Origin of the sequence: Streptomyces rubiginosohelvolus, from assembly GCF_014649875.1 — a bacterium.
Lineage (GTDB): Bacteria > Actinomycetota > Actinomycetes > Streptomycetales > Streptomycetaceae > Streptomyces > Streptomyces rubiginosohelvolus.
In genome coordinates, this window is sequence record NZ_BMTW01000010.1 from 115344 (window position 1) to 170664 (window position 55321).

Consider the following 55321-nt stretch of genomic DNA (forward strand, 5'->3'; position numbering starts at 1 on the left):
CCGCCGGGGGCGGCGCGTACACGGCGTACGACACTGACGCCTCCGAGGGCCTGACCTTCGCCGCCGAGGCGGTCCCGGGGCTGCTGGAGCCCTTCCTGGAGCGGTCCCCGAGGGGCGCCTGAGGCCCGGGGCGGTCAGCCGCCGTGCGTCGTGTCGATGACGCAGAAGCGGTTGCCCTCGGGGTCGGCGAGCACCACGAAATCCGGGTCCGGCGGGTAGAGCTCCCACGCGACCCGCTCGGCGCCCAGGCCCATCAGGCGCTCCACCTCGGCCTCCTGCTCGTCCGAGTAGAGGTCCAGGTGGACCCGCGGGACCTCCTGCACGGGGGAGGTGGAGCGCCCCAGCGCCACGCCGACGCCGGGCCCTTCGACCGGGACCAGCACCACCCAGTCGTCCGTCCCCGGCTCACGCTCGGTGTACGTGAGCGCGGCCTTCCAGAAGGCGGCGGCCCTGCTCACGTCGGTCGCGCCCATCACCACGGTTCCGATATGCACCATGGGGCCGAGCCTTTCACGCCGAAGGCCCGGTCCGCTCAAGACAAGCGGACCGGGCCTTCAGGGAGTGAACGCTCAGGCGGAGGCCGGAGGGTAGAGCGCGCGCGGCAGCTGCGAGGCCGCCGCCGCGTCCAGCAGCCACAGCGTGCGGCTGCGGCCGTACGCGCCCGCCGCCGGGGCCTGGATCTCCCCGGCCCCGGACAGCGCGATGGCCGCCGCTTCCGCCTTGTCCTCGCCCGCCGCGAGCAGCCACACCTCGCGCGCCGCACGGATCGCCGGCAGCGTGAGCGAGACCCGGACCGGCGGCGGCTTGGGCGCCCCGTGCACACCGACCACGGTGCGCTCGGTCTCCCGTACCGCGGGCAGCTCCGGGAAGAGCGAGGCCACATGCGTGTCCGGCCCGACGCCCAGCATCAGCACGTCGAACGTGGGCACCGGTCCGTGGTCCTCGGGACCCGCGGCAGCGGCCAGCTCGTCGGCGTAACCGGCTGCGGCGGCGTCCGCGTCGTCGCCGTACGGGCCGTCGGACGCGGGCATCGCGTGCACCCGGGCCGGGTCCAGCGGCACCGCGTCGAGCAGCGCCTCGCGGGCCTGGGTGACATTGCGCTCCGGGTCGCCCTCGGGCAGGAACCGTTCGTCGCCCCACCACAGGTCCAGGCGCGACCAGTCCACCGCGTCCCGGGCGGGCGCGGCGGCGAGCGCGGCCAGCAGGCCGTTGCCGTTGCGCCCGCCCGTCAGCACCACCGAGGCGTGGCCCCGGGAGGCCTGGGCGTCCACGATCTTCGTGATCAGCCGGGCCGCCGCGGCCTGGGCCATCAGCTCCTTGTCGCGGTGGACGACCAGTTGGGGAGGCGTCACTTCGACGCCGCCTTCTTGGCCGGGGCCTTCTTCGCGGCGGGAGCCTTGGCCTCGGCGGGCTTGTCCGCCTGGTCCGCGGCGCCGCCGACCGGCGTGGCCGTGACCTCGCCGCCCGAGTGCAGCTTGTCGACGCCGAACTTCACCGCCGAGGCGTAGGTGTTGTCCGGGTCGAGCCGGCGCAGTTCCTCCGCCAGCAGCTCGGAGGTGTCCCGGCGCTTGAGCGCCACCGCGCGGTCGGGCTGGTTCTGCATGGAGAGCGTGGCCAGCGAACCGTCGGCCCGGTCCAGGACGATGACGCCGTTCTTCGTCTCCATCCGGACCGCGGTGAGGCCCGGTCCCGCGGAGTGGGTGCGCTCCACCGGGGCGCCGAGCCGGTCCGCAAGCCACATGGCGAGCAGCTCGCAGCTCGGGTTGTCGCTCTCGCCCTCGACGGTCGCGCCGATGACCTCGGCCGGCTGCTGGTCCAGCGCGGCGGCCAGCATCGAGCGCCACGGCGTGATGCGGGTCCAGGCCAGATCGGTGTCGCCGGGGCTGTACGTCGCCGCCCGCACCGCCAGCTCGTCGAGCGGACGCTCGGCGGAGTAGGTGTCGGTGATCCTGCGCTGGGCGAGGGCCCCGAGCGGGTCCTTCGCCGGGTCGGCGGGCGCGTCCTCGGGCCACCACACCACGACCGGGGCGTCCGGCAGCAGCAGCGGCAGGACCACCGACTGGGCGTGGTTGGCCAGTTCGCCGTGGAGGCGCAGGACGACGGTCTCGCCGGTGCCCGCGTCGGAACCGACCCGGACCTCGGCGTCGAGCCGGGCGTCCCGGCGGGCCCGCGGCGAGCGGCTGACCCGCTTGATCACCGCGATGATCCGCGAGGGGTGCTCGCGCGAGGCGTCACCGGCCGACTTGAGCGCGTCGTACGCGTTCTCCTCGTCGGTGACGATGACCAGCGTGAGCACCATGCCGATGGCGGGGGTGCCGATCGCCCGGCGGGCCGAGACCAGCGCCTGGTTGATCTTGCTGGACGTGGTTTCCGTGAGATCGATCTTCATGGCCGCCTCCAGCTCCGTCCGTCACGTGCGAGCATCTCGTCGGCCTCGGCCGGACCCCAGGTGCCGGCCGCGTACTTCGCGGGCTTGCCGTGCTTGTCCCAGTACTCCTCGATCGGGTCGAGGATGGTCCAGGAGAGTTCGACCTCCTGGTGGCGGGGGAAGAGGTTGGCGTCGCCGAGCAGCACGTCCAGGAGGAGCCGCTCGTACGCCTCCGGGCTGGACTCCGTGAACGACTCGCCGTACGCGAAGTCCATCGTGACGTCCCGGACCTCCATCGAGGTGCCGGGCACCTTGGAGCCGAAGCGCACGGTGACGCCCTCGTCGGGCTGGACCCGGATGACCAGGGCGTTGCCGCCCAGCTCCTCGGTCGCGCTCGACTCGAAGGGCAGGTAGGGGGCGCGCTTGAAGACGACCGCGATCTCCGTGACCCGGCGGCCGAGCCGCTTTCCGGTGCGGAGGTAGAACGGAACCCCCGCCCAGCGGCGGTTGTTGATCGTCAGCTTGATCGCCGCGTAGGTGTCGGTCGTCGACTTGGGGTCGATGCCGTCCTCCTCGCAGTAGCCGAGGACCTCCTGGCCGCCCTGCCAGGCGTGCTCGTACTGGGCGCGCACGGTGTGCAGTCCGAGGTCCTCGGGCAGCTCGACGGCGGTGAGCACCTTGAGCTTCTCGGCGACCAGGGCCTTCGGGTGGAAGGAGCCGGGCTCCTCCATCGCGGTCAGCGCCAGCAGCTGGAGCAGGTGGTTCTGGATGACGTCACGGGCGGCGCCGATGCCGTCGTAGTAGCCGGCCCGGCCGCCGATGCCGATGTCCTCGGCCATCGTGATCTGTACGTGGTCGACGTAGGACCGGTTCCAGATCGGCTCCCACATCGTGTTGGCGAACCGCAGCGCCAGGATGTTCTGGACCGTCTCCTTCCCCAGGTAGTGGTCGATCCGGAAGACCTCGTTGGGCGGGAAGACGTCGTGCACGAGCTGGTTGAGCTCCTGCGCGCTGGCCAGGTCGTGACCGAACGGCTTCTCGATGACGGCACGCCGCCAGGAGCCCTCCTTCTGGTCGGCCAGGCCGTGCTTCTTGAGCTGCTGGACGACCTTGGGGAAGAACTTCGGCGGCACGGAGAGGTAGAAGGCGAAGTTGCCGCCCGTCCCCTGTGCCTTGTCGAGCTCCTCGATGGTCGCCTTCAGCGTCTCGAACGCCTCGTCGTCGTCGAAGTTGCCCTGGACGAAGCGCATCCCCTGGATGAGCTGCTGCCAGACCTCCTCGCGGAACGGCGTACGGGCGTGCTCCTTGACGGCGTCATGGACGACCTGCGCGAAGTCCTCGTCCTCCCAGTCGCGGCGCGCGAAGCCGATGAGCGAGAAGCCCGGCGGCAGCAGGCCGCGATTGGCCAGGTCGTAGACGGCGGGCATCAGCTTTTTACGGGACAAATCGCCCGTGACGCCAAAGATGACCAGGCCCGACGGCCCCGCGATACGCGGGAGCCGTCGGTCCTGTGCGTCACGGAGCGGGTTGGCTCCGGGAACAGCAGACAAAGTGGTCAGCCCTCCGAGGGGGCGAGGCGCGAAAGCTCCGCCTCGGTCGACTTGAGCAGGTCGTTCCAGGACGCCTCGAACTTCTCGACGCCCTCGTCCTCCAGCAGCTGTACGACCTCGTCGTACGAGATGCCGAGCTTCTTGATGGCGTCCAGGTCCGCGCGCGCCTGGTCGTAGCCGCCGGCGACGGTGTTGCCGGTGATCTCGCCGTGGTCGGCCACCGCCTCCAGCGTCGCCTCCGGCATGGTGTTCACCGTGTTCGGCGCCACCAGGTCGTCGACGTACAGCGTGTCCTTCAGCGACGGGTCCTTGACGCCGGTCGAGGCCCACAGCGGACGCTGCTTGTTGGCCTGCGCCTTGTCCAGGGCCGTCCAGCGGTCGGAGGAGAAGACCTCCTCGTACGCCTCGTAGGCCAGGCGGGCGTTGGCCAGGGCGGACTTGCCCTTGGCGGCCTTCGCCTCGTCGGAGCCGATAGCGTCCAGACGCTTGTCGATCTCGGTGTCCACGCGGGACACGAAGAAGGACGCCACCGAGTGGATCTTGGAGAGGTCCAGGCCCGCGGCCTTCGCCTTCTCCAGGCCCGCCAGGTAGGCGTCCATGACCGCGCGGTAGCGCTCCAGCGAGAAGATCAGCGTCACGTTGACGCTGATGCCCCGGCCGATCGTCTCGGTGATCGCCGGGAGGCCCGCCTTGGTGGCCGGGATCTTGATGAGCGTGTTCGGCCGGTCGACCAGCCAGGCCAGCTGCTTGGCCTCGGCGGTGGTGGCCAGGGTGTTGTGGGCCAGACGCGGGTCCACCTCGATGGAGACCCGGCCGTCCTGGCCGTCGGTGGCGTCGAAGACCGGGCGCAGGATGTCGGCGGCGTCGCGGACGTCCGCCGTCGTGATCATGCGGACCGCTTCCTCGACGGTGACCTTGCGGGCGGCGAGGTCGGTGAGCTGCTGCTCGTAACCGTCGCCCTGCGAGATCGCCTTCTGGAAGATCGACGGGTTGGTGGTGACGCCGACGACATGGCTCTGGTCGATCAGTTCGGCCAGGTTGCCGGACGTGATCCGCTTGCGCGACAGGTCGTCGAGCCAGATCGCCACGCCCTCGTCGGAGAGGCGCTTGAGTGCGTCTGTCATGAGTTGCATCTCCTACTAGTCGTATCTACCGGCGTCAGCGTGCTGCGGCTTCGAGAGATTCCCGCGCGGCGGCGGCCACGTGCTCCGGCGTGAAGCCGAACTCGCGGAACAGCACCTTCGCGTCGGCGGAGGCCCCGAAGTGCTCCAGCGAGACGATCCGGCCGGCGTCGCCCACGTACCGGTACCAGGTCAGGCCGATGCCCGCCTCGACGGCGACGCGCGCCTTCACCGACGGCGGCAGCACGCTGTCCTTGTAACCCTGGTCCTGCTCCTCGAACCACTCGACCGACGGCATCGAGACCACCCGGGTCGGCACACCGGCCGCCTGGAGCTGCTCGCGCGCCTCGACGGCGACGTGCACCTCGGAACCGGTCGCGATGAGCAGCACCTGCGGCTCGCCACCTTCGGCCTCGAACAGGACGTAACCGCCCTTGGCCGCGTCCTCGTTCGCCTCGTACGTCGGCACGCCCTGGCGGGTCAGCGCCAGACCGTGCGGGGTGCCCTTGCCGAACACCTTGGTGTAGCGGCGCAGGATCTCGCGCCAGGCGATGGCGGTCTCGTTGGCGTCGGCCGGGCGCACGATGTTCAGGCCCGGGATGGCGCGCAGCGAGGCCAGGTGCTCGACCGGCTGGTGGGTCGGGCCGTCCTCGCCGAGACCGATCGAGTCGTGCGTCCACACGTACGTCACCGGCAGGTGCATCAGCGCGGAGAGCCGCACCGCGTTGCGCATGTAGTCGGAGAACACCAGGAAGGTGCCGCCGTAGATGCGGGTGTTGCCGTGCAGCGCGATGCCGTTCATCGCGGCGGCCATCGCGTGCTCGCGGATGCCGAAGTGGATCGTGCGGCCGTACGGGTCGGCCTCCGGCAGCGGGTTGCCCGCCGGGAGGAACGACGACGTCTTGTCGATCGTCGTGTTGTTCGAGCCCGCGAGGTCGGCGGAGCCGCCCCACAGCTCGGGCACGATCTCACCGAGCGCCTGGAGCACCTTGCCGGAGGCGGCCCGGGTGGCCAGACCCTTGCCGGGCTCGAAGACGGGGAGCTTCTCCTCCCAGCCCTCGGGCAGCTCGCCCGCGGCGATCCGGTCGAAGGAGGCGGCGCGCTCCGGGTTGGCCGTGCGCCACGCGGCGAACGACTTGTCCCACTCGGCACGGGCCTCGCGGCCGCGGTCCAGGGCCTCGCGGGTGTGGCCGATGACCTCGGCGGAGACCTCGAAGGTCTGCTCCGGGTCGAAGCCGAGGACCCGCTTGGTCGCCGCGACCTCGTCGTCGCCGAGCGCCGAGCCGTGCGCGGCCTCGGTGTTCTGGGCGTTCGGGGCGGGCCAGGCGATGATCGAGCGGGCCGCGATGAACGAGGGGCGCTCGGTCTCGGCCTTCGCCGCCTGCAGCGCCGCGTACAGACCCGCCGGGTCCAGGTCGCCGCTCGGCAACTGGTCGACACGTTGCACGTGCCAGCCGTACGCCTCGTACCGCTTGATGGTGTCCTCGGAGACCGCGGTCTCCGTGTCACCCTCGATGGAGATGTGGTTGTCGTCCCAGAGCAGGACCAGGTTGCCCAGCTTCTGGTGCCCGGCCAGCGAGGACGCCTCGGCCGAGATGCCCTCCTGGAGGCAGCCGTCGCCGGCGATGGCCCACACCATGTGGTCGAAGGGGGAGGTGCCGGGGGCCGCCTCGGGGTCGAACAGGCCGCGCTCGTAGCGGGCGGCCATCGCCATGCCCACCGCGTTGGCGACACCCTGGCCCAGCGGCCCGGTCGTCGTCTCGACCCCGGTGGTGTGGCCGTACTCCGGGTGGCCCGGGGTCTTGGAGCCCCAGGTGCGGAAGGCCTTCAGGTCGTCCAGCTCCAGCCCGTAGCCGGCCAGGTAGAGCTGGATGTAGAGCGTCAGGCTGGAGTGGCCGGCGGAGAGGACGAAGCGGTCGCGACCGGTCCACTCGGCGTCCGCGGGGTCGTGCCGCATCACCTTCTGGAACAGGGTGTACGCGGCAGGAGCCAGGCTCATCGCCGTGCCCGGGTGGCCGTTCCCGACTTTCTGTACGGCGTCCGCAGCGAGGACGCGGGCGGTGTCCACGGCCCGCTGGTCCACATCGGTCCACTGGAGGTCTGTGGTGGTCGGCTTGATGCTCACCCTGAGTCAGGGCTCCTCTCCACTGTTGTAAACCGGTGACCGTTACCGCACCGGGCGCTGTCGAGCCTACCCCCGTTGCCGGGCGCACTTTCCGTGCACTTTCCAGGGTGTGGGCGACCCGTGGAGTTCGCCTCCCGGCGGAATGCACATCCGGCGAACAGTCACCCCCAACACGACCCCACCCCCGCGAAGGGCGGTGTATCCCCAACGTCTAGAGTGGTCGAGTTCGCGCAAGTCTTCACAAGGGCCTCCATGCCCGGAGCTTGCTGGGATTTCTCTGTCAGGGGTGTGCGTGACGGCCGTCGAGTCCCGACCCGCAGGGGTCGCCTTGACTCCCAGCCCAGGGGGCCATCGCCCGTTCGGGGCCCGCGTCAAGGCATTCGTGGCGCTTACCAAGCCACGGATCATCGAGCTGCTGCTCATCACCACCGTTCCGGTGATGTTCCTCGCTGCCCAGGGTGTACCCGACCTGTGGCTCGTTCTCACGACCACCATCGGGGGATACCTCTCCGCGGGCGGCGCCAACGCGCTCAACATGTACATCGACCGGGACATCGACGCGCTGATGGACCGTACGTCCCAGCGCCCGCTGGTCACGGGCATGGTCAGCCCCCGCGAATGCCTGGCCTTCGGCATCGGCCTCGCGGTGTTCTCCACGCTCTGGTTCGGGCTGCTGGTCAACTGGCTCTCGGCCGCCCTCGCGCTCGGCGCGCTGCTCTTCTACGTCGTCGTCTACACGATGCTGCTGAAGCGCCGCACCTCCCAGAACATCGTCTGGGGCGGTATCGCGGGCTGCATGCCGGTCCTCATCGGCTGGTCGGCCGTGACGAACACGGTCTCCTGGGCCGCCGTCATCCTCTTCGCCGTCATCTTCTTCTGGACGCCGCCGCATTACTGGCCGCTGTCGATGAAGGTCAAGGACGACTACGCCCGGGTCGGCGTCCCGATGCTCCCGGTCGTCGCCACCAACCGGGTGGTCGCCAAGCAGATCGTCCTCTACAGCTGGGTGATGGTCGCGGTCTCGCTGCTGCTCACCCCGCTGGGCTACACCGGCTGGTTCTACACCGCGGTGGCGCTGCTCTCCGGCGGCGCCTGGCTCTGGGAGGCCCACGGCCTGCAGAACCGCGCCAAGGCCGGGGTGACCGGGGCCAAGCTCAAGGAGATGCGGCTCTTCCACTGGTCCATCACCTACGTCTCGCTCCTCTTCCTGGCCGTCGCGGTGGACCCCTTCCTCCGCTGACACCCCCGCTTCCGGTGTACGGGCGGGTCGCGTGGCACAAGCCACGCGACCCGCCCGTCGCCAGTTCATCTACCCGTCGGTAGCATCCTGTTCATGGCAGAGACGGCAGCAGACGCAGCGGACACCGAGCAGACCTCACGGACGGACGCCAGGAAGGCGGCGCGCGACGGGCGCAGGGCGGCGAAGCTCGCCCGCGAGATCGGCGCCTTCGCCAAGGAGCACGGCGGCGCGGAGGGGCAGCTCGCCTACATCGGCCAGGCCGGCGCCCGTATCGTCCTGGTCGGCCAGGACGGCGCCTGGGGCGACCTCGTGGCCCCGACCTACGCGGTGGCCGAGAGCGCGGCCGCGAAGTCCGGCATCACGATGCACGACGAGTTCGACGGCGAGTTCGCGCTCAAGGTCCGCACCGGCCCGTACGAGTGGTCCCGGATGGCGGGGATCCAGGTCGGCGGCCCGTCCAACGACCGCTGAGGCTTCCACCTCGGACGGTGTCCCGTCCGGGGGCTCACCCGTTAGGCCGTGCGTAGACACGCCGTCCCAGGGAGCCCCGGATGACCGACCCCGTGCCCGTGGCCGATCTGGTCGACCAGAACTGCCACGGAGTGCTCCGCACCGAGCTGGGCCTCGGCACCTTCGAGGCCCGGCTCGGCGCCGCCCGCTCCCCGGCCGCCCCCGGCACCACCTTCTTCGACACCCAGACCGGCTTCGCCGTACGCCGCTGGTGCCCGCCCCTGCTCGGCCTCGAAGCGCACTGCCCGCCCGCCTCCTATCTGGCCCGGCGGCGCGAACTGGGCGTCGCCGAGACCTCCCGCCGCCTACTGCGCGCCGCCGGGGTCTCCGCCCACCTCGTCGACACCGGCCTCCCCGGCGACCTCACGGGACCGGCCGAGATGGCCTCGGCGGCCGGGTCCGACGCCCGGGAGATCGTCCGGCTGGAGGTCCTCGCCGAGCAGGTCGCCGACACCTCGGGCACCGTCGACGCCTTCCTCGTCAACCTCGGCGAGGCCGTGCACACCGCCGCCTCGTCGGCCGTCGCCTTCACCTCCGTCGGCGCCGCCCCGTACGCCGCCCCCGAGCCGCCGGGACCGGTCCGGGTGCGGGCGGCGGCCGGGCGCTGGCTGGCCCGGCGGGAGGCGGAGCGCCGGGCCGCCCGCCGGGGCGCGGCGGGCCGGGAGGGCGGCGGGGCGCCCGTCGAACCGGAGCTGCTGGACCATCTGCGCTGGTCCGCGGTGGCCTGCGGGCTGCCGCTGCAACTGCGCCTGGGCACCGCGGACCCGGCCCGCCTCGCCGACTTCGCCGCCGCCACCGAGGGGCACGGCTGCGACCTCGTCCTCCTGCACGGCTACCCGTACCACCGGCAGACCGCCGCGCTGGCAGGCCGGCATCCCCACGTCTACGCGGACCTCGGGGCCGTACCGGCGCGGACGGGGGCGCGGGCGGCGGCCGTGCTCGCGGAGGTCATGGAGCTGGCGCCGTTCGGCAAGCTGCTGTTCTCCAGCGGGGCGCAGGCCCTGCCGGAACTGCACCTGGTGGGCGCGCGGCAGTTCCGCGAGGCGCTGGGGCGGGTGCTGGGCGCCTGGGTCGAGGACGGCGCGTGGACCCCGCAGGACGCGGCCAGGGTCGCCAGGATGATCGGGTCGGGCAACGCGCGCCGGGTGTACGGGCTGGGGTGAGGGGCCGGGACATGAGGAAGGGGCGGCAGGCCCCCCGGCCCGCCGCCCCTCACCCGCCGTACGTGTGTCTGATTCAGGCGGCCGTCGCCGGTGCCGTCTCCGGCCGCTCGGCGGAGGGGCCGGGCAGCGGGGCGGGCGTGTCGTCGCCGCGCTCGCGCATGCTCAGGACGAGCCGGACCACGGCGATCAACAGGACGGCCGAGCCGAACATGTGGATGCCGACCAGGATCTCGGGGACGTCGCTGAAGTACTGCACGTAACCGATCGCTCCCTGGGCGAGCAGGACGAGCAGCAGGTCACGGGCGCGGGCCCGGGTGTCGGCGGGCGCGTCGACCACCCGCAGGGCCAGCCACATCGCGATGGCCAGCGCGCAGACCACCCAGGCGGCGATGGCGTGGACATGGGCGGCGGCCGACCAGTCCCACGGCATGCGCGGTACGTCGCTGCTGTCGCCGGCGTGCTTGCCGGAACCGGTCACCGAGGTGCCCAGCACGATCAGGACGACCGTGGTCGCGAGGATCGCCCAGGACAGTCGGCGCACCGGCAGGGGGGTCCGGGGCCGCGGCGGGCCGTCGCCCTCGTCGATCCGCACCCAGGTGATCACGGCGATCGCCAGGAGCACGTTGGCCAGCAGGAAGTGCCCGGCCACCGTCCACGGGTTGAGTCCCGCCCAGACCGTGATCCCGCCGAGAATGGCGTTGCCCAGCACGATCCAGAACTGCGACCAGGCCAGCCGGGTCAGCTTGCGGCGGCGCGGCTTCATCGAACTGACGGCGATGATCGCCCAGCCGACCGCGGCCGACAGCACGTAGGCCAGCATCCGGTTGCCGAACTCGATCGCGCCGTGCAGCCCCTGCTCGGGCGTCGCGAACAGGCTGTCGTCGGTGCACTTGGGCCAGGTGTCGCAGCCGAGACCCGAACCGGTGAGCCGGACGGCCCCGCCGGTGATGATGATGAAGACGCTCATCAGAATGGCGGAGAGCGCGGCGCGCTTCACCACCTTGGTGGACGGCGTCCAGCGCTTGGCGATGAGGGAGATGGGGGTTTCCACGCGGACCATCGTAGGACGGGGCTTGTGCGCGTTTTCACGAGGGGTGGTTCGTGGCGGCTTGCCGTGAAGATCCCTGCCGCCGCGCTACTCCCAGCGGAAGAACTTCGCCGCCGCGCCGAGCCCCAGCACCGCCCACACCGCGAGGATCCCGGCCTGGGTCCACGGCATCGACGCGCCGTGCTGGAGGACGTCCCGCAGCCCCTCCGAGAGCGCCGAGACGGGCAGCAGCCCCAGCACCGACTGCACCGCGTCCGGGAACTTGTCCAGCGGCACGATGACCCCGCCGCCGACCAGCAGCAGCAGGAAGACCAGATTGGCGGCGGCGAGCGTCGCCTCCGCCTTCAGCGTCCCCGCCATCAGCAGCCCGAGCCCGGAGAACGCGGCGGTCCCGAGGACGAGGAGCAGCAGCACCGAGAGCGGGTTGCCCTCGGGTGACCAGCCGAGCGCGAAGGCGATCGCCGTCAGCAGCAGGATCTGGAGCACCTCGATGACCAGCACCGACAGCGTCTTCGCGGTCATCAGCGCCCAGCGGGGCAGCGGGGAGGCCCCGAGCCGCTTGAGGACCCCGTAACGGCGTTCGAAGCCGGTGGCGATGGCCTGGCCGGTGAAGGCGGTGGACATCACGGCGAGCGCCAGGATGCCCGGGGCGAGGAAGTCGACCGACGCGCCCGCGCCGGTGTCCACGATGTCCACCGCACTGAACAGCACCAGCAGCAGCGTCGGGATGATCACCGTCAGCAGCAGCTGCTCGCCGTTGCGCAGCAGCATCCGGGTCTCCAGCGCGGTCTGCGCGGCGATCATCCGGGGGAGCGGGGCGGCGCCGGGGCGCGGGGCGTACGTACCGGCGCTCATGCGCGCAGCTCCTTGCCGGTCAGTTCGAGGAAGACGTCCTCCAGGGTGTGCCGCTCGACCGAGATGCCGTCGGGCATCACGCCGTGCTGGGCGCACCAGGAGGTCACGGTGGCCAGCAGCTGCGGGTCGACGCTCCCGGTGATCCGGTACGTCCCCGGCAGCGGCTCGGCGGCCCCGCAGCCGTCGGGCAGCGCCTTGAGGAGGGAGCCGAGGTCGAGCCCGGGGCGGCCGGTGAAGCGCAGGGTGTTCTCCGCGCCGCCCCGGCAGAGCTGCTCCGGGCTGCCCTGGGCGATGACCCGGCCCGCGTCGATGATCGCGACGTCGTCGGCGAGCGTTTCGGCCTCGTCCATGAAGTGGGTGGTCAGCACCACGGACACCCCGTCGGCGCGCAGCTCGCGCACCAGGTCCCAGGTGGACCGGCGGGCCTGCGGGTCGAGGCCGGCGGTCGGCTCGTCCAGGAAGACCAGCTCGGGCCGGCCGACGACCGCCAGGGCCAGCGAGAGCCGCTGCTGCTGGCCGCCGGAGAGCCGCCGGTAGGTGGTGCGGCCGCAGTCGCCGAGGCCGAGGCGCTCGATCAGGGCGTCCACGTCGAGAGGATGGGCGTGCAGCCTTGCCATGTGGCGGAGCATCTCGTCGGCGCGCGCGCCGGAGTACACGCCGCCGGACTGGAGCATCACCCCCACCCGCGGACGCAGCCGCTCCGCGTCGGCGACCGGGTCGAGGCCGAGGACCCGTACGGTGCCCGCGTCGGGGCGGCGGTAGCCCTCGCAGGTCTCGATGGTGGTGGTCTTCCCGGCGCCGTTCGGGCCGAGGACGGCGGTCACCGCGCCGGCCGCGACGGCCAGATCGAGGCCGTTCACCGCGGTCTTCGCGCCGTACCGCTTCACCAGGCCGGTGACCTGTACGACGGGCTCGTTCTCCATGGCGCACCAGTCTAGGCAGCGGTCGGCGGGGGCCTTCCCGCGGGGCCAGATTAGGTAACCCTAAGTGACGAACCACACCGTAGATCGTTTCGGACCGTGGTTGTCAGGGTCGAATGAATTACGCAACAATGGTGTTGTGAAATACGACGGACGGGCTCCTCAGGAGGAACTCGCGACCGGTGAGCGCTCGACGCGCAACCGGGTCGCGCGCTCCATCCTGGACCACGGTCCCTCCACCGTCGCGGACCTCGCCAAGCGACTCGGCCTCACCCAGGCCGCCGTCCGCCGCCACCTGGACGCCCTCGTCTCCGACGATGTCGTCGAAGCCCGTGAACAGCGGGTGTACGGGGCACGGACCCGCGGCAGGCCCGCCAAGGTGTTCGCCCTGACCGACTGCGGCCGGGACGCCTTCGACCAGTCCTACGACAAGCTGGCCGCCGACGCCCTGCGCTTCATCGCCGAGTCCGGCGGGGACGAGGCGGTCATCGCCTTCGCCCGCGCCCGGATGGCCGCGACGGGCGAGGCGTACCGCGCGGCGGTCGAGGCCGCGGAGCCCGAAGGGCGCACCGAGGCCCTGGCCAAGGCCCTGTCCGCCGACGGGTACGCTGCTACGGCGCGAAGCGCGCCGGGCCCGCAGCAGGGCGAACAGCTGTGTCAGCACCACTGCCCGGTGGCGCATGTCGCCGAGCAGTTCCCACAGCTGTGCGAGGCGGAGACGGAATTCTTCTCCAGCCTCCTCGGGACCCATGTGCAGCGGCTGGCCACCCTCGCCCACGGCGACGGCGTGTGCACGACCTACGTGCCGCGAAGTGGCCACGCAGCACCCCCACAGACCACCCATTCAGCATCTGCAAGCACGGCCGGGAGGAACCCCGCATGACGCTCCCCACGGAGACTGCCCACCCTGAGCTCGAGGGTCTGGGTACGTACGAATTCGGCTGGGCCGACTCCGACGCGGCAGGCGCGGCGGCGAAGCGCGGTCTCTCCGAGGCTGTCGTCCGCGACATCTCGGAGAAGAAGAACGAGCCCGAGTGGATGCTGAAGCTGCGGCTCAAGGGCCTCAAGCTCTTCGGCAAGAAGCCCATGCCCAGCTGGGGCTCGGACCTGTCGGGCATCGACTTCGACAACATCAAGTACTTCGTGCGCTCCACGGAGAAGCAGGCCGCCTCCTGGGAGGACCTGCCCGAGGACATCAAGAACACGTACGACAAGCTCGGCATCCCCGAGGCGGAGAAGCAGCGCCTCGTCGCCGGTGTCGCCGCGCAGTACGAGTCCGAGGTCGTCTACCACCAGATCCGCGAGGACCTGGAGGAGCAGGGCGTCATCTTCCTGGACACCGACACCGCGCTGAAGGAGCACCCGGAGCTCTTCAAGGAGTACTTCGGCACCGTCATCCCGGTCGGCGACAACAAGTTCGCCTCGCTGAACACGGCCGTGTGGTCCGGCGGCTCGTTCATCTACGTGCCCAAGGGCGTCCACGTGGACATCCCGCTCCAGGCCTACTTCCGTATCAACACGGAGAACATGGGCCAGTTCGAGCGGACGCTGATCATCGTCGACGAGGACGCCTACGTCCACTACGTCGAGGGCTGCACCGCCCCGATCTACTCCTCGGACTCGCTGCACAGCGCCGTGGTCGAGATCATCGTGAAGAAGGGCGGCCGCTGCCGCTACACGACCATCCAGAACTGGTCGAACAACGTCTACAACCTGGTCACCAAGCGGGCCGTGGCCTACGAGGGCGCGACCATGGAGTGGGTCGACGGCAACATCGGCTCCAAGGTCACCATGAAGTACCCGGCCGTCTACCTGATGGGCGAGCACGCCAAGGGCGAGACCCTGTCCATCGCCTTCGCGGGCGAGGGCCAGCACCAGGACGCCGGCGCCAAGATGGTCCACATGGCCCCGAACACCTCCTCCAACATCGTCTCCAAGTCGGTGGCGCGAGGCGGCGGCCGTACGTCCTACCGCGGACTGATCGAGATCGGCGAGGGCGCGCCGGGCGCGAAGTCCAACGTCCTCTGCGACGCTCTGCTCGTCGACACGATCTCCCGCTCGGACACCTACCCCTACGTCGACGTCCGCGAGGACGACGTGTCGATGGGCCACGAGGCGACCGTCTCCAAGGTCTCCGAGGACCAGCTCTTCTACCTCATGAGCCGCGGACTCACCGAGTTCGAGGCCATGGCGATGATCGTGCGCGGCTTCGTCGAGCCGATCGCCAAGGAGCTGCCCATGGAGTACGCCCTGGAGCTCAACCGGCTGATCGAGCTGCAGATGGAGGGTTCGGTCGGCTAGTCCTCGACCCGAGGACGATACGGGGCGGTCGCACGCGGCCGCCCCGGCCCCCCACCGAACCACCCCCCTTCTTGACTGAGAAAGCGAGCACTACAACAGCCATGGCTGAGGCTCAGAACACTCCGGTGGGCTCCACCACCGCCGGCTCCATCGCGGTCGCCGCCGAGTCGACCGTCGCCACCCGCATGAGCGCACCCCCGTCCTTCGACGTCGCGGACTTCCCCGTCCCGCACGGCCGCGAGGAGGAGTGGCGCTTCACGCCGCTGGAGCGCCTGCGCGGACTGCACGACGGCACCGCCGTCGCCACCGGCAGTGGCGTGAAGGTCGCCATCGAGGCCCCCGAGGGTGTCACCGTCGAGACCGTCGGCCGGGACGACTCCCGGCTCGGCAAGGCCGGCACCCCGGTGGACCGGGTCGCCGCCCAGGCGTACAGCTCCTTCGAGCAGGCCTCGGTCGTCACGGTCGCCAAGGAAGCCGTGCTCACCGAGCCGATCCGGATCGCCGTGCACGGCGAGGGCGGCACCGCCTTCGGCCACCAGCTCATCGAGCTGGGCGCCTTCGCCGAGGCCGTCGTCGTCATCGACCACACCGGTGACGCGGTGCTCGCCGCCAACGTCGACTACGTCCTCGGTGACGGCGCCAAGCTGACCGTCGTCTCCGTCCAGGACTGGGACGACACGGCCGTCCACGTCGGCCAGCACAACGCGCTGGTCGGCCGGGACGCCTCCTTCAAGTCGATCGTCGTCACCTTCGGCGGCGACGTCGTGCGCCTGCACCCCCGGGTCGCCTACGCGGCCACCGGCGGCGAGGCGGAGCTCTTCGGTCTGTACTTCACCGACAAGGGCCAGCACCAGGAGCACCGCCTCCTGGTCGACCACAACACCCCGCACTGCAAGTCCAACGCGGTGTACAAGGGCGCCCTCCAGGGCGACGGCGCGCACGCCGTCTGGATCGGCGACGTCCTCATCCAGGCCGCGGCCGAGGGCACCGACACCTACGAGATGAACCGGAACCTCGTCCTCACCGACGGCGCCCGGGTCGACTCCGTGCCCAACCTGGAGATCGAGACCGGCGAGATCGTCGGCGCCGGCCACGCCTCGGCGACCGGCCGCTTCGACGACGAGCAGCTCTTCTACCTCCAGTCCCGCGGCATCCCCGCCGAGGAGGCCCGCCGCCTGGTCGTGCGCGGCTTCTTCGCCGAGCTGGTCCAGCAGATCGGCCTGCCGGACGTCGAGGAGCGGCTCATCGAGAAGATCGAGGCCGAGCTGAAGGCGTCCGTCTGATGTCCTTCGTCAAAGCCTGTGCGCTGAGTGAGCTGGAGGACGACACCCCCAAGCGGGTGGAGCTCGACGGCACACCCGTCTCCGTCGTCCGCACCGAGGGCGAGGTGTTCGCGATCAACGACATCTGCTCGCACGCGAACGTCTCCCTCTCGGAGGGCGAGGTGGAGGACTGCGCGATCGAGTGCTGGCTGCACGGATCGTCGTTCGACCTCCGCACCGGCAAGCCGTCCGGTCTTCCCGCGACGCGCCCCGTCCCCGTATACCCCGTAAAGATCGAAGGGGACGATGTGCTCGTCTCCGTCACCCAGGAGTCCTGAGTCACCCATGGCAACGCTTGAAATCCGCGACCTGCACGTCACCGTCGAGGCCGACAACGCCACGAAGGAGATCCTCAAGGGCGTCGACCTGACCGTGAAGCAGGGCGAGACCCACGCCATCATGGGCCCCAACGGGTCCGGCAAGTCCACCCTCGCGTACTCGCTGGCCGGTCACCCCAAGTACACGATCACCGGCGGCTCGGTCACCCTGGACGGCGAGGACGTCCTGGAGATGTCCGTCGACGAGCGGGCCCGCGCCGGCCTGTTCCTCGCCATGCAGTACCCGGTCGAGATCCCCGGTGTCTCGGTCTCCAACTTCCTGCGCACCTCCGCCACCGCCATCCGCGGCGAGGCCCCCAAGCTGCGGACGTGGGTCAAGGAGGTCAAGGAGACGATGGCCGAGCTCCAGATGGACCCGGCCTTCGCCGAGCGCAACGTCAACGAGGGCTTCTCCGGCGGTGAGAAGAAGCGCCACGAGATCCTTCAGCTGGAGCTCCTCAAGCCGAAGATCGCCGTTCTGGACGAGACCGACTCCGGCTTGGACGTCGACGCGCTCAAGACCGTCTCCGAGGGCGTCAACCGGGTCCGCGCGACCGGCGAGGTCGGCACCCTGCTGATCACCCACTACACCCGCATCCTGAAGTACATCCAGCCCGACTTCGTGCACGTCTTCGCCAACGGCCGGATCGCGGCCTCCGGCGGTGCCGAGCTGGCCGACCAGCTGGAGAACGAGGGCTACGAGGCCTACACGAAGGGTGGCGCTTCCGCGTGACTGACGCCCGACAGGGGCTCTCCGGCCTCCTCGACACCGAGGCGATCCGCAAGGACTTCCCGCTCCTGGACCGCACGGTCCACGACGGCAAGAAGGTCGTGTACCTGGACTCCGCGGCGACCTCGCAGAAGCCGCGCCAGGTCCTCGACGCGCTCAACACGTACTACGAGCGCCACAACGCGAACGTGCACCGCGGCGTCTACACGATCGCCGAGGAGGCCACCGCGCTGTACGAGGGCGCCCGCGACAAGGTCGCCGCCTTCATCAACGCACCCAGCCGCGACGAGGTGATCTTCACGAAGAACGCCTCCGAGTCGCTGAACCTCGTGGCGAACATGCTCGGCTGGGCGGACGAGCCCTATCGGGTGGACCGCGACACGGAGATCGTCACCACGGAGATGGAGCACCACTCCAACATCGTGCCGTGGCAGCTGCTCGCGCAGCGCACCGGCGCGAAGCTGAAGTGGTTCGGCATCACCGACGACGGCCGGCTCGACCTGTCGAACATCGACGAGATCATCACCGAGAAGACGAAGATCGTCTCCTTCACGCTGGTCTCCAACATCCTGGGCACGGTCAACCCGGTCGAGCAGATCATCCGCCGCGCCCAGCAGGTCGGCGCGCTGGTCTGCATCGACGCCTCGCAGGCGGCCCCGCACATGGTGCTCGACGTGCAGGCGCTCCAGGCGGACTTCGTGGCCTTCACCGGCCACAAGATGGTCGGCCCGACCGGCATCGGCGTGCTGTGGGGACGGCAGGAGCTCCTGGAGGACCTGCCTCCGTTCCTCGGCGGCGGCGAGATGATCGAGACCGTGTCGATGCACTCGTCGACGTACGCCCCCGCTCCGCACAAGTTCGAGGCCGGTACGCCCCCGATCGCCCAGGCCGTCGGCCTCGGCGCGGCCGTGGACTACCTCACCTCGATCGGCATGGAGCGGATCCACAGCCACGAGAAGGCGATCACCGAGTACGCGCTGAAGCGTCTGCTGGAGGTCCCCGACCTGCGGATCATCGGTCCGACGACGGCCGAGGACCGCGGCGCGGCGATCTCCTTCACGCTCGGCGACATCCACCCGCACGACGTGGGCCAGGTCCTCGACGAGCAGGGCATCGCCGTCCGGGTCGGCCACCACTGCGCCCGCCCGGTCTGCCTGCGGTACGGAATTCCCGCGACGACGCGAGCGTCGTTCTATCTGTACTCCACGCCCGCCGAGGTCGACGCCCTGGTGGACGGCCTGGAGCACGTACGGAACTTCTTCGGCTGAGGGCTGACTGGTGAAGCTTGATTCCATGTACCAGGAAGTGATCCTGGACCACTACAAGCACCCCCACGGGCGTGGCCTGCGGGACGGCGACGCCGAGGTGCACCACGTCAATCCGACGTGCGGCGACGAGATCACGCTGCGCGTGAAGTACGACGGCGAGACCATCGCCGACGTGAGCTACGAGGGCCAGGGCTGCTCCATCAGCCAGGCCTCCGCCTCCGTGCTGAACGAGCTGCTCGTCGGCAAGGAGCTGTCCCAGGCGCAGAAGATCCAGGACGCCTTCCTGGAGCTGATGCAGTCCAAGGGCCAGCTGGAGCCGGACGACGCGATGGAGGAGGTGCTGGAGGACGCCGTCGCGTTCGCCGGCGTCTCCAAGTACCCCGCCCGGGTCAAGTGCGCGCTGCTGAGCTGGATGGCGTGGAAGGACGCGACGGCCAAGGCGCTGTCCGAAGGGAAGACCGCATGAGCGACAACGAGACCGCGACCATGAAGCCGGCCTCCGAGGAGGAGGTCCGCGAGGCGCTGTACGACGTCGTCGACCCCGAGCTGGGCATCGACGTCGTCAACCTGGGCCTGATCTACGGCATCCACGTCGACGACGCCAACATCGCCACCCTCGACATGACCCTGACGTCCGCGGCCTGCCCGCTGACCGACGTCATCGAGGACCAGGCGAAGTCCGCCACGGACGGCATCGTCAACGAGCTCCGGATCAACTGGGTCTGGATGCCGCCGTGGGGCCCGGACAAGATCACCGACGACGGACGCGAGCAGCTCCGGGCGCTGGGGTTCAACGTCTGACACGCTCTCGCAAGAGCGATGAACGGCCATGCCCGCCAGTCACACTGGCGGGCATGGCCGTTTCCCTGTACCAGATCACCGTCGACTCCCACGACCTGCCGCGCATGGCCCGCTTCTGGAGTGCGGTGCTGGACTGGCAGGTGCTCTTCGAGCACGAGGAGGAGATGATCATCGGTGCGCACCCGGCCGCGCTGCCGGGGATGTGCTTCGTCCCCGTGCCGGAGGGGAAGACCGGCAAGAACCGGCTGCACATCGATCTGTCCCCGGACGACCAGGACGCCGAGGTCCAGCGGATTCTCGCGCTCGGCGCCCGGCGGGTGGACGTCGGGCAGGGGCCGGACGTCACCTTCGTGGTGATGGCCGACCCCGAGGGCAACGAGTTCTGTGTGCTGCGCCCCAAGCGGACCCTGCTGGACTGAGCCCGGCCCCCGGGCGCCGCGTCAGACGTGGGCGGGCGGCGGCGGGCCGTACTGCTCGGGCAGTGTCGATCCCGCCGCCTCGGCCAGGACCGGGCCCAGGTTCTCCGTACGCATCCGGAGGTCGACGTAGAGCAGGCCGGTCACCAGCGGCGGGAAGATCGCCGTGAACAGCTGGGCGATCAGCTGGCTGATGAACGACAGCAGCATCAGACCGCCGAACACGGCGATGAGCTCCCCGCCGCTCGGGTCGGAGCCCATCTCCTCGGGTTGGAACAGGCCGGGGAGCAGCCCGAGCATCTGGAACGGCATCTGGATCGTGTAGCCGATCATGGACGCGAGCACGTAGGCGAGCAGCCCGACGCCGAAGACCCGCCACCACGTGCCGCGCACCAGCTGGGCCGAGCGGCGCAGGGCCGCGACCGGGCTCTGCCCCTCGAAGACCACCACCGTCGGGGCCAGGGAGAACCGCACCCAGAGCCAGATCGCGAACGGGCCGATGAGCAGCGCGCCGATGAGTCCGACGGCGACCAGCGGCATGACGCCGTCCTCGTCGCCCAGCGAGATCGTGTAGATCATCAGTCCGGCGAAACCGGCCAGGAAGAGCGTCATCGGTACGAGCATGATCAGCCCGGTCAGGAACACCGTGCCGATGACCGACCAGACCCGCGCCCAGGCCCGCTTCCAGACCTCCCCGAAGCGGATCGGCCGGCCGAGGACGGCCTCCTGGAGGACGACGGGGACCGCCGCCTGCACCACGGCCGACGCCAGCAGGTAGCTGATCAGGCCGATGACCATCAGCACGCCGAACGCCACGCCCAGTGGGACCAGTTGTGCCGAGGTCGGTGACCCCGGGGCGTCGGACGTCAGCTCGTCCCACTGGCTCGCGACGGCGGAGGCGGCCACCACCAGCGCGACGATCATCACGAGCGTCGCCGCGCCGAACAGCGTCAGCGCCATACCGATCAGCGGCTTCCAGTACCGTCCGAGCGTCGTGAAGGCGCCGCTGAGCATGTCCGAGATCCTCAGCGGCGCCAGGGGTATCACCCCCGGCTTCGGCGGTGCGGCCCATCCGCCGTGCCAGCCGCCGCCCGGTCCCTGCGCGCCCCCGTGGAAGGGCCCCCCACCGTGAGGTGCGCCCCCGTACGGGCCACCGCCCCACCCTGCATCCTGCGCCACTGCGTCTCCGTCGAGTCGTCGGCCCGGTCGGCCGGGCCGTTCGTTTTGTCGGCACACCGTAGCGCCCCCGACGCGGACCGATGATATGTACGGCCGTACGCAACGTTGGGTACAGTCGTACACATGGGATACGCATACGGACTGCTCGCCGGCGCCATCGCGGCGGAGGTGGCCGGGACGACGGCCATGAAGTACAGCGAGGGCTTCACCCGGCTCTGGCCCTCGATCGGCACCGTGGTGGGCTACCTGATCGCCTTCACCCTGCTCGCCCAGACCCTCAAGACCCTCTCCGTGGGCACCGCGTACGCCATCTGGGCCGGCGTCGGCACCGCGGCCGTCGCCCTCATCGGGATCCTGTTCCTCGGGGAGTCCAGCAGCCTGGTCAAGATCGCGGGCATCGCCCTGATCGTCGTCGGGGTCGTCGTCCTGAACCTGGGAGGGGCCCACTGATGGCCCGCCGGTACGACCCCGAGCGGCGGACGCGGATCATCGACGCGGCGCTGACGGTGATCGCGAACGACGGTATAGCCGGGCTCAGCCATCGCACCGTGGCCGCCGAGGCCGACGTGCCGCTCGGCTCGACCACGTACCACTTCGCCTCGCTCGACGAACTCCTCGTCGCCGCCCTGCGCCGCTGCAACGAGAACTTCGTCCAGGCGCTGCGCGCCAGCGGCCTCTTCGCCGAGGAGGGGTGCGGCGAGCGGGGTGCGGCGGAGGCGGACCTCGCGGGGGAGCTGACCCGGCTGCTCGACCGGTGGTTCGCGGGTGAACGCGGAGCGATCGAGCTGGAGTACGAGCTGTACCTCGCGGCCCTGCGCCGCCCCGCGCTTCGCCCCGTCGCCGCCGAGTGGACCGAGGAGGCCGTCGCGCTGCTGTCCCGGCGCACCGATCCGGAGACCGCGCGGGCCCTCGTCGCGCTGATGGACGGCGTCTGCCTCCAGGTCCTGCTGACCGGGGGCGCGTTCGACGCGTCGTACACCCGCGTGATGCTGGAGCGGATCGTCGCGGGCGGCGACGCCTGACCGCGTCGCGGCCCCCGTCGGCCCGCCCTCGTCGGCCCGCCCCCGTCAGTCCGTCCCTCGGCGCACCGCCTCCAGCGCCTCCCGCACGCTCGCCCCGATGTCCGTGATCGGGTACAGCACCTCGTGGACCGTCCGCTCCCGGTCCACCACCAGCGTCAGCCGCTTGAGTCTGCTCACGCCCGCCGCCCGGAACGTCGGCAGCCGCAGCGCCGCCGTCAGGGCCAGGTCCGCGTCCGAGAGCAGCGGGAAGCGCAGCCCCTCCTTCTCCGCGAACGCGCGCTGCTCGTCCGGGCGCTGCACGGACACCCCGTGCACCGTCGCGCCCGCCGCCGTGAATTCGGCCAACTGGTCGCGGTACGTGCACGATTCGAGGGTGCAGCCGCTCGCCCCCGGGATTCCCGCCCAGCCCGGCGGATAGGCGTCGCGGGTGGCGTAGGCGCTCGGGAAGCAGTACAGGACGGTGTACGGGGTGTCGGCGACCGGGTCGCGGAGCCGGCCGTCGTTCCCCGGCAGCAGCAGCTCCGGCAGTCGCGTCCCCTTGAGCGCCCGTACCCGGGACGCCTCCTGCGAGGCCTCCGTCGTCGTCGCCATCGTCTCCCCTTTTCCCAGCACCCAGGTGTCACCCCAGTCCTGGAGCGCGATCAGCACGGGCAGCAGGGCCCGGCCGCGCGGGGTGAGGCGGTACTCGTACCGGACCGGGCGGTCCTGGTACGGCTCCCGCGCCAGCACGCCGGCGTCGACCAGCAGCCGCAGCCGCTCGGTCAGCACCTTGCGCGAGACGCCCAGCTCCTGCTGGAGCGCGTCGAACCGGTGCACTCCGCGCGCGGTGTCCCGCACGATCAGCAGCGTCCACCAGTCGCCCACGACGTCGAGCGCCTGGGCGATCGAGCAGTCGGCGTCGGCCAGGCTGGTGCGCTGGGGCATGGTCGTCCTCCGGTTGTGGCCGCTGTCGGCCCCGCCCACCCCGCCGGGGCCTTTCGGTTGACCCCGATGGAATCATGCTGCCATAGTCCGTTCCCATAAGGAACTCGCTCGGGCATGTGGGAGCCGTACGGAGGGGGCGGGGTATGGGCATGGTGCGCGGAGTGCCGCGGACGGTACGGCTGCTGGCGCTCGGGGCGTTCCTCAACGCCGTCGTCAGCTTCACCTTCGTCTATCTCTTCGTGTACCTCGTCGGGCCGCGCGGTCTGACCGTCACCCAGGCCGGAGTGATCAGCGGCGTCGGCGGTATCGGCCTGGTCGCGGGGAACTTCACCGGCGGCTGGTTCGGCGACCGGTTCGGCCACCGCCGCGCCCTGCTGACCGGCGCCTGCGTGAGCGGCGCGGCGCTCGTCGTCCTGCCCCTCCTGCCGGTCGCCGCCCTGTACGCGGTGCTCCCGGTCGCCCAGTACGCGGCGGGCGTCGTCCGCGCCGCCAACGCCGCCCTCGTCGCGGTCTCCGTACCCGGGGGCGGAAGCCGCCGCCAGAGCTTCGCCCTCTTCCGGTTCGCCTCCAACGGCGGCTTCGCCATCGGCCCGCCGCTCGGCGCACTGGTCGCCACCCGCTTCTCGTACGACTGGCTCTTCGTCGCCGACGGCCTCGGCACCCTGCTCTTCGCGCTCTACGCCGCCCGGATCCTGCCCGCCCGCGGCGGCGCCCACGCGGTGCGCTCCCACGACCCGGACGCGCCGGGCCTCTGGCGCGAACTGCGGGCCAGACCCGCCGTCCTGGTGCTCCTCGCCGCGATCGTGGTCGTCGACACCGTCTACCGGCAGCAGTACTCCACTCTGCCGGTCTTCCTCGCCGACCACGGGCACACCACCCAGCTCTACGGCTGGCTGCTCGCCGTCAACGGCGGCGTCATCCTCTGCCTCGAACTGCCCGCCGCCCACGCCCTGCGCCGCCGCACCCCGCTCGGCCTCGTCGGCGCCGGACTCCTGCTCGTCGGGCTCGGCTACGCCGTACTGATCCCCGGCGCGGGCGCGCTCTTCGCCGTCACGATGATGCTCTCCCTCACCCTCGGCGAGATCCTCTACAAGACCCCCGCCACCGCCTACGTCGCCGACCAGGCGCCGGGCCACGCCCAGGGCCGCTTCCAGAGCCTGTACGCCGGTGCGTCGATCAGCGGGCAGGTGCTCGCCCCGCCGCTCGGGGCCGCCCTGTACGCGGCGGCCCCCTCTCTGCTCTGGCCGGTGTCCGCCCTGCTCGCGGTGGCCGCCGGGGGAGCGGTGCTGGCGGCGCGGCGGCTGCCCGGGCCGGGCGAGCGGGCACCGGCGGCGGGAAAGGGGCCGCACGCTGAGACCGGTTCGCCCGAGCGGGCCCCGGCCGGTTAGGTTGCTGTTCATGACCGACACGACTTCCCAGGGTTCTGCCCGCACCACCGGCGCCGTCGCCGCCGGCCTCGCCACCGTCGCCGGTGACGGCACCGTCCTCGACACCTGGTTCCCCGCCCCCGAGCTGACCTCCGACCCCGGCCCGGCCGGTACGCAGCGGCTCACCCCGGACGAGGCCGTCAACCGGCTCGGCGAGGGCGCCGCCAAGGCGATCGGCGTGGACGCCCGGCGCGGCGTCGAGATCGTCGCCGTGTCCACGGTCATCTCCTCGCTCGACGACAAGCCGCTCGACGCGCACGACGCCTACCTGCGTCTGCACCTGCTCTCGCACCGGCTCGTCCAGCCGCACGGCCAGAACCTCGACGGCCTCTTCGGCCTGCTCGCCAACGTCGCCTGGACCTCGCTCGGCCCGGTCGCCGTCGACGACCTGGAGCGCGTGCGGCTCAACGCCCGCGCCGAGGGCCTGCACCTCCAGGTCACCTCGGTCGACAAGTTCCCGCGCATGACGGACTACGTCGCCCCCCAGGGCGTCCGCATCGCCGACGCCGACCGCGTCCGGCTCGGCGCGCACCTCGCCGCCGGGACCACCGTCATGCACGAGGGCTTCGTCAACTTCAACGCGGGCACCCTCGGCACCTCCATGGTCGAGGGCCGGATCTCCGCGGGCGTCGTCGTCGGCGACGGCTCCGACATCGGCGGCGGCGCCTCCACCATGGGCACCCTCTCCGGTGGCGGCAAGGAGCGCATCATCATCGGTGAGCGCTGCCTGGTCGGCGCGGAGGCGGGCGTCGGCATCGCGCTGGGCGACGAGTGCGTCGTCGAGGCCGGTCTGTACGTCACCGCCGGTACGCGCGTCACGCTGCCGGACGGCCAGGTCGTCAAGGCCCGCGAGCTGTCCGGCGCCTCGAACATCCTCTTCCGCCGCAACTCGGTCACCGGCACCGTCGAGGCCCGTCCGAACAACGCGGTCTGGGGCGGCCTGAACGAGGTCCTGCACGCCCACAACTGACCTGTTCGCCAAGGGGCGTCCGGCCTTGATCCGCCGGACGGTCCTCTAGGCCGCGAGGAGTTCCTCGTACGCCTTCCGCAGCCCGTCGGCCGTCTCGCGCCCGGCGGGCTGCAGCGGTTCCCGGACCGGGCCCGCGTCCAGCAGGGCCTTGGCCGTGACGGTTCCGGGCAGCCCGCTCGCCATCATCAGCTCGACGAGCCGGGCCGTGAGTCCGTTGAGCCGGGCCGCCTCGTCGGTGCGGCCCGCGTCGAACGCGTCCAGCGGTGCCCGCACCTGGCGCGGGGCCACGTTCGCGACCGTACTGACATAGCCCGCGCCGCCCACCGCGTACAGCGGCAGATTCAGCTCCTCGCTGCCCGAGTAGTACGCCAGCGAGGTGCGGGCCAGCACCTTCGTCGCGCCGAGCAGGTCGGAGGAGCAGTCCTTCACCGCCACCACCCGGGGGTGCTCCGCCAGTCGCAGCAGGGTCGCCGGCTCGATCCGGACGCCGGTGCGGCCGGGGATGTCGTAGACCATCAGCGGCAGACCGGTGGACTCGGCCACCCGCAGGAAGTACGCCTCGACGGCGGCCTGCGGAGGGCGGCTGTAGTACGGGCTCACCACCAGCAGCCCGTCCGCGCCCGCCTCCTCGGCCTGCCGGGCCAGGCGCAGGGTGGCCGCGGTGTCCGGGCCCCCGACGCCGGAGAGCAGCGGGACCCCGTCGCCGACCTCGGCCCGGACGGCCCGCAGCAGGGCGGACTTCTCGGCGTCCGTCGTGGTGGGGGACTCGCCGGTGGTGCCGCTGAGGACGATCCCGTCGCAGCCCTCGGCCACCAGGCGCGCGGCGTGCGCGCGGGCGGCGTCCGGGTCCAGGGCCCCGGCGGCGGTGAAGGGCGTGATCATGGCGCAGAGCGTGCGGCCGAAGGGGCGCGGTGCGGTGGCGGTCATGGGGGAAGTCTCGACGCCCGGAACCATGAAGGTCCACTTAGATCTCCTTGTGGTGAACGGCAAGAGCTGCTGAAGAGTGCGGTGACCGCTGCCGTTCCTCTGACAAGATCGAACGCGCGGACGACCGGCCGCGGCGAGGGGTGGGCGACATGAACGAGCGCGTACGGGTACGGAGACGGGTCCGGGTGGCCCTGCTGTCGGCCACGCTGACGGCACTGACGGGCTGCTCCGGCTTCCTGGTCCCGGCCGGCGAGGGCGAACGGCCGGACCCCACCCCGTCCGCCTCCGCACCCCGCGCCGAGACGCTGCCCCCCACGCCAGGGGCCGACGCGCCCGCCTACGGAGCCCCCGCGCAGACCGGCCCGACCGCCGCCCCGCCCGGGACGTGCCCCGCCTCCGGGGTCGTGGTGGACATGGGACCGGTGGAGACCGGAATGATGCACCGGGCCGTCGTGCTCACCCTCACCAACTGCGGCCGCAAGCCCTACGCCGTCGACGGCTACCCCTGGGTCCAGGCCCTCGGCGAGGACGGCAACCCGCTCCCCGTCAGGGTCAACGAGGACGGCTCGTACTTCGGCAACGACCCCGGCCCGAAGAAGCTCCTGCTCGACCCCGGCCTCACCGTGAAGTCGATCCTCGCCTGGGTCTCCACGCCCGAGGGAGGCGACCTCATCGAGGGCGACGCCCTGGCGATCTCGGCCGCCCCCGGCCTCCCGGTGCGGGTCTTCCCACTGGAGGGGCACGACATCCGGCTGATGGACGAACTCAACACGACGGCCTGGCGCACCGAACTCAGCGGCTGACACCAGGGGCGGACGTGGGGACGGTGTGGGTGACCCAGGCCGCGCCCGCCGGCGCCCCGGGCCGTACATGGAGAAGGAAACCCGGGGGCTCGTCCGGATAGCCGGGCACGCCCTCCCGCAGCACCAGTCCGCTCTGCCGGTACGTGCTCGGCGCGACGGCCACCGTGCTGCCCGCGAAGGGCGCCGTCACCGGGCGGTGCACATGGCCCGCCAGCACCCGGACGACCCGGGGATGCGCGGCCACGACCTCGGCGAGCGCGGGGCCGTCCGCCAGACCCATCGCGTCCAGGAACGGGATGCCGACCGGAACCGGCGGATGGTGCAGGCAGACGAACGCCGGTACGCCGGGGCGCTCGGCGAGGGCGCGTCCCAGCCAGGCCACCTGCCCGGAACCCAGACGCCCGCCCGGCGAACCGGGGACCCACGAGTCCAGGACCACGACCGTGAACGCCGGGTGCTCGACCACGTACGACGTCAGCCTCCCTCCGCCCAGGAAGCGCGTCCCGCCGAACCCGCCCACGAGCGCCTCGGGTGCGTCGTGATTCCCCGTCACCAGATGCAGGGGCAGCGGGAACGGGTTCAGGACGAGCACCCGGCCGAGGGCGGCCCGTAACCGTGAACGGAGTCCGGCCGCATGCCGCGGAACGGCCTTGACCTCAACCGAACTTGAGGTGTGAACGTGGTGGTCATGCGCACCGAACGGTGCGCGGGAGAGGGGAACACCGTCATGACCACGCACGTCACCGACCGCCCCGACCCGGCCCGCACCGATGCCGGGATCGCCAAGGCCAGCACCTGGAACGTCGGGACACCGCAGCGGCAGCAGGAGGCCGTCGCCGCGATCCGGAAGGTCTGGGGGAGCCGGGAATGGCCGCATCCCGGGCTGCTCTCCTACAGCGTCCACGCCGGGGAGGACGGCGCGACCCTGCTGCACTACTCCCAGTGGACCGGCGAACAGGCCTACCAGGACTTCGTACGGGAGGGGCGTGACACCCGCAACGCCGAGATCGACGCGGCCGTCCCCGGCATCGAACGCCTCGGGCTGCACACGTACGAGCTGTACCGCTCCGGGCTGCGGGCCGAGGGCGACACCCGGGAGACCGGCTGCGTCGTCATCGTCGACGTCGAGTTCGACGGGCCCGACGCGGCGCGCCAACGCGACTGGGTGGACAGCGTGTTCGAGGCGCTCGGACAGGAGGAGAGCCTGCCCGCCGGCGGCATCGCCGCACACTTCCACGTCGGCACCGACGGCACCCGGGTCCTCAACTACGCCGAGTGGGAGAGTGCCGAGCACCACATCGCGGCTCTCGCCGCACCCGGCGAGGGCGTCGGATCCCCGTCCCCGCTCTGGGAACGCGTCCAGAAGTACCCGGGCATGACCGGCGGCGGCGTGCACCGCTACACGCCCGCGCTCAGCATGGAACCGGGCGGGGGCGCCTGAGGGGGAGGGCAGGCCGCCGAAGCCGTGGGCGGCATGCGGTGAAATGCGTCTAGGCTTGGGCGGCTGAACCGCGTACGCACTCCGTACGCTCCCGAGCACGCACCGAGGAGAACCCCCGATGTCCGCAGAGCGCCCCTCCCTGCCGCCGGTGCGGCTCAACTCCGAGGCCGAACTTGCACGGGACGCGCTCGCCGCTCCGCTGTTCGTCCGGGCCGTCAGGCTCGCCCGGTGGGCCGGCCCCGACACCCGGGTCGGCGCCGGCGGCGAACTCGTCGAGGCACAACTGCCCGCGGCCGCCGAGCACCTCGGGCTCCCGGCCGACGAGGACGGTGCCGCGTACGCCAGCGAGGCCTGGCGGCTCGCCGTGGACACCGGCCTCCTCGACGTCACCGACCCCGAAGAGGAGGACGCCGAGGGGACCGCCTCCGCGGGCGAGAACCTGGGCCTGCTCACCGGCGGCTCCCCGCAGGACGTCCTGTCCATCTGGCTCGACGGCCTGGACGCCGTGCACGCCGACGCCACCGCGCCCGTCCTGGACGACTTCGCGGACCTCGTCGGCGAGGACGGTTCGATCGACTTCGACGCCCTGGACTGGGACCCGGAGGCCGAGGCGGAATTCCTCGACGGCGTCCTCGGCAACCTCTACCTGCTCACCCTCGCGGACAACGGCGCTGGCGAAGGACCGGTCCCGCTGCCCGCCCTCGCCGCGTCGATGATCGTCCCCGACGACATGGGCGAGCCCACGGACGACATCCTGGAGCAGGTGTCGGAGGCGATGATGCGCCTCGACGACCAGTTCCGGCTCCTCGAACCCATCGGGATCGTCGAGTACCGGCCGGTCGACGAGGCGCTGATGGTCGAGGAGGGCGAGGCGCCGGTCGACACCGTCGCAGGCGACGAGGACGACGTCACCCGGTACGGCATGGTCAAGCTCACCCCCCTCGGCCTGTACGGCGTCCGGGCCCGGATGCTGGAGGCCGGGGTGGACGCCCCCGCCGTCGGCGACCTCGCGGACAAGGGCGCCGACGCCCTCCTCGACGGCATCGCCCACTACCCCGAGTCCGCCGCCCGCGCCGAGGTCAAGCTCTGGCTCGCCGGGTACGCCGACGGCGCGGTGTCGGCGGCGGCCGAGCTGCTGGCCGCCGCGCGCGGCGCGGACGAGGGTGGACCGCTGCGCCGCCTCCACTGCCAGCAGGCACTCGCCCTGGCCGGCCCCGAGGCGGAGCCCGCCGTGCGCGCGGTGCTCGGCGACCAGGAGCTGGGCGGCCTCGCCCGCGTCTGGCTCGCGGAGCACGGCGCCGCCGACGTGCCCGCCCCGCCGGAGGACATGATCTTCTGGCTGGCCATCGACACCATCGCCGCCCACCTGGACGCGGACGGCGAGCTGGACGAGCTCCAGGGCCTGATCGAGGGCCTCTCCGCCCAGCACAGCGGCTTCTTCGACGAGGTCTGGCGCGTCGACCACCCGGCCACCTCCGATGTGCTGGAGGCCATGGGCCGCCTGCACAGCGACAAGAAGGCCGCCAAGGACGCCCGCAAGGCGGCGTTCAAGGCTCGGTCGCGCGCGGGCGGCTGAGGGAATCACCACACGTTCGGGGTGCTTTTCCGGTGCCCCGTTCCGCGTGAATCTGCCGCTGGAAGCCGGGGAAAGCGCTGACCGGCCCCGGTCGGCGCGGGTCACGAATGCGGTACGTCTGGGGGTCGAGCGGCAGACGGGCATGGCGTCACGCACTTACAGGGCGCATACTCGACTTGATGAAACAGTCAGCCGGTTCCCGGCGTCACCTGCCGTCCAGTCCCTTCAACCGCCCGGCCCAGGAGGCCCCACCGGTCGAATGCTTCGATGTGGGCGACAGGGTGTCGCACGACCAGTTCGGACTCGGCAGGATTCTTGCTGTCGAGGGCGACAACGACGCGGTCCTCATCGACTTCTCGGGGCGTCAGGGAAGGATCCTGAGCCCCTACTCCAAGCTGACCAAGCTCTGAGGCCCTCACCTTCTCCGGATCCGGGGCACCCGAACCGCAGCGGTTCAGGTGCCCCGGACACGTCTAGAGCGCCTGGGCGGCGGGCTTCACCATGCCGCGCACGGTGCGTGACTTCACGAACTCGCCCATCGCGGTCATCTCCCACTCGCCGGTGAACTGCTTGATGAGCTTGGCCATCATCACGCCGGTCTGCGGCTCGGCGCCGGTGAGGTCGAAGCGGACCAGCTCCTCGCCGGAGGCGTCGTCGATCAGCCGGCAGTAGGCCTTGGCGACCTCGTTGAACTTCTGGCCGGTGAACGAGTTCACCGTGAAGACCAGGCCCGTCGCATCGGCCGGGATCCGGCCCAGGTCCACGATGATCGTCTCGTCGTCGCCCGCGCCCTCACCGGTGAGGTTGTCGCCGGAGTGCTTGATCGCCCCGTTCAGGATGGTCAGCTTGCCGAAGTAGCAGCTGTCCAGGTGGTTGCGGTTGGGGCCGTAGGCGATCACCGACGCGTCCAGGTCGATGTCCTTGCCGCGGAACGCGGGCTCCCAGCCCAGGCCCATCCTGACCCGCGAGAGCAGCGGTGCGCCGCCCTTGACGAGGGACACGGTCTGGTTCTTCTGGAGGTTGACCCGGCCCTTGTCCAGGTTGATCTTGCCGGAGCCCGGGGCGGGCGCCGCCGGGGGAGCGGGCGGGGCGGGCGGCGCGATCCTCGGGTCGACGGGGGCGGCGACCGGAGCGGGGGGCTGCGGGGCGACCGGGGCGGGGGCCGCCGGAACCGGAGGGGCGACCGGGGCCGCGGGCTCCTCGACCGAGACGCCGAAGTCCGTGGCGATCCCGGCCAGCCCGTTCGCGTACCCCTGGCCGACCGCGCGGGCCTTCCAGGCGCCGTTGCGCAGGTAGATCTCGATGACCACGAGCGCCGTCTCGGCACCCAGCTGCGGCGGGGTGAAGGTGGCGATCGGGCTGCCGTCGTCCGCGTTGCGCACGGTGGCGGTGGGCTCGATGCCCTGGAAGGTCTGGCCCGCGGCGTCCGGGCTCGCGGTGACGACGATCTTCTCGATGCCCGGCGGCACGGCGGTGGTGTCCACCACGATCGCGTCGGGCGCCGAGCCCCCGCCGGCGCGGTAGGTCACGCCGGGGCCCGAGGGCTGGTTGTAGAAGATGAAGTCGTCGTCGGAGCGCACCTTGCCGTCGGCGGTGAGCAGCAGGCCCGAGACGTCGAGCCGCACCGGAGCGGCGACGTCCACCGCCACGCGGGCGGCGGAGAGGGGAATGTTCGAGCCGGGGGTCATTGCGGTCATGCACGGGGTAACGAACGACCCGGCTTTGCCGTTCCCTTACCTTCGCCCCCGTCAGCCAGATGCTTTTCGGCCGTCGGACAACGGTTCACCGGCGGCCCGGAAGCGGCTCAGCGGCGGTTGCGCGGATGGTTGCGGGCCGTGCGCTCGTTGCCGTGCTTGTACGCGCCCGTCCAGCGCGCCATCACCAGCTGTGCATCGCCCGAGACCACCTCGGCCAGGAACTTCTCCGCCCGGCCGCCCCGCAGCGTGCCCGCGGGCCTGCCGTGGTGGGTGATGGTGACGCTCTGGTCGCCCTGCTGTTCGTACTGGAATCCGGAAGGTCTCGGCATGGCCGTATCCTGCCCGCCCGGGCGTGCCCGCGTCGCCCGGATTTCCGCCGTCCCGGCCTTGCGCCCGCCGCCGTTCCCGGCCTTGCGCCCGCCGTCCCCGCCGCCGCTCCCGGGCGGCTCAGTGCGGCCAGATCGGCGGGTCCGTCACGAAGTGGCCGCCCACGCAGGCGTGCGCCGGGTCGTCCGGGTCCAGCTCGCCCTGGTCGGCCACGAGCTTCGCCGCGTACGGCTCGGAGTCGTCCAGCGGCCGGTAGCCCAGCGCCCGCGCCGGGGCCAGGTCCCACCACAGGCGCGTGTTGGCGGAGGAGCCGTAGACGACGGTGTGGCCGACGTCCTCGGCGGTGAGGGCCGCGTGGAACAGCCGGGCGCCGTCGGCGGGGCTCATCCAGACCGACAGCATCCGCACCGAGGTGGGCTCCGGGAAGCAGGACCCGATCCGCACCGAGACCGTCTCCACGCCGTGCTGGTCCCAGTAGAGCTGGGCCAGGTCCTCGCCGAAGCACTTCGAGAGCCCGTAGAAGGTGTCCGGGCGGCGCGGTGTGTCCAGCGGGATCAGCGGATCGCCGGCGGCCGGGCGCGGGGTGTGGCCGATGACGTGGTTGGAGGAGGCGGACACGATGCGCCGGACGCCCTCCTCGCGGGCCGCCTCGTAGAGGTGGTGCGTGCCCTGGATGTTGGCGCGGAGGATCTTGTCGAACGTGGACTCCAGCGAGATGCCCGCCAGATGGATCACCGCGTCCACGCCGCGCACGGCCTCGCGCAGCGCCTCCCGGTCGTTCAGGTCGGCGGTGATCGCCTCGGGCTCGCCCTCCACCGGTACCAGGTCGAACAGCCGCAGGTCGTATCCGTACGCGGGCAGCAGCCCCCGCATCAGGGTGCCGAGGCCGCCTGCGGCGCCGGTGAGCAGGACGGTGCGGGGAGCGGTCATACGGGGTCTCCTCGGTGCGGCACTCACGTGCTGTGCGACATGCTGTCCGGCATTCACATGCGTGGACAACGTAGGGATGGGTGATCGGCGGCGTCAAGAGGCTGCGTCCACCTTGACCTGTCGCCGAAGGCTGGCTTAGCGTAACGGTGTTCAGAAATATGGACATCGATCAGAACTGTGCACGCCTGGATCTGCTCAGGGAGCGCCCGTGACCTCAGCCCCCCTTGCCGCCCGGCTCCGTGAAGTCGCCGGGCCGCTCTTCTTCCCCGTGACCGCGTTCGGGCCGGACGGCACCGTCGATCCCGACGTCCTCCGCGCCCATGTGCGGGCCGGGATCGACGCCGGAGCCGCCGCGGTCTTCGCCTGCTGCGGCACGGGCGAGTTCCATGCGCTGACCATCGAGGAGTTCCGCCTCGCGGTCGCCGCCGCCGTCGAGGAGACGGCCGGGCGGATCCCGGTCGTCGCCGGGGCCGGTTACGGCACGGCCCTCGCCGTCCAGTACGCGCGGGCCGCCGAGGAGGCCGGGTCCGACGGGCTCCTCGCCATGCCGCCCTACCTCGTCGTCGCCGACCAGGAAGGGCTGCTGAACCACTACGCGGCCCTCGCGGCGGCCACCGGCCTGGAGACGATCGTCTACCAGCGGGACAACGCCGTCTTCACCCCGGAGACCGTCGTCGCCCTGGCCCGCACGCCCGGCATCATCGGGCTCAAGGACGGCCTCGGCGACCTCGACCTCATGCAGCGCATCGTCAGCGCGGTCCGCACCCACCGGCCCGACGACGACTTCCTCTACTTCAACGGACTGCCCACCGCCGAGCTCACCGGCCTCGCCTACCGGGGCATCGGCGTCACCCTCTACTCCTCCGCCGTCTTCGCGTTCGCCCCGGACATCGCGCTCGCCTTCCACCGGGCCCTGGACTCCGGCGACGACGCCCTGGCCAACGCGCTGCTCGACCACTTCTACCGGCCGCTCGTCGAACTGCGCGCCCAGGGGCGCGGCTACGCCGTCTCCCTGGTGAAGGCCGGTGTCCGGCTCCAGGGGCTGGACGTCGGCGAGGTCCGCACCCCGCTCACCGAACCGTCCGCCGCGCACGTCAAGGACCTCATCGAGATCATCGCGAGCGGCCGCACCCTGCTGGAGGAGCACGCCGCCGAGGGGCGCAGCGTCGAGGGCCACGCCGCTCCGGGAGGCCGGGCGTGAAGGCGGGTGTCTTCCTCTACCCCTGGGACGTCGTCGGGGACCCGGACGCCGTCGGCCGGATCGCGGACCTCGGCGTCCGGCAGGTCACCCTGGCCTCCGCCTACCACTCCACCCGGGCCCTGACCCCCCGCCACCCCGCCCACCGCATCGTGACCGCCGGGCACGCCGCCGTCCTCTACCCGCCGGACCCGGACCGCTGGGCGGGCCGGGCCCTCGCCCCGTACCGCCAGAGCTGGACGGCCTGCGACGATCCGTACGGGGAGGCCGCCGAGGCGCTGGCCGCCGCGGGCCTGGAGGTGCACAGCTGGGTGGTCCTCGCGCACAGCTCCCGGCTCGGCGCGGAGCACCCGGACACCTCGGTGGTCAACGCCTACGGCGACCGCTACCCCTGGGCCCCCTGCATCGCCCGCCCCGACGTGCGCGCCTACCTCGTGGACCTCGCGGCGGAGGCCGCCGCCCGGCCCGGCACGCGCGGCACCGAACTGGAGTCCTGCGGCTGGTACGGCTTCGCCCATCTGCACGCCCACGACAAGGTCGCGGGCGTCGGCCTCGGCGATGCGGCGCAGTATCTGATGTCGCTGTGCTTCTGCGCGGTGTGCCGCGAGGGGTGCGGGGAGGAGGGCGCCGACCCGGAGGCGCTGTCCACCGCCGTACGCCGGGCCCTGGAGCAGGTCTGGTCCGGCGGAGGCTCCCCGGAGTCCGGCCGCGACGGCATCGCGGAGCTGCTCGGGCCGACGTACGCGGATGCCACCCTGCGGTGGCGCGGCCGGGTGGCCCGTACGGTGCAGGAGGCGGCCGTCGCAGCCGTACGGGCGGCGGCCCCGCCCGGCTTCCAGGTGCTGCTGCACGCCGACCCCGTCCCGTACCGCACGGGGGCGAACGTCGGCGTCGAACCGGACCACATCCTCGCCGTGGCCGACGGGGTGGTGCTGCCCTGCACCGGATCCGATGCCGTACGGGAAGCCGTCCTCGGGCCGTTCGCCGGGCGCGGCGGTGTGCGCGCCGCCAACTTCGGGGTCGTCACCGGCATGGGCGGCAGCCCCCGCACCCTGGAGCGCGACGCGGCCCACGCCGCCTCGCTCGACGCGGACCAACTGCGCCTGTACCACGCGGGACTGGCCTCCGGCCCGGACCTGGAGGCGGTCGCGGCGGCGCTCTCACGGCTGGGGTGACGGGCCCGCGCCCCGCGCCCGGCCCCGCACCCTCACGCCCGGCGCGACCGGTCCCGCACCCTCATGCCCGGGGTGAGGCGGTGGCGTCGCGCCCCCGCCGCCAGGACCATCGCGGCCAGCACCCCCGCCACCCCGGCCGCCGCCGTCAGCACCCGCACGTCCACCACCGCGACGAGCCCCGCCCCCAGGGCCAGGGCCACCGCGTTGGGCGCCGTCATCAAGGAGCCCGCTGTTGCCGCCGTACGCCCCAGCACCGCCTCCGGCGTCTCCCGCTGCACCGCCGTCATCGCCGCGATCAGCACGCACGGCAGGCCGAACCCGATCGCGGCGCTCGCCGCCAGCGCCACCGCGTCCGGCGACACCGTCCGCGCACCGACCCCCAGCGCGAACACCGCGATCCCGCCCGCCGCGAACACCCGCTCGGGCAGCCGGCGCAGCAGCGGGCCCGCCAGCAGCCCCACCGCCACCGAACCCGCGCCCTGCACCGCGTACAGCACCCCCGCGTACGCCGGAGCCCGGCCGAGCACCTCGTCGACGTACGCGAAGGTCACGGCCCCGTTCACCCCCGCCAGGAACATCGTCGCCGCCCCCGCCGTCACCAGCGGGCGGAGCACGGCCGAGGCGCGGATCCGCCGCAGTCCGGCGGCGAGTTCATCGCGCCAGGTGCCCGCCGGAGCCGAGTCCGCGGTCGCGGGCGTCCTGCGTACCGGCAGCCGGGCGAAGACCAGGGCGGCCAGCGCGCAGGTCGCCGCCGCCAGCAGCGCCACGGCCGGGCCGCCGAACCTGACGTACAGCCCCGCGCCCGCCAGCGGGGCGACCAGCTTCATGCCCTCGTTGGCCGTCATCCGCAGCCCGTTGAAATCCGCCAGCAGCGAGGCGGGCACGGTCCCCGCGACGAGCGCCGACTCCGCCGCGTCGAGCACGACGCCGCTCGCCCCGTGGAGCACCAGCACCGCGAACAGCAGCCAGACGGTGCGGCCCGAGTCCACCAGCACCAGCGGGACCAGCAGGCAGGCCGTCACCAGATTGCCCCGGACCAGCAGCACCTTCCGGTCCATCCGGTCCGCGAGCGCGCCGAGCGCCGGCCCGGTCAGCACCGGGGCCCACATCGCGAACACCGTCAAAGCCGCCAGACTGTCCGACCCGGTCAGCGACTTGACCCAGATCCCCGCCGTGAGCCACAGCGCCGACGTACCGAAACCGGAGACGACCACCCCCGCCAGGCAGCGCCCCGCCGTCCGGTCCCGCAGGACCCTCACCACCGCCGAACCGCCGCCCATGCCGTCGCCCATGCCGTCGCCCATGCCGCCGTCCTCTCCGCTCCACGCTCCGCATCCGCGCTGTGTGCGGCTCATGGTGGGGAGTAAGGCCGGGCGACGGCATCGGGCGGATGCCCTAGGCGTCGTCCGTGCGGTGCGCCTCCGCGCGCTCCACGAAGATCCGGTGCAGATCGCGCGCGGCCCGGGTGACCGAGCCCGAACGGCTGCGCTGCACCACCAGGAGCACTGTGGTCGTGTCGTCCTTCAGCGGGCGGCAGGTGATCGCGCCGGTGCGCTCCAACGGGTCCCCGATGACGCTGTAGTCCGGGAGCACGGTGGCGCCAAGACCCTCCGCCACCATCAGCTTGCCCATCTCCGCGCCGTCGGCGGAGTACGAGAACGAGGGCACCCGGCCCTTCAGCAGCCGGTGCGTGAAGCGGTGCATCAGATAGCCGGAACGCATCACGATCAGCGGCTCGCTCAGCAGGTCGTCCACCCCGACCGACTCCAGGGACGCCAGCGGGCTGCCCGGGCGCAGACAGACGACCGGGCGGCCCCGGAGCAGCTCCGTGGTGTGGAGGTCGGGCGCCAGGTCGTCGCCCTCCAGGTAGTTCACCAGGCCGAGGTCGACGCCGCCCTCCAGCAGGGAGCGGTGGATCACCGACTGCTGGGCCGCGATCACCTCCACCTCCGTGGCCGAGTGCAGCGCGTGGAACTCCCGGATCGCCGGGACGAGCAGGGGGACCGTCGCCGCGAAGACCGTGCCGAGCCGGACCGTACGGCTCGTGCGGTGCTGCTCGTCGGCGGCCCGGCGCAGCCGGTCGACCGCGTCCAGCACCCCGATGATGTGCGGCAGCAGCTCGCGCCCGGCGTCGCTGATCGTCGCCCCCGACCGTTTGCGGTCCAGCACGGTCACCCCGAGCTCGCGCTCCAGGTTCCGTACGGTTTCGCTCAACGCGGGCTGGGACAGGTGCAGTTCCTCCGCCGCCCGGCGCAGGGACCCCAGCCGGGTGACGGCCTCGATGTACTCCAGCTGTTCGATCCGCATCGCCTTTCCTCACCTCCGGAGGCGGTGGAAGGGGAACCCTATCGCTCCCTCGTCGATGCCTTCTCGACCTGGAGCGTTCCCGCGCCCTACTCTGGAACCCGAAGGTGCCCGGTGACCCACCGGGCGCCCGCCGCGGAACGCGAAAGGAGAGGGATGTGCGCCGCTTGACCCGTCGCCGCCACATCGACCTCGGCCGCGTTTCCAGCGCCTTCTGTTGTTCCCGCTGACCGCGAGGTCCGAGGGGCCTGCCCCTCCTTCGCGCTCCCGCGCCCCACACGTACGCCCATGTCCGGCCGTGTGAGTCCGTGCACGCCCTCGCGGCTCCCTTGCCGCGCCCATCGCCCCTGATCGGGTTTCTCGATCACCGGGGCCGGATCGCCGTGCCCGCCACCACGCCCGACCCGCCTTCCTGTCCCTGTTCCGGGAGAACCTCATGTCCCCTCCGCCCTCCGCCGACCCGGTGCGCTTCGCGTACTGGGTCCCCAACGTCAGCGGTGGCCTCGTCACCAGCACGATCGAGCAACGCACCGACTGGGGCTACGACTACAACCGCGAACTCGCCGTCCTCGCCGAGAACAACGGGTTCGACTACGCGCTCAGCCAGGTCCGCTACATGGCCAGCTACGGTGCCGAGTTCCAGCACGAGTCCACCTCCTTCAGCCTCGCCCTGCTGCTCGCCACCCAGCGGCTGAAGGTCATCGCGGCCGTCCACCCCGGCCTCTGGCACCCCGGCGTCCTCGCCAAACTCGGCGCCACCGCCGACCACCTGAGCAACGGACGCTTCGCCGTCAACGTGGTCAGCGGCTGGTTCAAGGACGAGTTCACCGCGCTCGGCGAACCCTGGCTGGAGCACGACGAGCGTTACCGCCGCTCCGAGGAGTTCATCCGGGCCCTGCGGGCCGTCTGGACCGAGGACCACGCCGAACTCGCCGGAGACTTCTACCGCATCCGGGACTTCTCCCTGAAGCCCAAGCCGATCACCTCGCCGGAGCGCCCGCACCCGGAGATCTTCCAGGGCGGCAACTCCACCGCCGCCCGGCAGATGGCCGGACGCGTCTCCGACTGGTACTTCTCCAACGGCAAGGACTTCGACGGCGTCACCGAGCAGATCCAGGACGTGCGCACAGCCGCCGAGAGCGCCGGACGCACCCCGCCGCGCTTCGGCCTCAACGGATTCCTCATCGCCCGCGACACCGAGGCGGAGGCCCGCGACACCCTGCGCGAGATCGTCGCCAAGGCCGACACCGAGGCCGTCCACGGCTTCGGCTCGGCCGTCAAGCAGGCCGGGAGCTCCACCGCCGATGGCAAGGGCATGTGGCAGGACTCCTCCTTCGAGGACCTCGTCCAGTACAACGACGGATTCCGTACGGGGCTGATCGGCACCCCGGAACAGATCGCCGAGCGCATCGTCGCCTACAAGCGCCTCGGTGTGGATCTGCTGCTCCTCGGCTTCCTCCACTACCACGAGGAGGTCGAGTACTTCGGCAAGAAGGTGCTGCCGCTCGTGCGGGAGCTGGAGGACCACCAAGCCCGTCAGTCGTCGAAAGGTTCGTCATGAGCACTGCCGCGCCCACCCAGTGGAAGACCCTCCCGGCCCCCGACAGCCCCGCCGCCTGGATCGAGCGCGCGGCCGAGGTCGCCGCGCTTCTCGCCACCGACGCCGCCGCCCGCGACAAGGCGGGCGCCACCCCGTACACCGAGATCCAGCTGCTCAAGGACTCCGGGCTCGTCACCCTGCTCGGCCCGGCCGAGCACGGCGGCGGGGGACAGGACTGGACGACCGCCTACCGGGTGATCCGCGAAGTGGCCAAGGCCGACGGCTCGATCGGGCAGCTCCTCGGCTACCACTACCTCTGGAACTGGGCCGCCCGCCTCGTCGGCACCCGTGAGCAGTGGGAGCACGTCGAGGCCGAGGCGGTCCGCCACACCTGGTTCTTCGGCGGTGCGGTCAACCCGCGCGACAGCGATGTGGTGGTCACCGAGGACGGCGACGACCTCGTCTTCACCGGCGCCAAGACCTTCTCCACCGGCAGCAAGGTCTCCGACGTCACCGTCCTCGAAGGCGTCCTGGAAGGCACCGACCGGCACATCTTCGCCATCGTGCCCTCCGACAGCCCGGGGCTCACCTTCCACGACGACTGGGACAACATCGGCCAGCGCCTCACCGAGAGCGGCGGCGTCACCATCGACGGCGTCCGCACCCCGTGGGCCTCCGCCGCCGGTTACGTGGACAAGGAGTTCCGGCCCCGCGTCTACAACACCCTCAACGTGCCCACGATCCAGCTGGTGTTCATCAGCTTCTACCTGGGCATTGCCGCCGGGGCCCTGGAGACCGCCGCCACCTACACCCGCACCAAGGCCCGTTCCTGGCTGCACGGCGGGTACGACCAGGCGGTCGACGAGCCGTACGTCATCGACACCTACGGGGACCTCACCGCCAAACTCTGGGCCGTGGAAGCCCTGGCCGACGCGGTCGCCGCCGAGGGGCAGAAGCTGCACGACGCGCCGGACGAGGTGACCGAGCAGTCCCGTGCCGCGTTCGAGGTGCGGGTCGCCGCAGCGAAGGCCCGGGCCACCGATGTGGCGCTGGAGGTCACCAGCCGCATCTTCGAGGTCACCGGCGCCCGCGCCACCGCCTCCGCCGAGGGCCTCGACCGCTTCTGGCGCAACGTCCGCACCCACACCCTCCACGACCCGGTCGCCTACAAGCGACGCGAGGTCGGCCGCCACGTCCTGGCCGGCGAACTCCCCGAACCCACCTGGTACTCCTGACCCGCCGGGCCCGGGGCGGCATCCCGACGCCCCGGGCCCGGTACACCTCCCGCCTGGAAAGAGGCCCCCATGGCCACCGTCCTGTCCGTCTCCGGCAGTCCCTCCGCCACCTCCCGCACCGCCCGCCTGCTCCGCCACCTGGATGCCGACCTGGCCGCCCAGGGCCACGAGGTGATACCGCTCGACGTCCGCACTCTGCCCGCCGACGCCCTGCTCGGCGCGGACTTCGCGCACCCCGAGATCGTCCGCGCCACCGAGCTGTTCGCCCGCGCCGACGGCATCGTCATCGGCACCCCCGTCTACAAGGCCGCCTACTCCGGCCTGCTGAAGACCCTCCTGGACCTGCTGCCCCAGTACGCCCTGACCGGCAAGACCGTCCTCCCGCTGGCGACCGGCGGCACCACCGCCCATGTCCTCGCCCTCGACTACGCGCTGCGCCCGGTGCTCTCCTCGATGGGCGCGGCCCACATCGTCCCGGGCTGGTTCGTCCTCGACCGGCACATCACGGCGGGCGACGACGGGGGAGTGGTCCTGGACCCGGCCTCCGCCGCCCCGCTCGACCAGGTGGTCGCCCAGTTCGCCGCGGCCCTGGACCGGAGCGCCCCCGTCCCCGCCACCCGCTGACCCTGATCCGTACCCACTCTGGAGGCAGGCCCGTGACCGCGCCGACCCGACGACGACCTCCCCTCACCGCGCGGGTGATCCGCGACGACGCCGAGGCGCTGCGCACCGCCGCCGAACTCGCCGAGGAGTTCCGCCCGGGCGCCTCCGGACGGGACGCCCGCCGCGAACTGCCCCGCGCCGAACTCGACCGGCTCACCGCCACCGGCCTCCTCGCCGTCACCGTCCCGGCCGAGCACGGCGGGGCCGACGTCTCAGCCGCCACCCTCTCCGAGGTCTTCCGGCTGCTCGCCTCCGCCGACGCCAGCCTGGCGCAGATCCCGCAGAGTCACTTCGCGTACGTCAACGTCCTGCGGCAGCAGGGCAGCCCGGAGCAGCGGGCGTTCTTCTTCGCCGAGGTGCTGGGCGGCCGGCGCTTCGGCAACGCCCAGTCCGAGGCCGGGACCAAACACCTCCAGGACATCCGTACCCGACTGGTGGCCGCCGACGACGGCTCGTACCGCCTGACCGGGGTGAAGAACTACTCCACCGGCGCCCTCTTCGCCGACTGGATCCCCGTCCTCGCACGCGCCGACGACGAGCTGCTCCATGTCGCGTACGTCCCCGCCGACGCGCCCGGCCTCGCCGTCACCGACGACTGGGACGGCATGGGCCAGCGGACCACGGCGAGCGGCACGGTCGAACTGGCGGACGTCGTGGTCCCCGCCGCCCACGTCGTCCCGCACCACCTCACGTTCGCCGGCCCCCAACTCCACGGCGCACTTGCCCAGTTGCTGCATGCCGCGATCGACGCGGGGATCGCGGCGGGCGCGCTGGCCGAGGCGGCCGACTTCGTGACGACCCGGAGCCGGCCCTGGTTCGAGAGCGGGTACGAGACCGCCGCCGAGGACCCCCTCCTCATCCAGCGCTTCGGCGAACTGGCCCTGCGCCACCGGGCCGCCGACGCCCTGCTCGCCACCGCCGCCCGGGCCGTCGACACCGCACGCGGCGACCTCGACGACGACAGCGCGGCCGAGGCGTCGATCGCGGTGGCGGCGGCGAAGGCGTACGCCGGGAGCGCGGCGCTGGAGATCGCCGACGCGCTGTTCGAGGTGTCCGGGACGCGCGCCGCCCTCGACGGTCTCAACCTGCACCGGCACTGGCGTGACGCCCGCACCCACACCCTGCACGACCCGGCGCGCTGGAAGATCCAGCACCTCGGCCGGTACGTCCTGAACGGCACCCGCCCGCCCCGCCACGGCCTGCTCTGACTCACCACCCCCTTCGGAGAAACGATGCCCCTGACCTTCCACTGGTTCCTGCCCACCAACGGCGACAGCCGCCATGTCGTCGGCGGCGGCCACGGCACCCCGGTCACGGCGGCGGGCGGCGACCGCCCGCCGACGGTCCGCTACCTCGCCCAGATCGCCCGCGCCGCCGAGGACCTGGGTTTCACCGGGGCGCTCACCCCGACCGGGGCCTGGTGCGAGGACGCCTGGCTGACCACCGCGATGGTCAGCCAGCACACGGAGCGGCTGAAGTTCCTCGTCGCCTTCCGCCCCGGCTTCGTCTCGCCCACCCTCGCCGCCCAGATGGCCTCCACCTTCCAGCGGCAGAGCGGCGGACGGCTGCTGCTGAACGTCGTCACCGGCGGCGAGAGCCATGAGCAGCGCGCGTACGGGGACTTCCTCGACAAGGACGCCCGCTACGCCCGCACCGGCGAATTCCTGGAGATCGTCCGGCAGTTGTGGGACGGCAAGACGGTCGACCTCAAGGGGGAGCACCTGCACGTCGAGCAGGCCCGGCTCGCCCAGCTCCCCGACCCCGTGCCGGAGGTCTACTTCGGCGGCTCCTCCCCGGCCGCCGCCCGGGTCGCGGCCCACCACAGCGACGTCTACCTCACGTGGGGCGAGCCGCCCGCCCAGGTCGCGGAGAAGATCGCCCGCATCCGGTCCCTCGCCGCCGCGCAGGGCCGTACCGTACGGTTCGGCATCCGGCTCCATGTGATCACCCGCGACACCTCCGAGGCGGCCTGGGCGGAGGCGGACCGGCTGCTCGCGGGCTTCGACCCGGCCACCGTGCGGGCGGTCCAGGAGGGCCTGGCCCGCAGCGAGTCCGAGGGGCAGCGACGGATGCTGGAGCTGCACGGGGGCGGCCGGGACGGTCTGGAGATCCACCCGAACCTGTGGGCGGGCATCGGCCTGGTCCGGGGCGGCGCGGGCACGGCCCTGGTCGGCAGCCATACGGAGGTGGCGGACCGCATCCGGGAGTACCACGCCCTGGGCATCGACGAGTTCGTGCTCTCCGGCTACCCGCATCTGGAGGAGGCGTACTGGTTCGGCGAGGGCGTGCTGCCGCGGCTGGCCGAGGCGGGGCTCTGGGCGCACCCGGGCGGCCCGGTGCGCGCGGCCGGCGGCGCGGACATCCCGTTCGCGGGCGGGGCGCGGTAGCGGTCGGCCGGCCCTGCGTGTGCGGCGCTGTGTCAGTGTGCGGCGCGCGTCAGTCGTCGGCGCCGACCGCCAAACGCCGGATCTCCTCCGCCAGCTCCGCCGCCGACGTGGTCAGCACCATGTGGTCCGCCTCCGGCAGCACCACATGCCGGCCGTGCGGTGACTGGCGGGCCCGGTACGCGTGCGAGGCGGTCGCCCGGTCGCGGACCGATTTCGGCATGCCGGGGGAGACCCGTCCCGCCGACACCACCGTCACCGGCAGCCCCGCCAGGCCCGGCGGGTTCTCCAGCATGGCCCGCAGGTCGCCCGCCGCGTCCTCCAGCTCCCGGCCCCGGGTCCGGGTCATGGCGACGGTGTAGCCCTCGGCCCGCATGTCGGCCGCGGCGTCCGGCGGCAGCGTGGCGGTGAGCGAGCGGTAGGCGCGGCCCAGCAGTCCGAGCCGGGCCAGCGCGACCGTCACCACCTGCCCGATCCGCTCGGCCCGCCGCATCGCGGGCCGGAACAGCAGCTCGCAGGACTCGTCGGTCGGGTCGACGAGTACCAGGCCCGCCACCCGCGCGGGCTGCGCGGCGGCCGCCAGCCGCACCAGCGGCCCGCCCCAGCTGTGGCCGATGAGGAGGAACGGGCCGCCGGGGCCGACACGTTCGAGGTGGTCGAGCAGCTCCCCGAGGTCCTCCGCGAGCGCGTGCAGCCGGCGCGAGGCCCCGGCCGGGGCGGCCGGACTGCGGCCGAGACCGCTGCGGTCGTACACCACCGTCGGCGCCACATCGGCCAGCACGGCCTGGGCGCCCGCCCAGTAGGAGCGGCCCGCGGCGAGCCCGCCCTCGAAGACCACGGTCGGCCGGGCCCGGTCAGGACCGGCGGGGCCCGGCAGCCACTGGTAGTACAGCTCGCGTCCGTCGCGGGTGCGGGCCCGGCCCGCCTCGCCCTGGCTGTGGGCGGGGGCGTCGGCGTTGCGCCCCGTTCCGTGCTCCGCCGGAGCCATCCCCGTACCTCCCACACGTCGGCACATCGGCACGTTGGCGCCCCGGGACCGTCCGGGGCGCCAAGTGAGGTAAGGGTAACCTAAGTCAGGGGTTCCGGGGGCTCGTTCACCTCTCCAGCGCCGCCTTCATCATCTTCTGGGCGATCGGCGCGGCCAGCCCGTTGCCGCTGACCTCGGAGCGTGCCGAGCCGGAGTCCTCGACGATCACCGCGACCGCGACCTCCTTGCCGCTGCTGTCGTCCTTCGCGTACGAGGTGAACCAGGCGTACGGGGTGTTGCTGTTGTCGACCCCGTTCTGCGCGGTGCCCGTCTTCCCGCCGACCTCGGCCCCGGCGATCCTGGCGTTGGTGCCGGTGCCCTTCTCGACCACGGTCACCATCGCGCTGCGGAGCTGCTCGGCGGTCTTCTCCTCCACCACGCGCTTCGTGTCGCCGTCCTCGGTCTCCTCCAGGGCCGAGCCGTCCCCGTCGGTCACCGACGAGACCATGTGCGGCGCGGCCAGCTCACCGCCGTTGGCCAGCGCCGAGGTGACCATCGCCATCTGGAGCGGGGTCGCGGTGACCTCGAACTGGCCGATCCCCGTCAGGGCCGTCTGCGCCTTGTCCATGTCCGTCGGATACACGCTCTTCGCCGCCCGGACCGGGACGTCCAGCTTCTCGGTGTCGAACCCGAAGGCGTCCGCCATCTCCTTGACCTTGTCCTGCCCGAGGTCGGCCGCCGCCTTCGCGAAGACGTTGTTGCAGGAGTACTGGAGCGCGGTGCGCAGGGTCGCGTTCTCGCAGGGGGCGGACGCGTTCTCGTTGCGCAGGACCGTGCTGGTGCCGGGCAGGGTGTACGGGTCGGGGCTGTCGGTGCGCTCGTCGACCGAGCCGTAGAGCCCGTTCTCCAGCGCGGCCGCCGCCACCACCAGCTTGAACGTGGAACCCGGCGCCAGCGGCTGCCGCAGCGCCCGGTTGACCAGCGGCTTGTCCGGATCGTCCAGCAGCTTCTGCCAGGCGTCCCCGTCCGTCGTCCCGCTGATCTTCGACGGGTCGTACGAGGGGGTCGAGGCCATCCCGAGGATCCGGCCGGTCTTCGGGTCGATCGCCACCGCGGCGCCCTTGTCGTCGCCGAGCGCCTCGTACGCCGCCTTCTGGACGCCCGGGTCGATGGTGGTGAGGACGTTGCCCGGCTTGGCCTGTCCGCCGGTGATCAGGTCCTTCGGGTTCTTCAGCCGGTCGTCCGTGCCGTCCAGGACGTCGCTGTGGATGCCTTCGAGCTGGGTCGCCCCGTACGCCTGCGAGCTGTAGCCGGTGACGGCCGCGTACAGCTCCCCCTGCGTGTAGGTCCTCTTGTACCGGAGGTCGCCGCCACTGGTCCCCTTCGATCCGGTGACCGGCGAACCGGCCACGATGATGTCCCCGAGCGGCTGCGCGTACTGCGCGATCGTGTTCCGCCGGTTGTGCTCGTCGTCTGCGAGCGCCCTGGCCTCGTAGCCCTGCACCCAGGTCGCCCGCACCAGCAGGGCGAGCACCATGAGCAGGCAGAAGACCGAAGCGCGCCTGATTGTCTTGTTCATCCCGCTGGAGGGACGAGCGGGCCCGGTCCGGCCGTTCCCGATCGTGCCGCTTCTCACCGTTTTCTCACCCGGCGCGCGAGCCGGCCTCCTCCTCGGCGCGCGACGCCGCTCATCCGGCGCGTGACGCCCGCGCGGCTCAGCCCGGGGTGATGAAACCGGACTCGTACGCCGCGATGACCGCCTGGGTCCGGTCCCGGGCGCCGGTCTTCGCGAGGACCGCCGCCACATGGGTCTTCGCCGTCGCCGGGCCCACCGAGAGCCGGCCCGCGATCTCCGCGTTGGTCAGCCCCGCCGCCATCAGCCGCAGCACGTCCGCCTCCCGGTCGGTCAGCCGCGCCACCCACGCCGGGGCCATGGCCGGCTGCCGCGCCGCGTGCTCGGCGGCGAGCGTGCGCACCGCCGCCGGGTAGAGGAGCGAGTCGCCGCACGCCACCAGGCGCACCGCCTGCACCAGCTCCTCCGCCGCCGCCCGCTTCAGCAGGAACCCGGCCGCCCCGGCGTGCAGGGCGTCGTACACGTACGCGTCGTTCTCGAAGGTCGTCACGACGACGATCCTCGGCGGGTCCTCCAGCGTGGCGAGGATCTGCTCGGTGGCCCGGATGCCGTCGATCTCCGGCATCCTCACGTCCATCAGCACCACATCGGGCCGCAGCTCCCGCACCACGGAGACGGCCTCCGCGCCGGTGGTCGCCTCCCCGACGACCTCGATGCCCTCCTCGGCGTCCAGGATCACCCGCAGTGCCGTGCGCACCATCCGCTCGTCGTCCGCGAGCACCACCCGCACCGGAGCCCCGCTCATCCCCGTCCCTCCGTCCGGTCGGCCGCCCCCGTCGCCTCCGACATCGTCAGCGGCAGCCGGGCGGTGAGCCGCCAGCCGCCGTCGTACGGTCCCGCCTCGGCCCGGCCGCCCAGCAGGACGGCCCGCTCCGCGATGCCGCGCAGCCCGCGGCCGCCCCCGGGCCGTGCCACGGCCGGGCGCTCGCCCAGCGGGTTCTCCATCACGATCTCCAGCTCCCTCTCCCGTTCCCGTACCGCGATCAGCAGCCGCACCGGGGAGGCCGTGTCGCCCCTGCCGTGCCGCAGGGCGTTGCTCAGCCCCTCCTGGACGATCCGGTACGCCTCCCGCGCGACCACCGGATCCACCGTGCCCGGGTCCTCCGGATCGCCCTCCCGCTCGTACGCCACCAGCACCCCGCAGTGCGCCAGCAGCCCGCCCAGCGCGTCGAGACCCGGCCCGTACGCCGTGCCCTCCTCGTCCGGCTCCGCGTCCTGCCGCAGCAGCCCCAGCACCGAGTCCAGCTCGCCGACCGTGCGCCGCGTCGTCTCCTCGATGGCGGTCAGCGCCTCGCGGACGAACTCCGGGTCCCGGTCCAGGACCCGGCGCGCCGCCCCCGCCTGCAGGGTCACCGCGCTCAGCGCGTGCCCCACCGAGTCGTGCAGCTCCCGGGCGAGCCGGTTGCGCACCGCCAGATCCGCCGCGCGGCGCTCGGCGGCGGCCAGCCGGTCCTCGGGCGTCGGCCCCAGCAGCACCGGCGCCCGCCGGGCCAGCGCCTCCCCGGCCGCGGCGGCGGCCAGCGCCAGCGCCACCAGCATCGCCAGCCCCGCGAACGGCGCGAGGGCCAGGGCCCACGGCTCCCGCAGCGCCTCGGGCCCGTCCAGCAGCCAGGTCTCGCGCAGCCCCGCGAAGAACGGCAGGGCGATCACCGCCACCGCGAACGGCGGCAGCGCCAGCGTCGCCCCGCTGATGATCCCGCCGAGCGCCAGATGCAGGGTGTACCAGCCGGCGGTACGCACCCGGGCCTGCCGGGTCCGGGCGGGCCCGTCGGCCAGCAGGGCGGGCGGGACCCCGCACAGGGCACGGGCGGCGGCCACCGACAGCGGCCGGACGAGGGCGAAGAAGCCGGTGACCGCCGCCATCGGCAGGGCGAGCGCGAACGCGGCGAGCTGTGCGGGCACGGAGGAGAAGAGCTGTTCCCCGCCGCCCGCCATGCCGACCAGGACCGTGCCGACCAGGAAGTACGGCATCAGCAGCGCGCCACCGATGATCAGGTGCAGCCAGCGCAGCCGGGCCCGCCGCCCGAACAGCGCGGCGAGCTGCTTCACGACCCCCGGCTCTCGTCGAGCGCACCGCGTGCGGACGGCGCGGAAGCCGCCGCGCGCTCCGCGAAGAAGTACGCGCCCAGCGTCACGACGAGCGCCCCGGCCAGCATCTGGACAGCGTAGGTCACCATCGTCGCCGCCGTCGGCCGGTCCGCAGCCTCGCCCGCGCCCATCAGCCCGGCCAGGCTCAACCACCCGCCCCAGCAGGCCAGCTGCGCCGATCCGCACCACGCCAGGACGAGCGGCAGCCGCAGGGAGAGGCGGCCGGTGCGCCGGAAGGCGAGCAGCAGCACCCCGACGGCGGTGACCACGACGAAGAGCAGGCCGACCGCTTCGAGGACGTAGAAGTCGCTGGTGCGGTCCGCCGCCCGGGCCGGCTCCAGCCCGGCGGTCGAACCGGTGGCCCACAACAGGTGGGTGACGCCCGGGACCAGGGCGGCCGACGCGGCGGCGACGGCGGTCGCGCGCAGGGCGGGCGCGGTGGGACTCTCCGGCAGATCCCGCAGCCGCCCCCGCCACAGATCGCCCCAGCGCTCCCTGGCGTACAGGGCGAACAGGGCGCCGAGGGCGAGGCCCTGGACGATGAAGCCGCCGTAGACGACGCCGAACACCCACGGGTCGAGGAACGGCTCGGAACTCCCCTCGCCGACCGGCCGCCCGCCGCCACCGCCGAGGAGCCGTACGACCAGCTGGACGGGGAAGGCCGTCATGATCGGCAGCAGCAGACCGCTCGCCACCCACATCGGCAGCACCAGCAGCCAGGCGGGCACCCGCAGACCCCAGGGCCGGGTGAGCAGCAGCGCGAGGACGACGACGGCACCGTCCATCAGCACGGTGGCCCCGTTGGCGACGGCCAGCGCGGGACCGCCGTGCAGCAGCGGACTGCCGTCGGGGATCCCGAGCCGACTGCCGGCCATCCAGGCCGTCTTGAGGCCGACGTACGGCAGGCAGGACGCGATGGCGACCACCCGCAGCACGGACCGCGCGCGGCCGACGCGGTACGGGGGATCCCCGGGCGGTGCGCCGGTGCCGGTGCGTTTTCCGGGCGGTGCGCCGGTGTCGATGAGCCGGTTCGCTGTCATGCCACCAGGCTTCCGCGCGGGCCGCCCCCGCACGTCCTGCCCGCCGACGATCCGCCTCCGCCGCGCGGGGGAGAACCCGAGAGGTCACGCGCGGAGCGTCACCAGCACCTCGTCGATCTCCTCGCCCCGGGCCTGGGCGAACCCCCGGTCCGTGCCGGTCACCACGAAGCCGCACTTCTCCAGCACCCGGCGCGAGCCGAGGTTGTCGGCCGCCGCCCGCGCGTGCAGCGGGCGCGTGGGCGTCTCGGCGAGGAACGCCCGCAGCGCGGCCGTCGCCAGTCCGCGGCCCCAGTGCGCGCGGTCGATCCAGTACGTCACCTGGCGGTCGCCGGCCTCCCCGTACGCCCCGACATGGCCCACCACGACGCCGTCGGCCACCGCCGTGCGCATCACCACCCCGCCGGACCCGGACCGGATCCGCTCCCAGTGGGCGTCGAACGCGGCGCGGTCGGTGGGGTCCTTCGCGGTGAAAGCGGCGACCCGGGTCGCCGCCGGATCGCTCATCCAGGCGAAGAAGAGCGGCAGGTCGGCGTCCTCCACCGCCCGCAGTGCTGTCCGGGCCATCAGAGCCGCCGCGTCGCGAGGGAGAGCCGGTCCCGGGCGTCGAACAGGGCGTCCTTGACCATCTGTTCGTGGCCGGGGGTGAGCCGGGCGACCGGCACCGAGCAGCTGATCGCGTCCCTGGCGGGCGTCCGGTAGGGGATCGCGACCCCGAAGCAGCGCAGGCCGAGGGTGTTCTCCTCGCGGTCCACCGCGTAGCCCTGTTCCCGGACCAGCCGCAGCTCCTCGATGAGCTTCTCGCGGTCCGTGATGGTGTGTTCGGTCAGCGCGGGCAGCGTCTCGGGCAGCATCTTGCGGACCTGCTCGTCGCTGTGGGTTGCCAGCAGCGCCTTGCCCAGCGAGGTGGAGTGCGCGGGCAGCCGGCGGCCGACCCGGGTGAAGGGGCGCAGATAGTGCTGGGACTGCCGGGTCGCGAGGTAGACCACGTTCGTCCCGTCGAGACGGGCCAGGTGGATGGTCTCCGTGGTGTCGTCGGACAGCCGGTCCAGCGTCGGCCGCGCGGCGGCCACGACCTCGTCGCCGTCGATGTAGGAGGTGCCGACCAGCAGGGCGCGGACCCCGATCCCGTACCGGGTGCCCGTCGCGTCCGTCTCGACCCAGCCGAGCTCCACCAGGGTGCGCAGCAGCATGTACAGGCTGGACTTGGGGTAGCCGACCGCCTCCTGGACGGCGGCCAGCGAGTGCATGCCGGGCCGCCCCGCGAAGTATTCGAGGAGTTCCACGGTCCGTACCGCGGACTTGACCTGTGCCCCACCGGACTCGGCGACCGACATCGCCCACGCCCCCTTCTTCTTCCAGCTCATCGACTTCTCGTCCGTATCGCCGTCCGCGTCGGAGCCGGCGTCGCCGTCCGAAAAGCCGCCACACGATTGCCAACACGGAACGCCCGGAAATAGAGTCCCAGGACATTCACGATCAGGAACTCTGTTCAGAATACCGAACACTTGCTGATGTGCGGCCGAAGTCGGCCGGGACGCCGGCGGGGCGTCGGTCGCGCGGCGACCGGGAACCGGCCGGGGACCGGTCGCGCTACGGAAGGGAATCACGGTGAGCGCAGTACCAGTCTGGAGTGTCGACCCCCGAACGGGGAACCCGCGCGAGCAGGTTGCCGTGGAGGCCACCGCCGAGGAGGTCGACCGCGCGGTCCGGTCGGCCCACGCCGTGCGGGACGCCCTCGCCGACCGGGTGGCGCGCGCCGCGTTCCTGCGGGCGGCGGCGGAGCTGCTGGAGGAGTCCGGCGAGCACATCATCGAGGCCGCCGACGCGGAGACCGCCCTCGGGCCGGCCCGGCTCACCGGCGAACTCGCCCGTACCGCAGCCCAGTTCAGGGCCTTCGCGGAGGTCGTCGACGAAGGCGCCTACCTCGACGTCCACATCGACCACCCGGACGCCACCCGGACCCCGCCCTGGCCCGACCTGCGCCGCTACAAGATCCCGCTCGGGGTCGTCGCCGTCTACGCGGCCAGCAACTTCCCGCTCGCCTTCTCCGTCCCCGGTGGCGACACCGCCAGCGCCCTCGCGGCCGGCTGCCCGGTCGTCGTGAAGGCACACCCCGACCACCCGGCCACCTCCGAACTCTGCGCCTCGGTCCTGCGCCGCGCCGCCGCCCGCACCGGGCTGCCCGAGAACGTGCTGACCGTGGTGCACGGCTTGGACGCGGGCGTCGAGCTGATCCGCCACCCGCTGGTGCGCGCCGCGGGCTTCACCGGCTCGGTACGCGGCGGACGCGCCCTGTTCGACGCGGCGGCCGCCCGCCCCGCCCCCATCCCCTTCCACGGTGAACTCGGCTCCCTCAACCCGGTCGTCGTCACCGCGGCCGCCGCTGCCGAGCGCGCCGGGGAGATCGGTACCGGCCTCGGCGGCTCGATGACGCTCGGTGCCGGCCAGTTCTGCACCAAGCCCGGCTTCGTGCTCGTCCCCGAGGGCGCGGCGGGCGACCAGCTCATCAAGACCCTCACCGAGACGGTCAGCTCGACCGGCTCCGGTGTCCTGCTGGACCACCGCATGCGGGACGCCTTCGTCACGGGCGTACGGGAGCGGGCCGCGCTGCCCGGTGTCGACGCCCCGGTCACCCCCGGCGCGGCCGGCGCGCACTCCGTCTCCGCCGGATTCCTCACCGTGCCCGCCGCCCGGCTCACCGCCGAGGGCCCGTACGACGCGCTGCTGGAGGAGTGCTTCGGCCCGGTCACCGTGATCGCCCGGTACGCCTCCGTCGACGAGATCGCCGCCGTCCTCGCCCGGCTGCCGGGGAACCTCACCGCCACCCTCCAGACCGCCACCGACGAGGGCCGGGACCCCGACGCGGGCCCGCTGCTCGCCGCCCTCACCCCGCTCGCCGGGCGCATCCTCGTCAACGGCTGGCCGACCGGCGTCGCCGTCGCCCCCGCCCAGCACCACGGCGGCCCCTACCCGGCGACCACGTCCACCTCCACCTCGGTCGGCGCGACGGCGATCGAACGCTGGCTGCGCCCGGTCACGTACCAGTCCACCCCCGAGACGCTCCTCCCGGCCGAGCTCCGCGAGGACAACCCGCTCGGCCTGCCGCGCCGGGTGGACGGACGCCGCGCATGAGCCTGCACCTGGACCGCATCCCCTTCGCCCTGGACCCGGCAGGCCCCGACGGGCGCTGGACACAGGCGGACGGCGTCCTGACCGGCCGGGCGGGCCCCGGCCAGGACCTCTTCGTCCCGCCGTCCGGCGACTCCCTCGACCCGGCCTCCGACGCGCCGCGCCTGCTCGGCGCGGTGGGCGACGGGGACTTCCGGCTGGTGGCCCGGGTCCGGCCGGGGCTGGTGGCGGCCGGTGACGCGGGGGCGCTGCTCCTCCAGGTCGCGGACCGGGAGTGGGCCAAGCTCTGCCTGGAGCGCTCCGCCGACCTCCCGACCGTCTGCACCGTCGTCACCCGGGGCCACTCCGACGACGCCAACGCCTTCGTGGTGGAGGAGGGCGTCTGCTGGCTGCGCCTCAGCCGCACCGGCAGCGCCTACGCCTTCCACGCCTCCGCCGACGGCGACAGCTGGACCTTCGTCCGCGTCTTCACCCTCGGTACGCCCGAGGAGCGGGCGGCCGCCCGCGTCGGCTTCCTCGTCCAGTCGCCCACGGGCCAGGGCTGCGGCGCGGTCTTCGACCGGATCGCGTTCCTGCCCGGGGGAGTGGCGAACCTGCGCGACGGGCGGTGAGGCGCGAGGGGCCGGGTGCGCGTGGAGAGCGTCAGGACACCGTCGCGGCCCGGTCGGACTCGCTGCGCAGCACGCAGAACTCGTTGCCCTCGGGGTCGGCGAGCACCGCCCAGCCGGAGCCGTCCGGGTCGCGGAGATCGGCGACGAGGGTGGCGCCGAGGGCCAGCAGCCGCTCCACCTCCTCCTCGCGCGAGGTCTGAGGGCGCAGGCACAGATGGAGCCGGTTCTTGCCCACCTTGGCCTCGGGGACCTGATGGAAATAGAGCATCGGGCCCTCCGCCATCATCACCTGCGTCTCCGGCATGCCCGGTTCGTCCTCCGGATGCAGCGGACGGCCGGTCACCTCGCTCCAGAACCGCGCCAGCTCATACGCGTTCACACAGTCGATCGCCACGTTCTGCACCACTGAGACCATGCGCGCGAGCCTTCCCGATTTCCGCTCCGGGCGCCAGCGGGTTGCGACGCGGGAATCACCAGGTCAGCTTTGGTGTTCGTACGGAGACGTGACGTACGGAGGGCCTCTCCGCACGCCCCCTCGTGAGCCTGGGAGAGAAGAAGAGTCATGCGCGTCGAGATCTGGAGCGACATCGCCTGCCCGTGGTGCTACATCGGCAAGGCCCGCTTCGAGAAGGGCCTCGCGGAGTTCGCCCACCGGGACGAGGTCGAGGTGGTGCACCGGTCCTTCGAACTCGACCCGTCCCGGGCCAAGGGCGACACCGCGCTCGTGATCGACATGCTGGCCGAGAAGTACGGCCGCAGCCGCGAGGAGGCCGCCGCGATGGAGGCGAACGTCGCCGCCAACGCGCAGTCCGAGGGGCTCGGCTACCGCACCGAGGGCCGTGACCACGGCAACACCTTCGACATCCACCGGCTGCTGCACCTGGCCAAGGCCCGGGGCCGCCAGGACGAACTGCTCACCCTCGCCTACCGGGCGAACTTCGCCGAGGAGCGCTCCGTCTTCGACGCCGAGGTGCTGGTCGCCCTCGCCGAGGAGGCCGGGCTCGACGCCGACGAGGCCCGCGCGGTGCTCGCCGAACCCGAGGCGTACGCGGACGACGTCCGCACCGACGAGCGCGAGGCGGCCGAACTGGGCGCCAACGCCGTGCCGTTCTTCGTCCTCGACCGGCGGTACGGCATCTCCGGCGGCCAGCCCTCCGAGGTGTTCGTCCAGGCGCTGGAGCAGGCCTGGAAGGACCGCCCCGCCACCGCCCTCACCACCGTCGGCGGGGATGCGGCGGCCTGCGACACCGATGGCGCCTGCGAAGTTCCATAAGTATTTCTTTGGAGCACCCCTTAACTCTCCGTAATTGACTTCGGGTTGAGGGGGCTCCAGGGTGGACGCATGACGATCCTCGCGCCCATCCACGCCGCAGCCGTCGAATTCGCACCCGAGGTCACCTACCTCAACACCTCCAGCTGGGGCCTGCTGCCCCGCCGGACGATCGCCGCCGTCAAGGCCCTGGCCGACGAGAACGCCGCGGGCCGCCGGGTGGGGGCCGGCAGCTTCGAGGCCGTGGAGGCCGCCCGTGTCGGCTTCGCCCGGCTCGTCCGGGTCCACCCTGACCGGGTCGCCACCGGCAGCTCCGTCACCGTCCATGTCGGCCTGATCGCCGCCTCGCTGCCGCCCGGCGCCGAAGTCCTCTGCCCCGAGGGCGAGTTCTCCTCCGTGGTCAGCCCGTTCGCTCTCCGCGGCGATCTGCGCATGCGGTACGCGCCGCTCGCGGACCTCGCCGGGGCCGTCCGCGAGTCGACCGCGCTGGTCGCCTTCTCCGCCGTGCAGTCAGCCGACGGCCGGGTCGCCGACCTCGCCGCCGTCCGTGCCGCCGCCGCGGCGCACGGGGCCCGCACCCTGCTGGACGCCACCCAGGCGGCGGGCTGGTTCCCGGTGGACGCCGGGGCGTACGACTACACCGTCACCGGCGGCTTCAAGTTCCTGCTCTGCCCGCGCGGTACGTCGTTCCTGACGGTCACCGAGGAGGCGCAGGACACCCTCCCCGCCCTCTTCGCGGGCTGGGTCGCCGCGGGCGCCCCCTGGACGAGCAACTACGGCGCGCTGGAGCGTCTCGCTCCCACCGC

Annotated in this window: 59 protein-coding genes (2 of these 59 only partly in view); 33 read left to right on the forward strand and 26 right to left on the reverse strand. The window is 72.4% G+C overall.

The features are described from left to right. On the forward strand, positions 1-122 hold the 3' end of the coding sequence (locus IE134_RS22305) for a PH domain-containing protein (RefSeq protein WP_030713306.1). 1396 nt of this gene lie to the left of the window's left edge; only the last 122 of its 1518 coding nucleotides appear in the window; the start codon falls outside the window, past its left edge; the stop codon is at positions 120-122. Between the two features lie 12 nt (positions 123-134). Here IE134_RS22305 and IE134_RS22310 read toward each other — a convergent pair whose 3' ends face one another. From IE134_RS22310 to tkt, 6 genes are all read right to left on the reverse strand, one after another. Then, complete coding sequence (locus IE134_RS22310) at positions 135-497, reverse strand: VOC family protein (protein ID WP_030713309.1); 363 nt, start codon at positions 495-497, stop codon at positions 135-137. Between the two features lie 72 nt (positions 498-569). Further along, positions 570-1352: a 6-phosphogluconolactonase gene (pgl, locus tag IE134_RS22315; protein WP_032784436.1), complete on the reverse strand. Its 783-nt coding sequence runs from the start codon at positions 1350-1352 to the stop codon at positions 570-572. Then, a complete protein-coding gene (gene opcA, locus IE134_RS22320; protein ID WP_030713314.1) occupies positions 1349-2389 on the reverse strand; it encodes a glucose-6-phosphate dehydrogenase assembly protein OpcA in 1041 nt (346 codons plus the stop codon). The genes pgl and opcA overlap by 4 nt, the downstream gene beginning before the upstream one ends. Further along, a complete protein-coding gene (gene zwf, locus IE134_RS22325; protein ID WP_032784434.1) occupies positions 2386-3918 on the reverse strand; it encodes a glucose-6-phosphate dehydrogenase in 1533 nt (510 codons plus the stop codon). The genes opcA and zwf overlap by 4 nt, the downstream gene beginning before the upstream one ends. A 5-nt stretch (positions 3919-3923) precedes the next feature. Beyond that, the gene (tal, locus tag IE134_RS22330) at positions 3924-5042 is read right to left on the reverse strand and encodes a transaldolase (RefSeq protein ID WP_030713318.1); all 1119 of its coding nucleotides are present in this window, start codon (positions 5040-5042) and stop codon (positions 3924-3926) included. Between the two features lie 34 nt (positions 5043-5076). Then, positions 5077-7164, reverse strand: coding sequence for a transketolase (tkt, locus tag IE134_RS22335; RefSeq protein WP_097886095.1), 2088 nt, complete (start codon positions 7162-7164; stop codon positions 5077-5079). A 286-nt stretch (positions 7165-7450) separates the two neighbouring features. Here tkt and IE134_RS22340 point away from each other — a divergent pair, with 286 nt between their 5' ends. The 3 genes from IE134_RS22340 (at position 7451) to IE134_RS22350 (ending at position 10077) form a co-directional block, all read left to right on the forward strand. Further along, positions 7451-8404 carry a heme o synthase gene (locus tag IE134_RS22340; protein WP_029182345.1) on the forward strand — a complete coding sequence of 318 codons (954 nt, stop codon included), beginning with the start codon at positions 7451-7453 and terminating at the stop codon, positions 8402-8404. Between the two features lie 93 nt (positions 8405-8497). Beyond that, positions 8498-8875, forward strand: a complete 378-nt coding sequence (locus IE134_RS22345) for a hypothetical protein (protein ID WP_030713322.1) — start codon at positions 8498-8500, stop codon at positions 8873-8875. 80 nt (positions 8876-8955) lie between these two features. Beyond that, complete coding sequence (locus IE134_RS22350; RefSeq protein ID WP_189431506.1) at positions 8956-10077, forward strand: amidohydrolase family protein; 1122 nt, start codon at positions 8956-8958, stop codon at positions 10075-10077. 73 nt (positions 10078-10150) lie between these two features. On the opposite strand, the gene IE134_RS22355 is transcribed toward IE134_RS22350, so the two are convergent. From IE134_RS22355 to IE134_RS22365, 3 genes are all read right to left on the reverse strand, one after another. After that, positions 10151-11137 (reverse strand): COX15/CtaA family protein, encoded by a 987-nt coding sequence (locus IE134_RS22355; RefSeq protein ID WP_030713328.1) that lies wholly within the window; start codon positions 11135-11137, stop codon positions 10151-10153. Positions 11138-11212: 75 nt separating this feature from the next. Then, positions 11213-11980, reverse strand: coding sequence for an ABC transporter permease (locus IE134_RS22360; protein WP_030713331.1), 768 nt, complete (start codon positions 11978-11980; stop codon positions 11213-11215). Further along, positions 11977-12903 carry an ABC transporter ATP-binding protein gene (locus IE134_RS22365; protein ID WP_030713335.1) on the reverse strand — a complete coding sequence of 309 codons (927 nt, stop codon included), beginning with the start codon at positions 12901-12903 and terminating at the stop codon, positions 11977-11979. The genes IE134_RS22360 and IE134_RS22365 overlap by 4 nt, the downstream gene beginning before the upstream one ends. A gap of 136 nt (positions 12904-13039) precedes the next feature. Between IE134_RS22365 and IE134_RS22370 the strand changes: the two genes are divergently transcribed. The 9 genes from IE134_RS22370 (at position 13040) to IE134_RS22410 (ending at position 20058) form a co-directional block, all read left to right on the forward strand. After that, entirely contained in the window at positions 13040-13783 is a 744-nt protein-coding gene (locus tag IE134_RS22370; protein ID WP_030713337.1) for a helix-turn-helix transcriptional regulator, read from the forward strand. Continuing rightward, positions 13780-15201 carry a Fe-S cluster assembly protein SufB gene (gene sufB / locus IE134_RS22375; protein ID WP_018488135.1) on the forward strand — a complete coding sequence of 474 codons (1422 nt, stop codon included), beginning with the start codon at positions 13780-13782 and terminating at the stop codon, positions 15199-15201. The genes IE134_RS22370 and sufB overlap by 4 nt, the downstream gene beginning before the upstream one ends. A 101-nt stretch (positions 15202-15302) precedes the next feature. After that, positions 15303-16484, forward strand: coding sequence for a Fe-S cluster assembly protein SufD (gene sufD, locus IE134_RS22380; protein ID WP_029182346.1), 1182 nt, complete (start codon positions 15303-15305; stop codon positions 16482-16484). Next, on the forward strand, positions 16484-16801 hold the full coding sequence (locus IE134_RS22385) for a bifunctional 3-phenylpropionate/cinnamic acid dioxygenase ferredoxin subunit (RefSeq protein ID WP_003969893.1): 318 nt from the start codon (positions 16484-16486) through the stop codon (positions 16799-16801). Before sufD ends, IE134_RS22385 begins: the two co-directional genes overlap by 1 nt. Positions 16802-16808: 7 nt before the next feature. Further along, complete coding sequence (gene sufC / locus IE134_RS22390; protein ID WP_006123660.1) at positions 16809-17573, forward strand: Fe-S cluster assembly ATPase SufC; 765 nt, start codon at positions 16809-16811, stop codon at positions 17571-17573. Then, positions 17570-18838: a cysteine desulfurase gene (locus IE134_RS22395; RefSeq protein ID WP_030713349.1), complete on the forward strand. Its 1269-nt coding sequence runs from the start codon at positions 17570-17572 to the stop codon at positions 18836-18838. The genes sufC and IE134_RS22395 overlap by 4 nt, the downstream gene beginning before the upstream one ends. Positions 18839-18848: 10 nt before the next feature. After that, positions 18849-19304 carry a Fe-S cluster assembly sulfur transfer protein SufU gene (sufU, locus tag IE134_RS22400; protein ID WP_010061311.1) on the forward strand — a complete coding sequence of 152 codons (456 nt, stop codon included), beginning with the start codon at positions 18849-18851 and terminating at the stop codon, positions 19302-19304. Further along, positions 19301-19639 carry a metal-sulfur cluster assembly factor gene (locus IE134_RS22405; RefSeq protein ID WP_003969897.1) on the forward strand — a complete coding sequence of 113 codons (339 nt, stop codon included), beginning with the start codon at positions 19301-19303 and terminating at the stop codon, positions 19637-19639. Before sufU ends, IE134_RS22405 begins: the two co-directional genes overlap by 4 nt. A 53-nt stretch (positions 19640-19692) precedes the next feature. After that, a complete protein-coding gene (locus tag IE134_RS22410; RefSeq protein ID WP_030713351.1) occupies positions 19693-20058 on the forward strand; it encodes a VOC family protein in 366 nt (121 codons plus the stop codon). A gap of 21 nt (positions 20059-20079) precedes the next feature. On the opposite strand, the gene IE134_RS22415 is transcribed toward IE134_RS22410, so the two are convergent. Continuing rightward, positions 20080-21069, reverse strand: coding sequence for a DUF7847 domain-containing protein (locus IE134_RS22415; protein WP_030713353.1), 990 nt, complete (start codon positions 21067-21069; stop codon positions 20080-20082). Between the two features lie 288 nt (positions 21070-21357). On the opposite strand from IE134_RS22415, the gene IE134_RS22420 reads away from it, so the two are divergent. Further along, positions 21358-21684: a DMT family transporter gene (locus IE134_RS22420; RefSeq protein ID WP_030713355.1), complete on the forward strand. Its 327-nt coding sequence runs from the start codon at positions 21358-21360 to the stop codon at positions 21682-21684. After that, on the forward strand, positions 21684-22256 hold the full coding sequence (locus tag IE134_RS22425; protein ID WP_098020477.1) for a TetR/AcrR family transcriptional regulator: 573 nt from the start codon (positions 21684-21686) through the stop codon (positions 22254-22256). The genes IE134_RS22420 and IE134_RS22425 overlap by 1 nt, the downstream gene beginning before the upstream one ends. Positions 22257-22301: 45 nt before the next feature. Here the strand turns inward: IE134_RS22425 and IE134_RS22430 are convergent, their stop codons facing one another. Further along, a complete protein-coding gene (locus tag IE134_RS22430; protein WP_098020478.1) occupies positions 22302-23180 on the reverse strand; it encodes a winged helix-turn-helix transcriptional regulator in 879 nt (292 codons plus the stop codon). 143 nt (positions 23181-23323) lie between these two features. On the opposite strand from IE134_RS22430, the gene IE134_RS22435 reads away from it, so the two are divergent. Next, on the forward strand, positions 23324-24568 hold the full coding sequence (locus tag IE134_RS22435) for an MFS transporter (RefSeq protein ID WP_098895763.1): 1245 nt from the start codon (positions 23324-23326) through the stop codon (positions 24566-24568). Positions 24569-24578: 10 nt separating this feature from the next. Beyond that, positions 24579-25577 carry a 2,3,4,5-tetrahydropyridine-2,6-dicarboxylate N-succinyltransferase gene (gene dapD, locus IE134_RS22440; protein WP_010061322.1) on the forward strand — a complete coding sequence of 333 codons (999 nt, stop codon included), beginning with the start codon at positions 24579-24581 and terminating at the stop codon, positions 25575-25577. A 45-nt stretch (positions 25578-25622) separates the two neighbouring features. Here dapD and dapA read toward each other — a convergent pair whose 3' ends face one another. Beyond that, entirely contained in the window at positions 25623-26504 is an 882-nt protein-coding gene (dapA, locus tag IE134_RS22445; RefSeq protein WP_030713362.1) for a 4-hydroxy-tetrahydrodipicolinate synthase, read from the reverse strand. Between the two features lie 149 nt (positions 26505-26653). Between dapA and IE134_RS22450 the strand changes: the two genes are divergently transcribed. Next, on the forward strand, positions 26654-27307 hold the full coding sequence (locus tag IE134_RS22450) for a DUF4232 domain-containing protein (protein WP_098895765.1): 654 nt from the start codon (positions 26654-26656) through the stop codon (positions 27305-27307). Here IE134_RS22450 and IE134_RS22455 read toward each other — a convergent pair. Then, entirely contained in the window at positions 27297-27899 is a 603-nt protein-coding gene (locus IE134_RS22455) for a metallophosphoesterase (protein WP_229823694.1), read from the reverse strand. The two genes, IE134_RS22450 and IE134_RS22455, sit on opposite strands and share 11 nt — an antisense overlap. 135 nt (positions 27900-28034) lie before the next feature. Between IE134_RS22455 and IE134_RS22460 the strand changes: the two genes are divergently transcribed. From IE134_RS22460 to IE134_RS22470, 3 genes are all read left to right on the forward strand, one after another. After that, entirely contained in the window at positions 28035-28748 is a 714-nt protein-coding gene (locus tag IE134_RS22460) for an antibiotic biosynthesis monooxygenase (RefSeq protein WP_030713368.1), read from the forward strand. A gap of 118 nt (positions 28749-28866) precedes the next feature. Beyond that, on the forward strand, positions 28867-30324 hold the full coding sequence (locus tag IE134_RS22465; RefSeq protein WP_189431508.1) for a hypothetical protein: 1458 nt from the start codon (positions 28867-28869) through the stop codon (positions 30322-30324). A gap of 179 nt (positions 30325-30503) precedes the next feature. Continuing rightward, positions 30504-30734 (forward strand): hypothetical protein, encoded by a 231-nt coding sequence (locus IE134_RS22470; RefSeq protein ID WP_003969918.1) that lies wholly within the window; start codon positions 30504-30506, stop codon positions 30732-30734. Positions 30735-30797: 63 nt separating this feature from the next. Here the strand turns inward: IE134_RS22470 and IE134_RS22475 are convergent, their stop codons facing one another. The 3 genes from IE134_RS22475 to IE134_RS22485 form a co-directional block, all read right to left on the reverse strand. Then, positions 30798-32021 carry a TerD family protein gene (locus IE134_RS22475; protein ID WP_030713374.1) on the reverse strand — a complete coding sequence of 408 codons (1224 nt, stop codon included), beginning with the start codon at positions 32019-32021 and terminating at the stop codon, positions 30798-30800. A gap of 107 nt (positions 32022-32128) precedes the next feature. Further along, positions 32129-32350: a hypothetical protein gene (locus tag IE134_RS22480; protein WP_010070345.1), complete on the reverse strand. Its 222-nt coding sequence runs from the start codon at positions 32348-32350 to the stop codon at positions 32129-32131. 118 nt (positions 32351-32468) lie between these two features. Then, positions 32469-33278: an NAD-dependent epimerase/dehydratase family protein gene (locus IE134_RS22485; protein ID WP_189431510.1), complete on the reverse strand. Its 810-nt coding sequence runs from the start codon at positions 33276-33278 to the stop codon at positions 32469-32471. Between the two features lie 208 nt (positions 33279-33486). On the opposite strand from IE134_RS22485, the gene IE134_RS22490 reads away from it, so the two are divergent. Both IE134_RS22490 and IE134_RS22495 read left to right on the forward strand, forming a co-directional pair. Continuing rightward, a complete protein-coding gene (locus tag IE134_RS22490) occupies positions 33487-34479 on the forward strand; it encodes a 5-dehydro-4-deoxyglucarate dehydratase (RefSeq protein WP_189431513.1) in 993 nt (330 codons plus the stop codon). After that, positions 34476-35651, forward strand: coding sequence for a hypothetical protein (locus IE134_RS22495; RefSeq protein WP_189431515.1), 1176 nt, complete (start codon positions 34476-34478; stop codon positions 35649-35651). Before IE134_RS22490 ends, IE134_RS22495 begins: the two co-directional genes overlap by 4 nt. Before the next feature lie 32 nt (positions 35652-35683). On the opposite strand, the gene IE134_RS22500 is transcribed toward IE134_RS22495, so the two are convergent. Both IE134_RS22500 and IE134_RS22505 read right to left on the reverse strand, forming a co-directional pair. Beyond that, positions 35684-36931: an MFS transporter gene (locus IE134_RS22500; protein ID WP_098020325.1), complete on the reverse strand. Its 1248-nt coding sequence runs from the start codon at positions 36929-36931 to the stop codon at positions 35684-35686. Between the two features lie 115 nt (positions 36932-37046). After that, complete coding sequence (locus IE134_RS22505) at positions 37047-37958, reverse strand: LysR family transcriptional regulator (protein WP_030713390.1); 912 nt, start codon at positions 37956-37958, stop codon at positions 37047-37049. A gap of 155 nt (positions 37959-38113) precedes the next feature. Here IE134_RS22505 and IE134_RS34680 point away from each other — a divergent pair, with 155 nt between their 5' ends. The 6 genes from IE134_RS34680 (at position 38114) to IE134_RS22530 (ending at position 43780) form a co-directional block, all read left to right on the forward strand. After that, positions 38114-38185 (forward strand): putative leader peptide, encoded by a 72-nt coding sequence (locus tag IE134_RS34680; RefSeq protein WP_350310323.1) that lies wholly within the window; start codon positions 38114-38116, stop codon positions 38183-38185. A 206-nt stretch (positions 38186-38391) separates the two neighbouring features. After that, complete coding sequence (gene sfnG / locus IE134_RS22510) at positions 38392-39516, forward strand: dimethylsulfone monooxygenase SfnG (RefSeq protein WP_030713393.1); 1125 nt, start codon at positions 38392-38394, stop codon at positions 39514-39516. Further along, a complete protein-coding gene (locus IE134_RS22515; RefSeq protein WP_189431517.1) occupies positions 39513-40730 on the forward strand; it encodes an acyl-CoA dehydrogenase family protein in 1218 nt (405 codons plus the stop codon). Before sfnG ends, IE134_RS22515 begins: the two co-directional genes overlap by 4 nt. 69 nt (positions 40731-40799) lie before the next feature. Continuing rightward, positions 40800-41354, forward strand: a complete 555-nt coding sequence (gene ssuE, locus IE134_RS22520; RefSeq protein WP_030713397.1) for an NADPH-dependent FMN reductase — start codon at positions 40800-40802, stop codon at positions 41352-41354. Between the two features lie 74 nt (positions 41355-41428). Then, a complete protein-coding gene (locus IE134_RS22525) occupies positions 41429-42601 on the forward strand; it encodes an SfnB family sulfur acquisition oxidoreductase (RefSeq protein WP_126931413.1) in 1173 nt (390 codons plus the stop codon). Positions 42602-42625: 24 nt separating this feature from the next. Further along, positions 42626-43780 carry an LLM class flavin-dependent oxidoreductase gene (locus tag IE134_RS22530; RefSeq protein WP_126931238.1) on the forward strand — a complete coding sequence of 385 codons (1155 nt, stop codon included), beginning with the start codon at positions 42626-42628 and terminating at the stop codon, positions 43778-43780. Positions 43781-43829: 49 nt separating this feature from the next. On the opposite strand, the gene IE134_RS22535 is transcribed toward IE134_RS22530, so the two are convergent. The 7 genes from IE134_RS22535 to IE134_RS22565 form a co-directional block, all read right to left on the reverse strand. Beyond that, positions 43830-44765 carry an alpha/beta fold hydrolase gene (locus tag IE134_RS22535; RefSeq protein WP_098020321.1) on the reverse strand — a complete coding sequence of 312 codons (936 nt, stop codon included), beginning with the start codon at positions 44763-44765 and terminating at the stop codon, positions 43830-43832. A 106-nt stretch (positions 44766-44871) separates the two neighbouring features. Further along, complete coding sequence (locus tag IE134_RS22540) at positions 44872-46323, reverse strand: peptidoglycan D,D-transpeptidase FtsI family protein (protein WP_098020322.1); 1452 nt, start codon at positions 46321-46323, stop codon at positions 44872-44874. 136 nt (positions 46324-46459) lie between these two features. Further along, positions 46460-47122 (reverse strand): response regulator transcription factor, encoded by a 663-nt coding sequence (locus IE134_RS22545; protein ID WP_030713411.1) that lies wholly within the window; start codon positions 47120-47122, stop codon positions 46460-46462. Continuing rightward, the gene (locus IE134_RS22550; RefSeq protein WP_189431519.1) at positions 47119-48426 is read right to left on the reverse strand and encodes a sensor histidine kinase; all 1308 of its coding nucleotides are present in this window, start codon (positions 48424-48426) and stop codon (positions 47119-47121) included. Before IE134_RS22550 ends, IE134_RS22545 begins: the two co-directional genes overlap by 4 nt. Further along, positions 48423-49505: a hypothetical protein gene (locus IE134_RS22555; protein WP_229823696.1), complete on the reverse strand. Its 1083-nt coding sequence runs from the start codon at positions 49503-49505 to the stop codon at positions 48423-48425. Before IE134_RS22555 ends, IE134_RS22550 begins: the two co-directional genes overlap by 4 nt. 84 nt (positions 49506-49589) lie before the next feature. Then, positions 49590-50069, reverse strand: a complete 480-nt coding sequence (locus IE134_RS22560) for a GNAT family N-acetyltransferase (protein WP_030713419.1) — start codon at positions 50067-50069, stop codon at positions 49590-49592. After that, positions 50069-50839: an IclR family transcriptional regulator gene (locus IE134_RS22565; protein WP_006123634.1), complete on the reverse strand. Its 771-nt coding sequence runs from the start codon at positions 50837-50839 to the stop codon at positions 50069-50071. Before IE134_RS22565 ends, IE134_RS22560 begins: the two co-directional genes overlap by 1 nt. Before the next feature lie 274 nt (positions 50840-51113). Here IE134_RS22565 and IE134_RS22570 point away from each other — a divergent pair, with 274 nt between their 5' ends. Then, the gene (locus tag IE134_RS22570; protein WP_189431521.1) at positions 51114-52637 is read left to right on the forward strand and encodes an aldehyde dehydrogenase (NADP(+)); all 1524 of its coding nucleotides are present in this window, start codon (positions 51114-51116) and stop codon (positions 52635-52637) included. After that, positions 52634-53245, forward strand: coding sequence for a DUF1349 domain-containing protein (locus IE134_RS22575; RefSeq protein ID WP_098895912.1), 612 nt, complete (start codon positions 52634-52636; stop codon positions 53243-53245). The genes IE134_RS22570 and IE134_RS22575 overlap by 4 nt, the downstream gene beginning before the upstream one ends. A gap of 31 nt (positions 53246-53276) precedes the next feature. Here IE134_RS22575 and IE134_RS22580 read toward each other — a convergent pair whose 3' ends face one another. Continuing rightward, on the reverse strand, positions 53277-53660 hold the full coding sequence (locus IE134_RS22580; protein ID WP_030713424.1) for a VOC family protein: 384 nt from the start codon (positions 53658-53660) through the stop codon (positions 53277-53279). Between the two features lie 147 nt (positions 53661-53807). Here IE134_RS22580 and IE134_RS22585 point away from each other — a divergent pair, with 147 nt between their 5' ends. Both IE134_RS22585 and IE134_RS22590 read left to right on the forward strand, forming a co-directional pair. Then, the gene (locus tag IE134_RS22585) at positions 53808-54518 is read left to right on the forward strand and encodes a DsbA family oxidoreductase (protein WP_030713425.1); all 711 of its coding nucleotides are present in this window, start codon (positions 53808-53810) and stop codon (positions 54516-54518) included. 69 nt (positions 54519-54587) lie between these two features. Next, on the forward strand, positions 54588-55321 hold the 5' portion of the coding sequence (locus tag IE134_RS22590; protein ID WP_189431523.1) for an aminotransferase class V-fold PLP-dependent enzyme. It continues 325 nt past the right edge of the window; 734 of the gene's 1059 nt are visible here — the first part of the coding sequence; the start codon lies at positions 54588-54590; its stop codon lies beyond the right edge, outside the window.

Bases quoted from the DNA above. Each gene is read 5' to 3' on its own strand.
- IE134_RS22310 (WP_030713309.1), bottom strand. From the start codon at position 497: ATGGTGCATATCGGAACCGTGGTGATGGGCGCGACCGACGTGAGCAGG.
- opcA (WP_030713314.1), bottom strand. From the start codon at position 2,389: ATGAAGATCGATCTCACGGAAACCACGTCCAGCAAGATCAACCAGGCG.
- tal (WP_030713318.1), bottom strand. From the start codon at position 5,042: ATGACAGACGCACTCAAGCGCCTCTCCGACGAGGGCGTGGCGATCTGG.
- IE134_RS22345 (WP_030713322.1), top strand. From the start codon at position 8,498: ATGGCAGAGACGGCAGCAGACGCAGCGGACACCGAGCAGACCTCACGG.
- IE134_RS22350 (WP_189431506.1), top strand. From the start codon at position 8,956: ATGACCGACCCCGTGCCCGTGGCCGATCTGGTCGACCAGAACTGCCAC.
- IE134_RS22355 (WP_030713328.1), bottom strand. From the start codon at position 11,137: ATGGTCCGCGTGGAAACCCCCATCTCCCTCATCGCCAAGCGCTGGACG.
- IE134_RS22360 (WP_030713331.1), bottom strand. From the start codon at position 11,980: ATGAGCGCCGGTACGTACGCCCCGCGCCCCGGCGCCGCCCCGCTCCCC.
- IE134_RS22365 (WP_030713335.1), bottom strand. From the start codon at position 12,903: ATGGAGAACGAGCCCGTCGTACAGGTCACCGGCCTGGTGAAGCGGTAC.
- sufB (WP_018488135.1), top strand. From the start codon at position 13,780: ATGACGCTCCCCACGGAGACTGCCCACCCTGAGCTCGAGGGTCTGGGT.
- sufD (WP_029182346.1), top strand. From the start codon at position 15,303: ATGGCTGAGGCTCAGAACACTCCGGTGGGCTCCACCACCGCCGGCTCC.
- IE134_RS22385 (WP_003969893.1), top strand. From the start codon at position 16,484: ATGTCCTTCGTCAAAGCCTGTGCGCTGAGTGAGCTGGAGGACGACACC.
- sufC (WP_006123660.1), top strand. From the start codon at position 16,809: ATGGCAACGCTTGAAATCCGCGACCTGCACGTCACCGTCGAGGCCGAC.
- IE134_RS22405 (WP_003969897.1), top strand. From the start codon at position 19,301: ATGAGCGACAACGAGACCGCGACCATGAAGCCGGCCTCCGAGGAGGAG.
- IE134_RS22410 (WP_030713351.1), top strand. From the start codon at position 19,693: ATGGCCGTTTCCCTGTACCAGATCACCGTCGACTCCCACGACCTGCCG.
- IE134_RS22415 (WP_030713353.1), bottom strand. From the start codon at position 21,069: ATGCTCAGCGGCGCCTTCACGACGCTCGGACGGTACTGGAAGCCGCTG.
- IE134_RS22420 (WP_030713355.1), top strand. From the start codon at position 21,358: ATGGGATACGCATACGGACTGCTCGCCGGCGCCATCGCGGCGGAGGTG.
- IE134_RS22425 (WP_098020477.1), top strand. From the start codon at position 21,684: ATGGCCCGCCGGTACGACCCCGAGCGGCGGACGCGGATCATCGACGCG.
- IE134_RS22430 (WP_098020478.1), bottom strand. From the start codon at position 23,180: ATGCCCCAGCGCACCAGCCTGGCCGACGCCGACTGCTCGATCGCCCAG.
- IE134_RS22435 (WP_098895763.1), top strand. From the start codon at position 23,324: ATGGGCATGGTGCGCGGAGTGCCGCGGACGGTACGGCTGCTGGCGCTC.
- dapD (WP_010061322.1), top strand. From the start codon at position 24,579: ATGACCGACACGACTTCCCAGGGTTCTGCCCGCACCACCGGCGCCGTC.
- dapA (WP_030713362.1), bottom strand. From the start codon at position 26,504: ATGACCGCCACCGCACCGCGCCCCTTCGGCCGCACGCTCTGCGCCATG.
- IE134_RS22450 (WP_098895765.1), top strand. From the start codon at position 26,654: ATGAACGAGCGCGTACGGGTACGGAGACGGGTCCGGGTGGCCCTGCTG.
- IE134_RS22460 (WP_030713368.1), top strand. From the start codon at position 28,035: ATGACCACGCACGTCACCGACCGCCCCGACCCGGCCCGCACCGATGCC.
- IE134_RS22465 (WP_189431508.1), top strand. From the start codon at position 28,867: ATGTCCGCAGAGCGCCCCTCCCTGCCGCCGGTGCGGCTCAACTCCGAG.
- IE134_RS22470 (WP_003969918.1), top strand. From the start codon at position 30,504: ATGAAACAGTCAGCCGGTTCCCGGCGTCACCTGCCGTCCAGTCCCTTC.
- IE134_RS22475 (WP_030713374.1), bottom strand. From the start codon at position 32,021: ATGACCGCAATGACCCCCGGCTCGAACATTCCCCTCTCCGCCGCCCGC.
- IE134_RS22480 (WP_010070345.1), bottom strand. From the start codon at position 32,350: ATGCCGAGACCTTCCGGATTCCAGTACGAACAGCAGGGCGACCAGAGC.
- IE134_RS22485 (WP_189431510.1), bottom strand. From the start codon at position 33,278: ATGACCGCTCCCCGCACCGTCCTGCTCACCGGCGCCGCAGGCGGCCTC.
- IE134_RS22500 (WP_098020325.1), bottom strand. From the start codon at position 36,931: ATGGGCGGCGGTTCGGCGGTGGTGAGGGTCCTGCGGGACCGGACGGCG.
- IE134_RS22505 (WP_030713390.1), bottom strand. From the start codon at position 37,958: ATGCGGATCGAACAGCTGGAGTACATCGAGGCCGTCACCCGGCTGGGG.
- sfnG (WP_030713393.1), top strand. From the start codon at position 38,392: ATGTCCCCTCCGCCCTCCGCCGACCCGGTGCGCTTCGCGTACTGGGTC.
- IE134_RS22515 (WP_189431517.1), top strand. From the start codon at position 39,513: ATGAGCACTGCCGCGCCCACCCAGTGGAAGACCCTCCCGGCCCCCGAC.
- ssuE (WP_030713397.1), top strand. From the start codon at position 40,800: ATGGCCACCGTCCTGTCCGTCTCCGGCAGTCCCTCCGCCACCTCCCGC.
- IE134_RS22530 (WP_126931238.1), top strand. From the start codon at position 42,626: ATGCCCCTGACCTTCCACTGGTTCCTGCCCACCAACGGCGACAGCCGC.
- IE134_RS22535 (WP_098020321.1), bottom strand. From the start codon at position 44,765: ATGGCTCCGGCGGAGCACGGAACGGGGCGCAACGCCGACGCCCCCGCC.
- IE134_RS22540 (WP_098020322.1), bottom strand. From the start codon at position 46,323: ATGAACAAGACAATCAGGCGCGCTTCGGTCTTCTGCCTGCTCATGGTG.
- IE134_RS22545 (WP_030713411.1), bottom strand. From the start codon at position 47,122: ATGAGCGGGGCTCCGGTGCGGGTGGTGCTCGCGGACGACGAGCGGATG.
- IE134_RS22555 (WP_229823696.1), bottom strand. From the start codon at position 49,505: ATGACAGCGAACCGGCTCATCGACACCGGCGCACCGCCCGGAAAACGC.
- IE134_RS22560 (WP_030713419.1), bottom strand. From the start codon at position 50,069: ATGGCCCGGACAGCACTGCGGGCGGTGGAGGACGCCGACCTGCCGCTC.
- IE134_RS22565 (WP_006123634.1), bottom strand. From the start codon at position 50,839: ATGTCGGTCGCCGAGTCCGGTGGGGCACAGGTCAAGTCCGCGGTACGG.
- IE134_RS22575 (WP_098895912.1), top strand. From the start codon at position 52,634: ATGAGCCTGCACCTGGACCGCATCCCCTTCGCCCTGGACCCGGCAGGC.
- IE134_RS22580 (WP_030713424.1), bottom strand. From the start codon at position 53,660: ATGGTCTCAGTGGTGCAGAACGTGGCGATCGACTGTGTGAACGCGTAT.
- IE134_RS22585 (WP_030713425.1), top strand. From the start codon at position 53,808: ATGCGCGTCGAGATCTGGAGCGACATCGCCTGCCCGTGGTGCTACATC.